Origin of the sequence: Stenotrophomonas capsici (assembly GCF_034961085.1) — a bacterium.
Classification (GTDB): domain Bacteria; phylum Pseudomonadota; class Gammaproteobacteria; order Xanthomonadales; family Xanthomonadaceae; genus Stenotrophomonas; species Stenotrophomonas capsici.
Window position 1 is genome coordinate 1 of the sequence record NZ_JAYFUH010000066.1, and the last position, 55837, is coordinate 55837.

At 68.1% G+C, this 55837-nt stretch carries 57 protein-coding genes (1 of these 57 cut by a window edge); 29 read left to right on the forward strand and 28 right to left on the reverse strand.

What is annotated here, in order from left to right:
• Positions 1-650 (forward strand): transaldolase family protein (locus VA603_RS05640; protein ID WP_323438207.1); only part of this gene is annotated, 650 nt, incomplete at its 5' end.
• Between the two features lie 334 nt (positions 651-984).
• On the opposite strand, the gene VA603_RS05645 is transcribed toward VA603_RS05640, so the two are convergent.
• From VA603_RS05645 to VA603_RS05660, 4 genes are read right to left on the reverse strand one after another with little or no spacing between them, the layout of a single operon-like run.
• Positions 985-1494 carry a flavodoxin family protein gene (locus VA603_RS05645; protein ID WP_132864927.1) on the reverse strand — a complete coding sequence of 170 codons (510 nt, stop codon included), beginning with the start codon at positions 1492-1494 and terminating at the stop codon, positions 985-987.
• A gap of 3 nt (positions 1495-1497) precedes the next feature.
• A complete protein-coding gene (msrA, locus tag VA603_RS05650) occupies positions 1498-2148 on the reverse strand; it encodes a peptide-methionine (S)-S-oxide reductase MsrA (protein ID WP_323438232.1) in 651 nt (216 codons plus the stop codon).
• Between the two features lie 31 nt (positions 2149-2179).
• Positions 2180-2446 (reverse strand): putative signal transducing protein, encoded by a 267-nt coding sequence (locus VA603_RS05655; RefSeq protein ID WP_192286636.1) that lies wholly within the window; start codon positions 2444-2446, stop codon positions 2180-2182.
• Between the two features lie 13 nt (positions 2447-2459).
• Positions 2460-3128, reverse strand: coding sequence for a glutathione S-transferase family protein (locus VA603_RS05660; RefSeq protein ID WP_323438208.1), 669 nt, complete (start codon positions 3126-3128; stop codon positions 2460-2462).
• 102 nt (positions 3129-3230) lie between these two features.
• Here VA603_RS05660 and VA603_RS05665 point away from each other — a divergent pair, with 102 nt between their 5' ends.
• Positions 3231-4982 (forward strand): glutamine--tRNA ligase/YqeY domain fusion protein, encoded by a 1752-nt coding sequence (locus VA603_RS05665; protein WP_323438209.1) that lies wholly within the window; start codon positions 3231-3233, stop codon positions 4980-4982.
• Between the two features lie 78 nt (positions 4983-5060).
• Here the strand turns inward: VA603_RS05665 and VA603_RS05670 are convergent, their stop codons facing one another.
• The 3 genes from VA603_RS05670 to VA603_RS05680 are packed head-to-tail and all read right to left on the reverse strand — an operon-like array spanning position 5061 to position 8195.
• On the reverse strand, positions 5061-6137 hold the full coding sequence (locus VA603_RS05670) for an ABC transporter substrate-binding protein (RefSeq protein WP_323438210.1): 1077 nt from the start codon (positions 6135-6137) through the stop codon (positions 5061-5063).
• On the reverse strand, positions 6134-7519 hold the full coding sequence (locus VA603_RS05675) for a sensor histidine kinase N-terminal domain-containing protein (RefSeq protein ID WP_425603668.1): 1386 nt from the start codon (positions 7517-7519) through the stop codon (positions 6134-6136). The genes VA603_RS05670 and VA603_RS05675 overlap by 4 nt, the downstream gene beginning before the upstream one ends.
• Positions 7506-8195, reverse strand: a complete 690-nt coding sequence (locus VA603_RS05680) for a response regulator transcription factor (RefSeq protein ID WP_132864932.1) — start codon at positions 8193-8195, stop codon at positions 7506-7508. Before VA603_RS05680 ends, VA603_RS05675 begins: the two co-directional genes overlap by 14 nt.
• A 222-nt stretch (positions 8196-8417) precedes the next feature.
• Between VA603_RS05680 and VA603_RS05685 the strand changes: the two genes are divergently transcribed.
• From VA603_RS05685 to VA603_RS05730, 10 genes are all read left to right on the forward strand, one after another.
• On the forward strand, positions 8418-9563 hold the full coding sequence (locus tag VA603_RS05685) for an OprO/OprP family phosphate-selective porin (protein WP_323438234.1): 1146 nt from the start codon (positions 8418-8420) through the stop codon (positions 9561-9563).
• A gap of 31 nt (positions 9564-9594) precedes the next feature.
• The gene (locus VA603_RS05690) at positions 9595-10932 is read left to right on the forward strand and encodes a CitMHS family transporter (RefSeq protein WP_132864933.1); all 1338 of its coding nucleotides are present in this window, start codon (positions 9595-9597) and stop codon (positions 10930-10932) included.
• Positions 10933-10963: 31 nt separating this feature from the next.
• Positions 10964-11704 (forward strand): acetoacetyl-CoA reductase, encoded by a 741-nt coding sequence (phbB, locus tag VA603_RS05695; RefSeq protein ID WP_323438211.1) that lies wholly within the window; start codon positions 10964-10966, stop codon positions 11702-11704.
• Positions 11705-11888: 184 nt separating this feature from the next.
• On the forward strand, positions 11889-14201 hold the full coding sequence (locus VA603_RS05700; protein ID WP_323438212.1) for a TonB-dependent receptor: 2313 nt from the start codon (positions 11889-11891) through the stop codon (positions 14199-14201).
• A gap of 192 nt (positions 14202-14393) precedes the next feature.
• Positions 14394-14954: a nucleoside deaminase gene (locus VA603_RS05705; RefSeq protein WP_323438213.1), complete on the forward strand. Its 561-nt coding sequence runs from the start codon at positions 14394-14396 to the stop codon at positions 14952-14954.
• A gap of 131 nt (positions 14955-15085) precedes the next feature.
• Positions 15086-16135: a 23S rRNA (cytidine(2498)-2'-O)-methyltransferase RlmM gene (gene rlmM / locus VA603_RS05710; RefSeq protein WP_192286643.1), complete on the forward strand. Its 1050-nt coding sequence runs from the start codon at positions 15086-15088 to the stop codon at positions 16133-16135.
• An 87-nt stretch (positions 16136-16222) separates the two neighbouring features.
• The gene (locus tag VA603_RS05715) at positions 16223-16603 is read left to right on the forward strand and encodes a hypothetical protein (RefSeq protein ID WP_323438214.1); all 381 of its coding nucleotides are present in this window, start codon (positions 16223-16225) and stop codon (positions 16601-16603) included.
• Positions 16604-16643: 40 nt separating this feature from the next.
• Entirely contained in the window at positions 16644-17630 is a 987-nt protein-coding gene (locus VA603_RS05720; RefSeq protein WP_323438215.1) for an SMP-30/gluconolactonase/LRE family protein, read from the forward strand.
• A gap of 31 nt (positions 17631-17661) precedes the next feature.
• Positions 17662-18384 carry a hypothetical protein gene (locus tag VA603_RS05725; RefSeq protein WP_192286645.1) on the forward strand — a complete coding sequence of 241 codons (723 nt, stop codon included), beginning with the start codon at positions 17662-17664 and terminating at the stop codon, positions 18382-18384.
• A gap of 106 nt (positions 18385-18490) precedes the next feature.
• Positions 18491-18895: an EF-hand domain-containing protein gene (locus tag VA603_RS05730; RefSeq protein ID WP_132864940.1), complete on the forward strand. Its 405-nt coding sequence runs from the start codon at positions 18491-18493 to the stop codon at positions 18893-18895.
• 110 nt (positions 18896-19005) lie between these two features.
• On the opposite strand, the gene VA603_RS05735 is transcribed toward VA603_RS05730, so the two are convergent.
• Together VA603_RS05735 and ubiH are read right to left on the reverse strand one after the other, a co-directional pair.
• Entirely contained in the window at positions 19006-20184 is a 1179-nt protein-coding gene (locus VA603_RS05735) for a UbiH/UbiF family hydroxylase (protein ID WP_132864941.1), read from the reverse strand.
• A complete protein-coding gene (ubiH, locus tag VA603_RS05740; RefSeq protein WP_323438216.1) occupies positions 20181-21392 on the reverse strand; it encodes a 2-octaprenyl-6-methoxyphenyl hydroxylase in 1212 nt (403 codons plus the stop codon). The genes VA603_RS05735 and ubiH overlap by 4 nt, the downstream gene beginning before the upstream one ends.
• A gap of 115 nt (positions 21393-21507) precedes the next feature.
• On the opposite strand from ubiH, the gene VA603_RS05745 reads away from it, so the two are divergent.
• The 10 genes from VA603_RS05745 to VA603_RS05790 all read left to right on the forward strand — a co-directional run bounded on the left by VA603_RS05745 (position 21508) and on the right by VA603_RS05790 (position 31324).
• Positions 21508-22089 carry a hypothetical protein gene (locus VA603_RS05745; RefSeq protein ID WP_132864943.1) on the forward strand — a complete coding sequence of 194 codons (582 nt, stop codon included), beginning with the start codon at positions 21508-21510 and terminating at the stop codon, positions 22087-22089.
• A gap of 13 nt (positions 22090-22102) precedes the next feature.
• Entirely contained in the window at positions 22103-22657 is a 555-nt protein-coding gene (locus tag VA603_RS05750; protein ID WP_132864944.1) for a cob(I)yrinic acid a,c-diamide adenosyltransferase, read from the forward strand.
• 62 nt (positions 22658-22719) lie between these two features.
• Positions 22720-23643, forward strand: a complete 924-nt coding sequence (locus VA603_RS05755) for a histone deacetylase family protein (protein ID WP_132864945.1) — start codon at positions 22720-22722, stop codon at positions 23641-23643.
• A gap of 97 nt (positions 23644-23740) precedes the next feature.
• Entirely contained in the window at positions 23741-26113 is a 2373-nt protein-coding gene (gene lptD, locus VA603_RS05760; RefSeq protein ID WP_323438217.1) for an LPS-assembly protein LptD, read from the forward strand.
• Positions 26110-27459, forward strand: coding sequence for a peptidylprolyl isomerase (locus VA603_RS05765; RefSeq protein ID WP_192286652.1), 1350 nt, complete (start codon positions 26110-26112; stop codon positions 27457-27459). The genes lptD and VA603_RS05765 overlap by 4 nt, the downstream gene beginning before the upstream one ends.
• 3 nt (positions 27460-27462) lie before the next feature.
• Complete coding sequence (gene pdxA, locus VA603_RS05770) at positions 27463-28443, forward strand: 4-hydroxythreonine-4-phosphate dehydrogenase PdxA (protein WP_323438218.1); 981 nt, start codon at positions 27463-27465, stop codon at positions 28441-28443.
• The gene (gene rsmA, locus VA603_RS05775) at positions 28440-29252 is read left to right on the forward strand and encodes a 16S rRNA (adenine(1518)-N(6)/adenine(1519)-N(6))-dimethyltransferase RsmA (RefSeq protein WP_323438219.1); all 813 of its coding nucleotides are present in this window, start codon (positions 28440-28442) and stop codon (positions 29250-29252) included. Before pdxA ends, rsmA begins: the two co-directional genes overlap by 4 nt.
• Before the next feature lie 49 nt (positions 29253-29301).
• Positions 29302-29685, forward strand: coding sequence for a Co2+/Mg2+ efflux protein ApaG (apaG, locus tag VA603_RS05780; protein WP_132864950.1), 384 nt, complete (start codon positions 29302-29304; stop codon positions 29683-29685).
• Complete coding sequence (locus tag VA603_RS05785; protein WP_323438220.1) at positions 29685-30695, forward strand: symmetrical bis(5'-nucleosyl)-tetraphosphatase; 1011 nt, start codon at positions 29685-29687, stop codon at positions 30693-30695. The genes apaG and VA603_RS05785 overlap by 1 nt, the downstream gene beginning before the upstream one ends.
• Before the next feature lie 26 nt (positions 30696-30721).
• A complete protein-coding gene (locus VA603_RS05790) occupies positions 30722-31324 on the forward strand; it encodes a DUF1287 domain-containing protein (RefSeq protein ID WP_323438221.1) in 603 nt (200 codons plus the stop codon).
• Between the two features lie 255 nt (positions 31325-31579).
• Here VA603_RS05790 and VA603_RS05795 read toward each other — a convergent pair whose 3' ends face one another.
• From VA603_RS05795 to VA603_RS05840, 10 genes are all read right to left on the reverse strand, one after another.
• The gene (locus VA603_RS05795) at positions 31580-32071 is read right to left on the reverse strand and encodes a dihydrofolate reductase (RefSeq protein WP_323438235.1); all 492 of its coding nucleotides are present in this window, start codon (positions 32069-32071) and stop codon (positions 31580-31582) included.
• A 47-nt stretch (positions 32072-32118) separates the two neighbouring features.
• The gene (locus VA603_RS05800; protein ID WP_323438222.1) at positions 32119-32913 is read right to left on the reverse strand and encodes a thymidylate synthase; all 795 of its coding nucleotides are present in this window, start codon (positions 32911-32913) and stop codon (positions 32119-32121) included.
• Complete coding sequence (lgt, locus tag VA603_RS05805; RefSeq protein WP_132864954.1) at positions 32910-33815, reverse strand: prolipoprotein diacylglyceryl transferase; 906 nt, start codon at positions 33813-33815, stop codon at positions 32910-32912. The genes VA603_RS05800 and lgt overlap by 4 nt, the downstream gene beginning before the upstream one ends.
• Before the next feature lie 64 nt (positions 33816-33879).
• Positions 33880-34371, reverse strand: coding sequence for a TPM domain-containing protein (locus tag VA603_RS05810; protein WP_132864955.1), 492 nt, complete (start codon positions 34369-34371; stop codon positions 33880-33882).
• A complete protein-coding gene (locus VA603_RS05815; protein WP_323438223.1) occupies positions 34371-35252 on the reverse strand; it encodes a TPM domain-containing protein in 882 nt (293 codons plus the stop codon). The genes VA603_RS05810 and VA603_RS05815 overlap by 1 nt, the downstream gene beginning before the upstream one ends.
• Positions 35253-35262: 10 nt before the next feature.
• Entirely contained in the window at positions 35263-35895 is a 633-nt protein-coding gene (locus VA603_RS05820; RefSeq protein ID WP_132864957.1) for a LemA family protein, read from the reverse strand.
• Between the two features lie 98 nt (positions 35896-35993).
• Complete coding sequence (locus VA603_RS05825; protein ID WP_132864958.1) at positions 35994-36743, reverse strand: TerC family protein; 750 nt, start codon at positions 36741-36743, stop codon at positions 35994-35996.
• Positions 36744-36796: 53 nt separating this feature from the next.
• Positions 36797-37177 carry a diacylglycerol kinase gene (locus VA603_RS05830; RefSeq protein WP_132864959.1) on the reverse strand — a complete coding sequence of 127 codons (381 nt, stop codon included), beginning with the start codon at positions 37175-37177 and terminating at the stop codon, positions 36797-36799.
• A gap of 143 nt (positions 37178-37320) precedes the next feature.
• Positions 37321-38586: a sensor histidine kinase gene (locus VA603_RS05835; protein ID WP_323438224.1), complete on the reverse strand. Its 1266-nt coding sequence runs from the start codon at positions 38584-38586 to the stop codon at positions 37321-37323.
• Between the two features lie 130 nt (positions 38587-38716).
• Positions 38717-39430, reverse strand: a complete 714-nt coding sequence (locus tag VA603_RS05840) for a response regulator transcription factor (protein WP_057633435.1) — start codon at positions 39428-39430, stop codon at positions 38717-38719.
• A gap of 168 nt (positions 39431-39598) precedes the next feature.
• On the opposite strand from VA603_RS05840, the gene VA603_RS05845 reads away from it, so the two are divergent.
• The gene (locus tag VA603_RS05845) at positions 39599-39952 is read left to right on the forward strand and encodes a DMT family protein (RefSeq protein ID WP_132864961.1); all 354 of its coding nucleotides are present in this window, start codon (positions 39599-39601) and stop codon (positions 39950-39952) included.
• A 106-nt stretch (positions 39953-40058) separates the two neighbouring features.
• Here VA603_RS05845 and VA603_RS05850 read toward each other — a convergent pair whose 3' ends face one another.
• From VA603_RS05850 to VA603_RS05865, 4 genes are all read right to left on the reverse strand, one after another.
• Entirely contained in the window at positions 40059-40985 is a 927-nt protein-coding gene (locus VA603_RS05850) for a DUF6607 family protein (protein ID WP_323438225.1), read from the reverse strand.
• 111 nt (positions 40986-41096) lie between these two features.
• Positions 41097-43304 carry a TonB-dependent hemoglobin/transferrin/lactoferrin family receptor gene (locus VA603_RS05855; RefSeq protein WP_132864963.1) on the reverse strand — a complete coding sequence of 736 codons (2208 nt, stop codon included), beginning with the start codon at positions 43302-43304 and terminating at the stop codon, positions 41097-41099.
• A gap of 163 nt (positions 43305-43467) precedes the next feature.
• On the reverse strand, positions 43468-43662 hold the full coding sequence (gene hemP / locus VA603_RS05860; RefSeq protein WP_132864964.1) for a hemin uptake protein HemP: 195 nt from the start codon (positions 43660-43662) through the stop codon (positions 43468-43470).
• A 186-nt stretch (positions 43663-43848) separates the two neighbouring features.
• A complete protein-coding gene (locus VA603_RS05865) occupies positions 43849-44820 on the reverse strand; it encodes a potassium channel beta subunit family protein (RefSeq protein WP_323438226.1) in 972 nt (323 codons plus the stop codon).
• A 199-nt stretch (positions 44821-45019) separates the two neighbouring features.
• Here VA603_RS05865 and VA603_RS05870 point away from each other — a divergent pair, with 199 nt between their 5' ends.
• The 3 genes from VA603_RS05870 (at position 45020) to dusB (ending at position 48394) form a co-directional block, all read left to right on the forward strand.
• Entirely contained in the window at positions 45020-46318 is a 1299-nt protein-coding gene (locus VA603_RS05870; RefSeq protein ID WP_132864966.1) for a NupC/NupG family nucleoside CNT transporter, read from the forward strand.
• 30 nt (positions 46319-46348) lie between these two features.
• Positions 46349-47302 carry a ribokinase gene (locus VA603_RS05875; RefSeq protein WP_132864967.1) on the forward strand — a complete coding sequence of 318 codons (954 nt, stop codon included), beginning with the start codon at positions 46349-46351 and terminating at the stop codon, positions 47300-47302.
• Between the two features lie 93 nt (positions 47303-47395).
• A complete protein-coding gene (gene dusB / locus VA603_RS05880; protein WP_323438227.1) occupies positions 47396-48394 on the forward strand; it encodes a tRNA dihydrouridine synthase DusB in 999 nt (332 codons plus the stop codon).
• Between the two features lie 101 nt (positions 48395-48495).
• Here dusB and proP read toward each other — a convergent pair whose 3' ends face one another.
• The 4 genes from proP to VA603_RS05900 form a co-directional block, all read right to left on the reverse strand.
• Positions 48496-50025 (reverse strand): glycine betaine/L-proline transporter ProP, encoded by a 1530-nt coding sequence (proP, locus tag VA603_RS05885; protein WP_132864969.1) that lies wholly within the window; start codon positions 50023-50025, stop codon positions 48496-48498.
• A gap of 309 nt (positions 50026-50334) precedes the next feature.
• On the reverse strand, positions 50335-50742 hold the full coding sequence (locus VA603_RS05890) for a ribosomal maturation YjgA family protein (RefSeq protein ID WP_323438228.1): 408 nt from the start codon (positions 50740-50742) through the stop codon (positions 50335-50337).
• Complete coding sequence (locus tag VA603_RS05895) at positions 50739-51293, reverse strand: DUF3228 family protein (RefSeq protein ID WP_313252674.1); 555 nt, start codon at positions 51291-51293, stop codon at positions 50739-50741. The genes VA603_RS05890 and VA603_RS05895 overlap by 4 nt, the downstream gene beginning before the upstream one ends.
• A gap of 67 nt (positions 51294-51360) precedes the next feature.
• Complete coding sequence (locus VA603_RS05900; RefSeq protein WP_132864972.1) at positions 51361-52974, reverse strand: APC family permease; 1614 nt, start codon at positions 52972-52974, stop codon at positions 51361-51363.
• 326 nt (positions 52975-53300) lie between these two features.
• On the opposite strand from VA603_RS05900, the gene VA603_RS05905 reads away from it, so the two are divergent.
• The 3 genes from VA603_RS05905 to VA603_RS05915 all read left to right on the forward strand — a co-directional run bounded on the left by VA603_RS05905 (position 53301) and on the right by VA603_RS05915 (position 55646).
• The gene (locus VA603_RS05905; RefSeq protein ID WP_323438229.1) at positions 53301-54053 is read left to right on the forward strand and encodes a COG4705 family protein; all 753 of its coding nucleotides are present in this window, start codon (positions 53301-53303) and stop codon (positions 54051-54053) included.
• Positions 54054-54139: 86 nt separating this feature from the next.
• A complete protein-coding gene (metF, locus tag VA603_RS05910; RefSeq protein WP_132864974.1) occupies positions 54140-54970 on the forward strand; it encodes a methylenetetrahydrofolate reductase [NAD(P)H] in 831 nt (276 codons plus the stop codon).
• A 55-nt stretch (positions 54971-55025) separates the two neighbouring features.
• Positions 55026-55646, forward strand: a complete 621-nt coding sequence (locus VA603_RS05915; protein WP_132864975.1) for a DUF4124 domain-containing protein — start codon at positions 55026-55028, stop codon at positions 55644-55646.
• On the opposite strand, the gene VA603_RS05920 is transcribed toward VA603_RS05915, so the two are convergent.
• Positions 55636-55837, reverse strand: partial view of a Nudix family hydrolase gene (locus VA603_RS05920; protein ID WP_132864976.1) — the 3' portion only. Its footprint extends 752 nt past the window's final position; only the last 202 of its 954 coding nucleotides appear in the window; its start codon lies beyond the right edge, outside the window; the stop codon is at positions 55636-55638. The genes VA603_RS05915 and VA603_RS05920 overlap by 11 nt on opposite strands.

Sequence of the window (55837 nt, forward strand, 5' to 3'; positions counted from 1 at the left end):
ACGACACCGCTGCCACCATCGCCAAGGCGCGCGAGTTCATCGCCATGTACGAAGCGGCCGGCGTGCCGCGTAGCAAGGTGCTGATCAAGATCGCCGCCACCTGGGCCGGCGTGGAAGCGGCGCGCGTACTGCAGGCCGAAGGCATCGACTGCAACCTGACCCTGATCTTCAACCCGACCCAGGCGCTGGCCTGCTCGGAAGCCGGTGCGTTCCTGATCTCGCCGTTCGTCGGCCGCATCCTGGACTGGTACGTGGCCAACGGCCAGGCGCCGGCCAGCATCGACGAAGACCCGGGCGTGCAGTTCGTGCGCGGCGTGTACGCCGAGTTCAAGCGCCGTGGCTCGCCGACCGTGGTGATGGGCGCCTCGTTCCGCTCGACCGCGCAGATCGAAGCGCTGGCCGGCTGCGACCGCCTGACCATCTCGCCGGACCTGCTGGAGAAGCTGGACGCCGACTTCGGCGAGCTGCCGCGCAAGCTGGTGGCCGGTGCGGCCGAAGCCGTCAACGTGGCCGCCATCGATGAAGCCAAGTTCGACGCCGACCTGGCCGCCGACCCGATGGCCACCGAGAAGCTGGCCACCGGCATCGACGCGTTCGCCAAGGACCTGCAGACGCTGCGCCAGCGCATTGCCGACGAACTGGCGAAGTAAGCAGACTCACACGTAGTACCAGCAAACCTCCCTTCTCCCCTGCAGGGGAGAAGGTGCCCCGAAGGGGCGGATGAGGGCGTTCTTGCGTTGCCGTAGCGTTTACGTGCTTCCACAGCGCCCTCACCCCAACCCCTCTCCCGTTCACGGGAGAGGGGCTTGAGCAGAAAACCAGGGCACGCAATGCCCGAGAGCCTCCCTTCTCCCGCCTGCGGGAGAAGGTGCCCCGAAGGGGCGGATGAGGGCGTTTTTGCCTTGCCGTAGCGTTTACGTGCTTTCAAGGCGCCCTCACCCCAACCCCTCTCCCGCTATGCGGGAGAGGGGCTTGAGCAGGAAACTAGAACACGCCCAGCTCCAGGCCCGCCGCCAGCAACGCACCGAGCTCGCGGCCACGCGCCAGCGCAGAGGCCGGCACCTGCTTGGCCGCCAGAATCGCCTCCGCCGTCTGTGCCTGCGTACACACCAGCACCGGCTCGGCCACCTCCTTCAGGCGCAGGCCCAGGGCCACCCGCCGCAACTGTGCGATCGTCGGCTGCCCGTCCGAACCGGCACACACCAGCAGCGCATACGGCTTGCCTTCGCAGCGCCCCAGCAACGGGTAATAGCTGCGGTCGAAGAAGTCCTTCATCGCCCCGCTCATCGAGGCCAGCGTCTCGGGCGTGGCGAACACCACTGCATCGGCCGCCAGCACATCCGCCGCGCCGGCATCGGCCGCACGCAACGCACTCACGTCCACGGCATCATCCGTCGCCGCGCGTGCGCCTTCCAGCAGCGCACCGACCATGGCCTCGGTCGCACCGGTGAAGCTGTGCCACACCACCAGCAGACGCCGCGGCGTGGCCCCCATCACTCAGACGTCCAGCCCGATCGGGCAGCTCACGCCGGTGCCACCGATGCCGCAATAGCCGTTCGGGTTCTTGGCCAGGTATTGCTGGTGGTAGTCCTCGGCGTAGAAGAACGCCGGTGCCGGATGGGCGATTTCGGTGGTGATCGGCCCGTAGCCGGCCGCTTCCAGCTGCTGCTGGTAGGCCGCGCGGCTGGCGATGGCCGCGTCGTACTGCGCCTGCGTATGGCAGTAGATCACCGAGCGGTACTGGGTGCCGGTATCGTTGCCCTGGCGCATGCCCTGGGTAGGGTCGTGGTTCTCCCAGAACGTGCGCAGCACGGTCTCCAGGGGCACCTGTGCGGGGTCGAACACGACACGCACGACCTCGGTGTGGCCCGTGAGCCCGGAGCAGACCTCCTCGTAGGTCGGGTTGGGGGTGAGCCCGCCCTGGTAGCCCACCGCGGTGGTCACCACGCCCGGCAGCTGCCAGAACTTGCGCTCTGCACCCCAGAAGCAGCCCAGGCCCACGTCCAGTACCTGCAACCCGGCCAGATCGCCCTGCAACGGCTGGCCGTTGACGAAATGCACGTTGTGCAGCGGCAGCGGAGCCTCGCGCCCCGGCAATGCCTCTTCCGGGCGCGGCAGGCGCTGCTTGAACGCACCGATACCCAGCAAACCTTGGCCGATTCCCAACATGGTCAGTTCCTCAGGCCGGGAGCAGTCCCGGCGCCTCATCTGCATCGGAAATGGGGTCGCCCGGGCCCTCGTCCAAGGCCAGTGCGGCCACGATGTCCTCGGCCTGCGGCTGGGCCGAATCCGGCACGCAGACGCGCAGCAGGCCGAACAGCGGCAGTTCGCCGCCAGCACCCAGCAGCGACTCGCCGAACACGAACGCCGGGATGCCGGCGTCCTCCAGCGCGTGCTTGACCAGGTGGGCGTCGAACAGGTTGTTGGTCTGGTAGATCTGCTGCATCAGTGTTCTCCCTTCACAGCGGCACGCGCAGTGCATCGGTGGCGGCCAGTCGCTCGGTTTCCGCCGCGCCGGCCTGGCGCCATTCGCGCAGCGCCGGCAAGGCCAGCAGCGCGCGATGGTACGGTTCCGCACCGCCATCCACGGGCACCCCGTAGCCATCGAAACGTACCGCCACCGGTGCAAACATCGCATCAACGATGCCGAACTGCCCGAACAGGAAGTCACCGCCGGTACCGTAGGTCCCACGTAGTTCGGCCCACAGCGCGCAGATCCGGCCGATGTCGGCCTGGGCCGCGGCATCCCAGCGGTAGCCGTCCGGCTTCCGCTGGCTGTTCATTGGCAACTGGGTGCGCAGGGCGGTGAAACCTGAATGCATCTCGGCCGCCGCCGCCCGCGCCACGGCCCGCTGGGCCCGGTCGGACGGCCAACCACGCCCGTCCAGCCAACGCTCGTTGGCGTACTCGCAGATGGCCAGCGAGTCCCACACGTGCAGGCCGCCGTCACGCAGGGCCGGCACCTTGCCGGTCGGCGAGTGACGCAGGGCCTGGCGGGTGAAATCCGGGCTGTCCAGCGCCAGCCGCACCTCGTCGAAGGCCACGCCGAAATGGCGCAGCAGCAGCCACGGGCGCAGCGACCAGGACGAGTAGTTCTTGTTGCCTATCACCAGAACGGGGCGGTCCATCGTTACGGTCCACGGGGCGGGAACCCCCAGCATAGCCCCGTCCCGGCAGCCGAGGCCGGGCTCGGCTAAACTTGCGGCTTATTTCAATACGTTGCGTCCCCCATGTCCGAGAACACGCCTGCCGCCGGTGCCACGCCGGAGAACGCTCCCGCCGAGAAGCGCGACTTCATCCGCCAGATCGTCCGCGAGGACCTGGCCAGCGGCAAGCACACGGCCATCAAGACCCGCTTCCCGCCCGAGCCCAACGGCTACCTGCACATCGGCCATGCCAAGTCGATCTGCCTGAACTTCGGCATCGCCGGCGAGTTCAGCGGCGTGTGCAACCTGCGCTTCGACGACACCAACCCCGCTAAGGAAGACCCCGAGTACGTCAACGCCATCCAGGACGACGTGCGCTGGCTGGGCTTCGAGTGGAACGAGCTGCGCCATGCCTCGGACTACTTCGATGCCTACTACCTGGCCGCGCAGAAGCTGATCCGCGACGGTAAGGCCTATGTCTGCGACCTGTCGGCCGAGGAAGTGCGCGCCTACCGGGGCAGCCTCACCGAACCGGGCCGCCCGTCGCCGTACCGCGAGCGCAGCGTCGAGGAGAACCTGGACCTGTTCGCGCGCATGCGTGCCGGCGAGTTCCCCGATGGCGCCCGCACCCTGCGCGCCAAGATCGACATGGCCAGCGGCAACATCAACCTGCGCGACCCGGCGATCTACCGCATCAAGCACGTCGAGCACCAGAACACCGGCGATACCTGGCCGATCTACCCGATGTACGACTTCGCGCATGCGCTGGGCGATTCGCTGGAAGGCATCACCCATTCGCTGTGCACGCTGGAGTTCGAGGACCACCGCCCGCTGTACGACTGGTGCGTGGACAATGTCGACTTCGCCCACGACAACGCGCTGACCCAGCCGCTGGTCGACAAGGGCCTGCCGCGTGAAGCCGCCAAGCCGCGCCAGATCGAGTTCTCGCGCCTGAACATCAACTACACGGTGATGAGCAAGCGCAAGCTGATGGCGCTGGTCACCGAGCAGTTGGTCGACGGCTGGGACGACCCGCGCATGCCGACCCTGCAGGGCCTGCGCCGCCGCGGCTACACCCCGGCGGCGATGCGCCTGTTCGCCGAACGCGTGGGCATCTCCAAGCAGAACTCGATGATCGACTTCAGCGTGCTGGAAGGCGCGCTGCGCGAGGACCTGGACAGTGCCGCCGCGCGCCGCATGGCGGTGATCGATCCGGTCAAGCTGGTGCTCACCAACCTGCCGGAAGGCCACGAAGAAACCCTGACCTTCAGCAACCATCCGAAGGACGAAAGCTTCGGCACCCGCGAAGTACCGTTCGCACGCGAGCTGTGGATCGAGCGCGAGGACTTCGCCGAAGTCCCGCCGAAGGGCTGGAAGCGGCTGATACCGGGTGGCGAAGTGCGCCTGCGCGGCGCCGGCATCGCCCGCGTCGATGAGGTAGTGAAGAACGACGCCGGCGAAATCGTCGAGCTGCGCGGCTGGCTGGACCCGGAATCGCGTCCGGGCATGGAAGGCGCCAACCGCAAGGTCAAGGGCACCATCCACTGGGTCAGCGCCCGGCACGCGGTGGAAGCGGAAGTGCGTCTGTACGACCGCTTGTTCTCGGTCGCCGACCCGGACGATGAATCCGAAGGCAAGACCTACCGCGATTACCTCAACCCGGAATCGCGCAAGGTCGTCACCGGCTATGTCGAGCCGGCCGCCGCCATTGCCGCGCCCGAGCAGGCCTTCCAGTTCGAGCGTACCGGCTACTTCGTCGCCGACCGCCGCGACCACACCGCCGGCAAGCCGGTGTTCAACCGCAGCGTGACCCTGCGCGACACCTGGGCGGGCTGATCCAACGCCGCTGCAATGAAAACGCCGGGCAACGCCCGGCGTTCTTGTTTTCCCCTCCTGGCCGTCGCTGGCTGCACGCTACCGCTGCACGTCGACAGCCTGCGGCTGACCTGCGGGTTCCACGCTGCTGCGCCAGGCATCCAGGAACTGCCGCCGCTTGAGCGCGTCCAGGTACACCAGCAGACCCGGCCCCAACTGGATCGGCCGGCGGTTGCGGCCGGGCGTGCCATCGCGCCCTGCCGCACCCACGATCGGCATCAGCCGCGCCTCGCGCGAGAGCACCAGCTGTCCGCGCGGGGACAGCAGGTAATCCAGGAAGCTGCGTGCCTCGGCCGGGTTGCGGCTGCTGCGCGGGATCATCGCCGTGCGCAGCACCACCAGCGTGTAGTCCTCCGGCTCGACGATACCCAGCGGCGCACCGGCATCGATGCGTGCCTGCGCATACGACCCCAGCACGTTGTAGGCCAGCGACAACTCGCCGCTGCTGACCTTGTCCAGCAGCACGCCGGTGCGCTCCTCGCGGACCACCGCATTGTCCCCCAGCGCCCCCAGCAGGGCGCCGGCGATGCTGCCGCGATGCGCGTCCTGGGTGGCCAGCAGGTACCCCACGCTGCTGCGTTCGATGTCATAGGTACCGACCTTGCCGCGCAACGGCGCGCCTTCACCGCGCAGCAGCGCCAGCAACTGGCGGCGGGTATGCGGGACCCGTGCCGGCGGCAGCGCGCGGGTGTTGTAGACGATGGTCACCGGCTCGTAGCTGATGCCATAGGCTTCGTGCCGCCACTGTGCCCAGGCCGGCACCGCCTCGGTCCACACCGACTGGTGCGGCAGCGCATGACCGTCATTGACCAGTTGCGTCTGCAGGTCCATGCCGCTGGAAATCAACAGGTCCGGCCCGTTCGGGCCCTTGCCGGTGCGCAGGAAACGCGCATGCAGGTCCTGGGTGATGATGTCCTCGTAGATCACCTCGGTGCCCGGATGCAGGCGCTGGTAGTCGGCGATCACCCGCGCGAACACCTCGATATCGGTGGTGCCGTGGATGCGCAGCTGTGCGGTGGCCGCGCCCTTGGCCGGGAAGCGTTGCACATCCCCCGGCGCGGCCCACGCCGGCAGCACCAGCAGGCAGCACAACATCATGATCAACAGGGACTTCATGCATTGCTCCTGGGCAGGTGCAGGGTGGCGACCAGGCCGCCTTCCGGCCGGTTGGCCAGATCGATCCGGCCGCCATGGCTGTCGATCACCCGCTTGACGATGGCCAGACCCAGCCCGGCGCCGCCGGCCGGTGCGTGCTCGCCGCGGCCAAAGCGCTCGAACACCCGCTCGGCGTCGGCGGCCGCGATGCCCGGGCCGTGGTCGGCGATGGTCAGCACCGCATCGGCTGCCTCCACGGTCAACGCGATCTGCAGCGCGCCGGCACCGCCGTACTTCACCGCGTTGTCGATCAGGTTCTTGATGGCCTCGCGCAGCAGCAGGGCGTCGCCGTTGACCGACACCACCGCGTTGGTCATCGCCAGCTGCACCCGCGGCGCCGGGCCCGCCTGCGGCAAGGCCTCGTGCAGGGCCTGGTGCACGACTTCGGCCAGGTCCACCGTGGCGAAGCTGCGCAGGTGCGAACGGTGGATCACGCTGGCATCACTGAGCAGCTGGTTGAGCAGACGGCTCATGTGGGTGGCGTTGCGCTCGATCGCCCGCAGGCTGCGCCGCATCTCCTGCGGGTCGTCCTCATCCAGCGCCAGCTGCGCCTGCGCGCGCAAGGCGGCCAAGGGCGTGCGCATCTGGTGCGCGGCGTCGGCCATGAACGCACGCAGGGTCTCGTTGCTGCTGGACAGGCGCTCCATGAAACGGTTCAGCGCACCGACCATCTGGTCCATCTCGCGTGGCACCCGCGCGTCCAGCGGCTTCAGGTCCGACGGCTCGCGCCGCGACAACTCGCGCTCCACCCGCACCAGCGGGCGGAACGCGCGATGCACGCCGAACGCGACCAGCGCCAAGGCAAGTGCCGACAGCACCCCGATCGCCAGCAGCGCGCGGTTGACCATCTCCTGTGCCAGCGCCTCGCGGGCACGACGGGTCTGCCCCACCTGCACCTGCACTTCACCCTGCGCGGAGGCGGCGGCAAAGCTGCGCGCGACCACCACGAAGCGCACCGTCTCGCCGCTGTAGCCGGCATCAAACAGCTGCGGCCGGCCATCGGCGAGCTGCGGCGATGCCGGCAGGTCCGGGTAGCCGGTGATCAGCGCACCACGGCTATCGGCGATGCGATAGAACACGCGGTCCTCCTCGGCCATCGACAGCAGGTCCAGCGCTGCGTACGGCAGGTCCACCTGCCATTGCCCGTCCACCAGCGCCACCGAATCGGCGATGGACAGCGCCGAGGACACCAGCAGGTGGTCATAGGAGCGGTTGGCGGCGCGCTGCCCGTACTCGCGCGCGGCGAACAGCAACACCACCGCGAACACCGCCAGCAGGCCGCCGAGGTACAGCAGCAGCGTGCGCCGCAGCGAACCCGGCGCGCGCTCCTCAGTCATCGCCATCCACCGCGCCCTCGCCGGGCTCCAGCAGGTAGCCCACGCCACGCACGGTGGTGATGCGCAACGGCGCGCCGGCCAGCTTGCGGCGCAGGCGACCGATGTACAGCTCGATCGCATTGGGCCCGGCCTCGTCATCAAAACCGAACAGGCCATTGCCGATCTCGTCCTTGCTCACCACCTGCCCGAGCCGCCCGACCAGGATCTCCAGCAGGCGGTACTCGCGGTTCGGCAGCTCGATCGGCTCGCCATCGACGCTGACGCGATGGGCCGCATTGTCGAACTGGAAGCTGCCCACCTGCACCACCTCGCTGGCATTGCCACGCGCACGGCGCAGCAGCACCCGGCAGCGGGCCTCGAACTCGCGGAAATCGAAGGGCTTGCCGAGGTAGTCGTCGGCACCGACATCCAGCGCCTGCACGCGGTCCTCGATGCCGTCGCGCGCGGTGAGCATCAGCACCGGGGTGCTGTCGCCGCGCTCGCGCATGCCGGCCAGCACGCGCAGGCCGTCGAGCTTGGGCAGGCCGATGTCCAGCACCACCAGGTCGAAACTCTGGTAGCGCAGCACGCTGGCCGCGCCCAGGCCGTCGGACTGCCAGTCCACCGCATGCCCGCTGCGGCGCATGCGACGGATGATCGCATCGGCCAGGTCCGGGTTGTCTTCGACCAGCAACAGGCGCATGGGCAGGAGCAGCAGGAAGCTGCGGGCATGCTAACGCGCCGCCCCCCGTCCACGCAGCAGGAATGCCACCGCGCTGCGCCGCACAAGGCGCTGACAGGCGGATGACAGCTTGGCCGCACCAGACTCTGGTCCAACGCACCATCCGGTGCCCACGCCGCGCGCCTGGCGCGCAACCTGGGAGGGTTTGTGGCAAACAACAACACGTGGCGGCAACGCGCCGCCGTGCTGGCGCTGGCTGCCTGCACGGCACCGGCCCTGGCCGCCGACGGCGAGGACGACGGCCCGGTCACCGCCACGCTCGGCGGCCGCCTGCACCTGGACTTCGCCAGCTTCGACAACGACCCGCGCGGCACCCCGAACAAGGACGACACCGAGATCCGTCGCGCATGGGTGGACGTATCCGGCCGCTTCTTCGCGGTCGACTACAAGCTGGAAGCCGACTTCTCCGGCGACCGCGTCGAGGCCAAGGACGTCTACGTCAGCCGCGGCTTCGGCAATGCCGGCAAGCTCACCGTGGGCCAGTTCAAGCAGTACTACTCGCTGGACGACCGCACCAGTTCCAACTACGGACCGCTGCTGGAGCGTGGCAATGCCGCCACCACGCTGGCGCCGCTGTATCGCCTGGGCGCGTCGTGGCAGGCCAACCCGGGCGATTTCACCTGGGCGGCCAGCATCTACAGCCTGGAGAGCATCGACGCCTGGCAGGTGAAGGGCCGTGCGGCCGGTGGCCGCGTCACCTGGGCCCCGGCGCCGCAGGCAGGCGATGTGTTGCACCTGGGCCTGTCGCTGGCGCGCGAGGCCTATGACAATCCCGGTGCCAACGGCGTGCCGGCGCTGCGCATCCGTCCGCGCCCGGCCGGCCACCTGTCCGATGAAAGCCGCTTGACCCTGGTCAGCTTCGCCGACGGCCGTGACACCGACGTCGACAAATGGTCGCTGGAGTATGCGCAGGTGCGCGGCCCCTGGTCATGGCAGGGCGAATTCAGCGGCGCCACCTTCGATGACGGTGCGCAACGCGGCAACGTGATGGCCGGCTACGGCCTGGTCAGCTGGTTCGTTACCGGCGAGACCCGCGCGTATGACCGCAAGACCGGCCGTTTCGCGCGCATCAAGGACATCCACCACACCGCCGGCGCGTTCGAGCTGGCCCTGCGCTACGACCAGATGCGCGGCGCGCAGCATCTGGACGGCCAGCCCGACCTGCGCCGCGGCAACACCGAGGCATGGACGCTGGGCGGCAACTGGTACCTGCGCGACAACCTGCGCTTCATGCTCAACCTGATCGAAAGCCGCAACCGCGACCGCCTGGCCGGCGCCACCGTCGACCGCACCCGCGCGGTCACCGGCCGGCTGCAGTTCGACTTCTGATCCCCTTTCCCACGTCCTGACCCTTAGGAGTCTGCAGATGATGCTGACCATCCTCGGCTTCGGCATGGTGCTCACGTTCATGTACCTCATCATGAGCAAGCGCCTGTCGCCGCTGGTAGCCCTGATCACCGTCCCCATCGTGTTCGCCCTGATCGGCGGCTTCGGCCACGGGCTGGACGAGATGATGCTCGAGGGCATCAAGAAGATCGCGCCCACCGGCGTGATGCTGATGTTCGCCATCCTGTACTTCGGGGTGATGATCGATGCCGGCCTGTTCGACCCGCTGGTGCGGATCATCCTGCGCGTGGTCAAGGGCGATCCCTTGAAGATCGTAATGGGCACGGCGGTGCTGGCGATGCTGATCTCGCTCGACGGCGACGGCTCGACCACCTACATGATCACCGTCTCGGCGATGCTGCCGCTGTACCGGCGGCTGGGCATGAACGCGCTGAACATGACCTGCGTGACCATCCTCGCCGGCGGCGTGATGAACCTCACCCCCTGGGGCGGGCCGACCGCACGTGCGGCCACCGCCCTGCACGTGGACCCGGCCGACGTGTTCGTGCCGATGATCCCGTCGATGGTGCTGGCCTGCGCCGGCATCCTCGCGCTGGCCTGGTACCTGGGCATCAGCGAGCGTCGCCGCCTGGGCGTGGTCAGCCTGCCGGAGGGCGGCAACTGGATGGACAGCAGCGTCTCGGACGACGGCGATGCCCTGCCGACCGTGGAGGATGCCGAGGACACCAAGCGCCCGCGCCTGCTGTGGGTCAACTTCGCGCTGACGCTGGCGCTGATGGCCGCGCTGGTGATCGGCCTGCTGCCGATGCCGGTGCTGTTCATGGTCGGCTTCGCCATCGCGCTGGTGATCAACTACCCGAACCTGGCCGAGCAGCGCCGCCGCGTGGTCAACCATGCCGGCAACGTGCTGTCGGTGGTGTCGCTGATCTTCGCCGCGGGCATCTTCACCGGCATCCTGTCCAACACCGGCATGGTCGAGGCGATGTCGCGCAGCTTCCTGGCGGTGATCCCCGACGCCTGGGGTCCGTACCTGGCGGTGATCACCGGGCTGGCGTCGATGCCGTTCACCTTCTTCATGTCCAACGACGCCTTCTACTTCGGCGTGCTGCCGATCCTGTCCGAAGCGGCGGGCCACTACGGCATCACCCCGGTGGAGATGGCCCGTGCCTCGCTGGCCGGCCAGCCGGTGCACCTGCTCAGCCCGTTGGTGCCATCCACCTACCTGCTGGTGGGCCTTGCCAAGGTCGATTTCGCTGACCACCAGAAGTTCACCCTGAAGTGGGCGGTGCTGATCTCGTTGTTGCTGATGATCGGCAGCCTGCTGCTGGGCCTGTACCCGCTGGCCGCCTGATCGGCCCCCTGCCCTCGAAACGGAGCTCACCATGACTCTTCGCATCGCCTACGTCACCAGCGGCATGGGCAGTGTCGGCACCGCCATCTGCCAGGGCCTGGCCCGTGCCGGCCACACCGTGGTCGCCGGTTGCGCGCCCAATTCCCCACGCAAGGCCAACTGGTTGCGCGAGCAACGCGAGCAGGGCTTCGACTTCATCGCCTCCGAGGGCAACGCCACCGACTGGGCTTCGACCAGCACGGCGTTCGCCAAGGTGCGCGCCGAGGTCGGCGAGATCGACGTGCTGGTCAACAACGCCGGCGGCAGCCGCGACGTGCTGTTCCGGCAGATGAGCCCGGAAGACTGGAACGCGGTGATCGCCTCCAACGTCAACGCCCTGTTCAACATCACCAAGCAGGTGGTCGAAGGCATGAGCCAGCGTGGCTGGGGCCGCATCATCAACATCGGCTCGGTCAGCGCGCACAAGGGCCAGATCGGGCAGGTGAACTACGCCACCGCCAAGGCCGCGATGCATGGGTTCACCCGCGCCCTGGCTGCCGAAGTCGCCGCGCGCGGCGTCACCGTCAACACGCTCTCGCCGGGCTACATCGCCAGCCAGGCGATCAGCAGCTTCCCGCCGGACGTGCTCGACCGGCTGGCCGCCTCGGTGCCGGTGCGTCGCCTTGGCCGCCCGGAGGAAGTCGCCGCGCTGTGCACCTGGCTGGCATCGGATGACGCGGCCTACGTGACCGGCGCCGACTATGCGGTCAACGGCGGACTGCACATGGACTGATCCTGCTTCATTGCCCCCGGCACGCCGCGCTGCTCCTCAGCGCGGCTTTTTTTCAGCGTGTTCATGGACAGCGCAAGTGACGCATCGCGCGTTCATCGCGCTGCCGTAAACAAGCTTTCATGTTGGTTTTCCATAGTGGCCGCGCACCTGTTTCACCGCGCCCTCCCCCACGCCACGGACCGACATGCAGACCCGACACCTGAGCCTTGCCATCCTTGCCGCGCTGACTTCCGCGCCGCTGTACGCCGCCACCCCCGAGGACGTGGGCGAACGCACCGACGCCACCGCGGCAACCGCCGCCAGCGCCAGCGCGCAGACCCTGGACGCGGTCTCGGTGATCGGACGCGGCGAAACCCGCCAGGTGCAACGCATCAGCGAAGTCGACAAGCAGGTGCTGCCGCCCGGCAGCAGTGGCCAGAAGATCCTCGACCGGCTGCCCGGTGTCTCGGTGCAGTCCAACGACGCCTTCGGCGCCAACGAGGAATCACAGACCATCAGCCTGCGTGGCTTCGACAAGAACCGCCTGGGCTACACGCTGGACGGCATCCCGCTGGGCGACAACAGCTACGGCAACTACAACGGCCTGAGCATCGCCCGCGCCCTGATCGCCGAGAACCTGACCGGCGCCGAACTGGCGCAGGGCATCGGCTCGCTGGGCGTTGCCTCCACCAGCAACCTGGGCGGCACCATCCAGTATTTCTCCAGCGACCCCTCCAGCGTGTTCGGTGGCCGCGCCAGCATCACCATGGGCGAGGACAACCAGCGCCGCGGCTACCTGCGCGTGGACACCGGCGAATACAACGGCTTTGCCGCCTACGTGTCCGGCGTGCACCAGGACGCGGACATGTGGGCCGCGCCCTACCAGAACCAGACCACCCGACAGTTCAATGCCAAGGCGGTGTGGAATGTCGGCGACCATCGCTTCGGGGCATTCGTCGCCACCTCGCGGGTGAGCCAGGCCAACTACGCCTACCTGTCCAAGAGCATGCTCGAGCGCGGCCTGGGCTGGGACTGGAACATCTATGCCCCGGATTGGGACCGCGCGGTCGCCGCCGCCTACTGCGCCCCGGCCACCTTCAACGCCGACCGTTGTGCGTTCGTCGATGGCGTCAGGAGCATCGACGATGCGTACTACCAGAGCCGCGCCCTGCGCGATGACAACCTGTACGCGATCGACGCCGACCTGCGCGTGGCCGAGCAGGGCCGCCTGAAGCTGCTCGCCTACCACCACGAGAACCGTGGCCAGGGCCATTGGTGGGCACCGGGCCAGCCCTCCTATCCGGGCACCGACAAGATGCTGCCCATCTCCATCCGCAGCACCAACTACACCATCAACCGCCAGGGCGTGACCGCCGCACTGTCCTGGACGCTGGGTATCCACGAGCTGGAAGCCGGGCTGTGGTGGGAACAGAACGACCACAACGTCGAGCGCAACTTCTACTACATCAGCGGCCCGTTCCTGGACGACGTCTACCTCAACCACCCGGACCGCCGCCTGTTCGACCAGGACTACGACATCCGCACGCGCCAGTTCTACGTGCAGGACCGCATGCGCTTCATGGACGACCGCCTGGTCGTGGACCTGGGCATCAAGAGCCCGAACACGCGGATGCGCGCCGTCGCCAGGCCGGGCACCGAGACCCGCCTCGCCTCCGGCACGTTGACCGCCAGGGAATCGGTGCTGCCGCAGGCCGGCATCGGCTTCAAGCTCACCCCGAACAACGAGCTGTTCGCCTCGTATGCGGAGAACATCGCCGCCTTCGTCGGCGGCGGCAGCGGCGGCCCGCTGCAGGTGTCGCCGGAATCGTTCGCCGCCAGCGCCGGGCTGGAGCCGGAGAAGTCCAGGACGCTGGAAGCCGGCTTTCGCACCTTCGGCGAGAGGTACCAGGCCTCGCTTGCCGCCTACGCGGTGAAGTTCGACAACCGCCTGCTCTCGCTCAACCCGTGTTCGAGCATCGAGGTCGGTACCCGCCCGGAATGCGTCACCCGTTTCATCAACGTCGGCTCGGTGAAGAGCCACGGCGCGGAGCTGACCTTCATCCTCAAGCCGGTCGATGGCCTGCAGTGGTACAACGCGCTGTCGTGGAACAAGTCCACCTACCAGGACGACTACCTCTCCGGCGGCCAGGTGGTGCCGGTGGCCGGCAAGATCACTGTCGATACGCCGCAGCGGATGGCCTCCAGCGAACTGAGCTGGAACCACGACGGCTGGTTCGCCAGCCTGCGCGGCAAGTACACCGGCAAGCGCTACTACACCTACACCAACGACCAGTCGGTGCCGGGCGTGACCACCTTCGACGCCGGCTTCGGCTACACCTTCGGCCCCGGACTGGGCCTGCAGGACCTGAAGGTGTCGATGAACGTGACCAACCTGACCAACAAGCGTTACGCCGGCCAGCTCAGCTCGTTCGCCCCGACCGACCCGACCGGCACCCGCTACGCCATCCACGCCAGCGCGCCGCGTCAGGTGTTCATGACGCTCAGCGCCGGATTCTAGGCCAAACGACCAGCCGGCAGACGGCCCGGCCTGAATCCCCTCCCTTCTGCGTCGCAGAAGGGAGGGTTGCGGCGGGAACACGCCCGAGGCAGCCCCGCTCCCCTCAGATGAACAGCCCCCGGCCCCGTCGGTGAGCCCCCGGCCCCAGTCCTATACACTGGCCGCCGTTTTTGCCTCTGGTTGGTCATCGTCATGCTTCACGCGCAGGTTCACCTCACTCTTCCCGTCTGGATCCACGACGCCGTCGATTGCGACCGCGCGTATACCGGCGACGAGGCCAAGGTGTCCCTGGCCGTGGAGCTGTCGCGGCTGAACGTCGAGCACGGCACCGGCGGCCCGTTCGGTGCGGTGGTGTTCGACCCGGATGACAGGGTCATCGCCGCCGCGGTGAACCGCGTGGTGCCGCACGCCACCTCGCTGGCACACGCCGAGAACATGGCCTACATGCTGGCCCAGCAGAAGCTCAACACGCCGCGCCTGAACGCGCTGCTTGCCCCCATCACCCTGGCCACCTCCTCGCAGCCCTGCTGCCAGTGCTATGGCGCCACCGTGTGGGCCGGCATCGACCGCCTGTTGATCGGCGCCAGCGCCGCCGACGTGGAAGCGCTCACCCCGTTCGACGAAGGCCCGCTGCCGGCCAACTGGGTCGGCGAGCTGAACAAGCGCGGCATCGAGGTCGTGCAGGGCCTGCAGCGTGACGCCGCACGCGCGGTACTGGCCCACTACGGCCAGAACGAAGGCGCACGCTACTGATTCCCGACGCCCCGCTCCCACCGGAAGCGGGGCTGCGATGAACCGCTGACGCGACCTGCCAGCAGCGTCGCCAGTGCCTTCGCCCACCGCTGCACCACCGCCACTCCACCTGCCCTCCACCAAGGACTTCCATGACCGGCCTGCTGTGCTACTGCCGCCAGGGTTTTGAACCCGAACTCGCTGGCGAGTTGAACGAACGCGCCGGCGCGGCGGGCATCGCCGGCTATGCGCGCACGCAGCGCAACGACGGCTACGTGGTGTTCGTCACCGACCAGGCCGCCGAACTGGACCAGCGCCTGGCATGGCGCGAGCTGATCTTCGCGCGCCAGAAACTGCGCGTGCTGGCCGAGTTGCCGCAGCTGGACCCGTCCGACCGCATCACCCCGATCATCGCCGCGCTCGAAGGCCAGGCGCGTTTTGGCGACCTGTGGGTCGAGCACCCCGATTCGGATGCCGGCAAGCCGCTGGCCGGGCTGGCGCGCAGCTTCGGCAACGCGTTGCGCCCGGCGCTGCGCAAGGCCGGCCTGCTCACCGACAAACCCAACACCAAGCTGCCGCGCCTGCACGTGGTGTTCGTCGACGGCACGCATGCCTTCGTCAGCGTCGCCGACACCCGCGACAGCGCACCGTGGCTGCTCGGCATCCCGCGCCTGAAGCTGCTGCCCGACGCGCCCTCGCGTTCGGCCTTGAAGCTGGAAGAGGCGCTGATGACCCTGCTCACCCCGGAAGAACGGGAGGCGCTGGTCAAGCCGGGCATGCGCGCGGCCGACCTCGGCGCGGCACCGGGCGGCTGGACCTGGGTGCTGACCCGCCAGCACGTCCAGGTGCTAAGCATCGACAACGGCCCGTTGCGCCAGCACGTGCTCGATACCGGGCTGGTCGAACACCTGCGCGCCGACGGCTTCCATTGGCAGCCGGAGACGCCGTTGGACTGGATGGTCTGCGACATGGTCGAACAACCCCGCCGCGTCGCCGAGCGCATGGCCACCTGGCTGCGCCAGGGCTGGTGCCGGCACGCCATCTTCAACCTCAAGCTGCCGATGAAGAAGCGCTGGGACGAAACCCGCCTGTGCCTGGACCTGTTCGCCGAGCAGGCCGGCAAGCCGCTGACCCTGCGCGCCAAGCAGCTGTACCACGACCGCGAGGAAATCACGGTCTTCGTCACGCCCGCCTCGCGCTGAGCGGCCCGGGCCCGGGCCGCCTTCCTCCAACAGGCGGGCGAGCCCGCAGCGGCTACCATGGCGGCGTGCCCTGAAACGGAGTCCGCCATGTTGCGTTCGTTCCTGTTGCTCGTCGCCCTGCTCGCCGGCAGCGCCTGCAGCGCCCCGGCCACCACCCATCCCCCTGTCACGGCGCCCACGCCGCCCCCCCAGGCAACGGCGGTGGTGATCGACCAGAGCTGCCGCACCGATGCCGACTGCACGGTGAAGGATGTCGGCAATTGCTGTGGCTATTACCCGGCCTGCGTCAACGTCAACAGCCCCACCGACCCGAAGGGCGTGCAGGCCAGCTGCCAGGCACGCGGCATGATGAGCGTCTGCGGCTTCAGGGAGATCAGCGGCTGCAGCTGCATGCAGGGCAAGTGCGCCGCCCGGGAGGCCGAGGCCGGTTCACTGCGGCGGCCACTGCAGATGGACGGCCAACGCTGAGCGGGAATGCCGCGCGGTTGCCTCCGCAACCACCGCCCGCATGCACGACGTGCTCTGGCACACTGCCCCGGACCGTGAACCCGAGGATGCCGCCATCACCCGCCCTGCCCGCCTGTCCCGCGTCGTTGCTTCCCTGAGCCTGCTGCTGGCCGGCAGCGCCTGTGCCGCCGCGCCGTTCCTCGTGCGCGACCATGTGGGCGACGGGGTGTTCACCGCCGGCATCGAGGGGCCGGCCACCGGCCCGGACGGCGCGCTGTACGTGGTCAACATCGGCAAGGACGGCACCGTCGGCCGGGTGAACGCCGACGGCATCGCGGAGACCTTCCTCACCCTGCCCACGGGCAGCGTGGGCAACGGCATCCGCTTCGGCGCCGATGGCCGCATGTTCATCGCCGACTACGCCGGCCACAACGTGCTGCAGGTGGACCCGACCACGCGCACGGTCACGGTGTTCGCGCACCTGCCCGATGCCCACCAGCCCAACGACATCGCGCAGGCGCCAGATGGCACGCTGTACGCCAGCGACCCGGACTGGGCACGCCCGGACAACGGCCAGCTGTGGCGGATCGACCGCGACGGCACCGTACACCTGCTCGAACGCGGCATGGGCACCACCAACGGCGTGGAAGTCAGCCCGGACGGCGCCCGGCTGTACGTCAACGAAAGCGTGCAACGCAACGTATGGGTCTACGACCGCGCCGCCGACGGCAGCATCGCCAACAAGCGCCTGCTGGTCCGCTTCGCCGACCATGGCATGGACGGCATGCGCTGCGACGTGGACGGCAACCTCTACATCGCCCGCTACGACGCCGGCGTGGTCGCGATCGTGTCCCCGGCCGGCGAGCTGCTGCGCGAGGTGCCACTCACCGGCCGCAAGCCGACCAACGTGGCCTTTGGCGGCACTGACGGCCGCCAAGTCTTCGTGACCCTGCAGGACCGTGGCGCGGTGGAAACCTTCCTGGCCGAGCGACCGGGGCGTGAATACGGCGGGGCACCGCTCCAGTCTCAGCCTGTGCCATCGCGATAAGGCATCCTGTAGTCCTTCCGGGAGGACCACGATGCAAGCAATCGAACTGAAGGATCCGGCGGCGTTCGGCAATGAGTTCCTGCGGCTGACGCTGCTGCAGGGCTTCCAGTCGCTGACCAAGCGTGACCTGGAACTGTTGATCTTCGTGCTGCTCGAACGCGACGGCAGCATCGACCGCAGCGAGTCCAATGCCGCGGTGGCGCTGCGCCTGCGGGTCACCCCGGCCAAGGTCAAGGGACTGCGCCGCGACGGCTACGCCCGCTGGCGGGCGCTGGTGCCCGAGGAGGGCGAGGCCGCGCTGCAGCGCATCGTCGCCGGCGTGCTGACCGAAGCCAACCTGCGCTCGGGCGCCAAGCACGTCAGCGAACGCAGCCGCAAGGAAGGCTTCCTGGCCATCCGCATCGAGCACCCGGATGACGCGCAGCAGTTCGAGCAGGCGATCCTCGACGTCGGCGCGATCCCGGTCTACGAGCGCAACCGTGAGGTGGTGGCGGTGCGTTTCGACACGCTGGTGCAGATCGCCGAGCGCTGGAACTACCTGCAGCCCGATCCCCAGGCCACGCTGGCGGCATTGAAGAAGCTGGCGCCGGCCTCCGAAGAGGTCGCCGACCTGCTGAAGAAGGACGTCAAGCAGCTGCGCTGGGACGACGCACGCCGCGCACTCAACAGCCTCGGCGCAAAGGCGGTCAGCTCCACCGTCGAGGGCGGCCTGCGCGGGCTGCTGAAGCTGGTGTTCCCCTTCATTCCGGGCTGAGCGGCCGGCATCGGGTTCACCGGCCCGCACCTGCGGGCTACCATCACCGCGGCGGCGCGCGTCCCGCGCGTGCCGGCTGCCTCCCCTGGATCACGTGAGCCGTTTGATGACCTGCCCGTTTCCCGCCCGCCTTGCCCTGTCGCTGTTGCTGGGCGCTGGCACCTTCGCCGCGTTTGCCCAGCAGCGCCCTGCCCCGGCCGTCAGCACGCCGCTGACAGAGGTGCCGGTCAACGTGCGCGAGCAGCCGCTGTCCAGTGGCCGTGTCACCCATGCCGTGCAGGTGCGTACCGAACCCGGCCAGGCCCCGGTGACGATCCGCTCGATCCAGCCGGACACCGTGGCCGGCAACTACCGCATTGATTTCACCGCGCTGGACCTCGATGGCGATGGCTTCATCAGCCGCGCCGAAGCACAGGCCAACCCGGCGCTGGCCGATGAGTTCAATGCGCTGGACACGGCCCGTCGCGGCAAGCTGTCACGCGAGCAGCTCGCCGGCTGGCTGAAACCGTAGGCGCGCCCCTGAGCGTGAGGCGGGCCATCGGACCGTCCTCTGGGTTGGCGGCCGAGAGGAAATCCCTGCGCGCTGCCTGCTGTCTATCGGCTTCGCGGCCGAGGCCGCGCCTACAGGCCCGAGGCGCGCTTCCAGAACAGTGACAACAACGGCGGCATCCTGCCGGCCATGCCCAGCAGGGCGCCACGGGCCAAGGTCAGGTGCATCTCGTCGTTGGAGAACACCTTGTTGATCGCATCGAAGCTGTAGGCGGCCACGGTGTTCTCGCTGCGCCGCGTGCGCGCCCAGCGTTGCAGGCGGTGCGGCGTACTCCACTCCTGGCGACGTTGCCGGGCATCACGCACCAGCTCACGCAGGCCGGCCACGTCGCGCAGGCCCAGGTTCACGCCCTGACCGGCCAGCGGGTGCACCACGTGCGCGGCATCACCCAACGTCAGCACGCGCCCGGCGACATAGCCCTTGGCCAACTGCCGGCGCAACGGGAACGCGGCGCGCGGTGAGGCCACCTTCATCTGCCCCAGCCGGCCGGCGAAGGCGTTGGTCAACTCCCGCTCGAACGCCGCATCCTCCAGCGCCAGCACCCGTTCTGCCTCGGCATCGGGCAAGGTCCATACGATCGAGCTGCGGTACTTGTCGTAGGGCAGCACCGCGAGCGGGCCGGTATCAAGGAAACGCTGCCAGGCCGTTGCTTCGTTCGGTCGCTCGCTGTCGATGTAGCCCACCACGCCGCGCTGGCCGTAGTCGTGCCGGCTCACGTCCAGCCCGGCCAACGTGCGCAGGGTGGATTCGGCCCCGTCGGCGGCAATGGCAATGGCCGCCTCGATGCGGCGGCCATCGTCCAGGCGCAGGCGCACGCTGCCGGCGTCCTGTTCCATTTCCACCACCTTGGCCGGGCAGTACACCTGCACGCCGGCTGCCGGCAGCGCCGCCCACAGCCGGTCGACCAGCAGGCCGTTCTCGACGATCCAGCCCAGCTCACGCCGGCCCAGCGTGTCCGCGTCGAAGGTCAGGTCGCCGCCACCGCCGGCATCCCAGACGCGCATGCGCCGGTAGGCATAGGCGTGCCCGCCCTCGACCTGTGACCACACGCCCAGCCCATCCAGCAATGCGGCATTGTCGGCGGCAAAGGCGAACACACGCAGGTCCGGGCGTTGCGGCGACCACGGCGGCGGCTCGCGGCCTTCCACCAGCGCCACCTGCAGGCCTTCCTTCGCCAGCGCCAGCGCGCAGGCACCGCCCACCACGCCGCCGCCTACTACGACTGCATCCCATTGTCCGCGCCGGCTCATCGCGCTTCACTCCTGCACAACTCGGGCACCTGCCCACGGAATCCCATCGCACCGCCCACCAGGAACGATTGCAGCGGCGCGGCCTGCGCGGCGGCCACCAGGCCCAGGCTGCGCAACGGCCGCATCAGCGGCGAGGCATTGCTGGTCAAGCGGGCCAGGCCGTCGGAGAAGGCCAGGGTCTGCTCGCGGTCCGGGCCGCGGCGCTGCACATAGGCCTGCAGCAGTGCATCAGCGCCCGGGTCCATTGCGCCATCGGCAATCAGTTCGGCCAGGGTCAGCGCATCGCGCAGGCCCAGGTTGAAGCCCTGCGCGCCCAGCGGATGGATGGTCTGCGCGGCATTGCCGAGCAGCAGCGCGCGTTCGCCGACCAGCTTCCTGGCCAGCACCTGGATCAACGGGTACGCACTGCGCGGCCCGCTCTCCAGCAGCCGCCCGGCGCGCCAACCCACCGCGTCCTGCAGGCGCGCCAGCCAGGCGCGCTCATCCAGGGCCAGCACCGCATCGGCCTGGTCGCGGGCCACGCCATGGACCACGCCGTAGTGGCGGTCCCCGCGCGGCAGCAGGGCGGTCGGGCCGGTATCGGTGAAGCGTTCGTAGGCACTGCCGTCCGGTGCCTTGGCCGCGCGGACGCGGGCCACGAACAGGGTCTGCGCGTAGTCGTGCTCGGTCACCTCGATGCCCAGTGCTTCACGCACCGCGCTGCGGGTACCGTCGGCCCCGACCACCAGCCGGGCCCGCAGGCGACGTTCGCCGTCCGCCTCGGCGATGACCACCTCCCGGTAGCCATCGCTGCCGGCGCCCAGCCCGACGAACCTGGCCGGGCGATAGCGGGTCAGGTGCTGCAGCTCGCCCAGCCGGGCTTCCAGTGCATCGCCAAAATCACGCGCCACCACCACTTGGCCGAACGCCTCGCGGCCGTAATCCTCCGCGCGCATCACCACCCGGCCGAAATCCCCGGCGCGGCTGACATGGATGCGGCGGATCGGCCCGCCCGGGTTGCCCAGCCGCTGCATCACGCCCAGTGCGGTCAACGCGTTGACCGTGGCCGCGGCGAAACTGAGGTTGCGCTGGTCGAACACCGCCGGCAACGCCCCACCCGGCGTGGCTTCGACCAGGCCCACGTCCAGCCCCAGCCGGTCCAGCGCAATGGCCAGGCTGGCCCCGACCAGGCCACCACCCACAATCACTACGTCATGGTTCTTGCTCATCCCGCCATGATACGGGCTCGCCCGCCTGCTTCGACCCCGGCCCGTCCGCCGCCGGACGCCGGTTCACCCCCAGTCCGGCTAGAATGGCCCCCTGATTAACGGGAACCGACCATCCATGACCGCCAACGTCCAACGTGCCTTCATCCTGTCCCTGCTCGTGCTGCTGATGGCCGGCACCCGCATCAACCATTTCGCGCCGATCCCCGACGCCTCCTGGGCGGTGTTCTTCATCGGCGGCTTCTACTTGCGCGACTGGACCCGCTGGGCCTTCCCGCTGCTGATGGCACTGGCGGTGGTGGTCGACTGGGCGGTGATCAGCAACCAGGGCATGAGCTTCTGGCAGCACTACTGCGTCTCGGCCGCCTACTGGATGCTGGTGCCAGCCTACTTCGCGATGTGGGCCGGCGGCATGCTGCTGCGCCGCTTCCACAAGGCTGCCAGCTGGCAGTCGCTGGGCCTGCTGGTGGCCAGCCTGGTCGGCTCGGTCGCGCTGTGCCACCTGATCGCGCAGGGCAGCTTCTACTGGATCAGCGCCTCGGTCGCCGACCCGACCGTCGCCGGCTGGGCCAAGAACTACGCCGACTGGCTGCTGCCTTACCTGCGCACCGCCGCCCTGTACACCGGCGCCGCCGCCCTGGTCCACGTCGTCGTGGAAGCCGTTGCCAAGCAGCCGGCCACCGGCCGCGTCGCCCACTGAGGACGGCGTCGGCATGGGCAACCGTCTTTCCAGGATCTATACCCGCACCGGTGACGATGGCAGCACCGGCCTTGGCGATGGCAGCCGCACCGGCAAGGATTCGCTGCGGGTCAACGCCTACGGCACCGTCGACGAGGCCAACTCGGCCATCGGCGTGCTGCTGGCGGTCCCCCTGCCCGACGACGTGCGGACACTGCTGACCACCATCCAGCACCAGCTGTTCGACCTGGGCGGGGAGCTGTGCATCCCCGGCCACGCCGCCATCCACGCCGCCGACATCGACGCGTTGGAGCAGCACCTGGACCGCTACAACGACGACCTGCCGGCGCTGAAGGACTTCATCCTGCCGGCCGGCGGCGAAGCGGCTGCCCGCTGCCACCTGGCGCGCACCATCGTGCGCCGCGCCGAGCGCGAGACGGTGGCCCTGGCCCGTCAGGAAGACATCCGTGGCGAGGCGGTGCGTTACCTGAACCGCCTGTCCGACCTGCTGTTCGTGCTGGCCCGGGTGCTGGCCCGCGCCGACGGCCATGGTGAAGTGCTCTGGAACCACGAACGCCGGCGCGGCTGATCCCTCCTTCCCCCTCCCAGGACGCCGCGCAACGCGCGGCGCCGACGGTCCAGAGTGCGGCCATGCTGGTATTCACCCACCCCGCCTGCCTTGAACACGACCCCGGCATCGACCATCCGGAGTCCCCGGAGCGCCTGCACGCGGTGATCTCGGCGCTGCGCGCCGAATTCCCGGACCAGCTGGAATGGCGGCAGGCACCGGCGGCCAAGCTCGGCGAGCTGGCACGGGTGCACAGCCGCGAACTGATCGACGACATGCTGCGCGCCCAGGTCGCCCCGCTGCGCCGCATCGACCTGGACACCTTCACCTCGCCCGGCTCGGCCAGCGCCGCCCTGCACGCCGCCGGCGCCGGGGTCGCCGCCGTGGACGCGGTGATGCTGGAGGACGACCGCCGCCACGTGTTCTGCGCGGTGCGCCCGCCCGGCCACCATGCCACAGCCGATACCGCGATGGGCTTCTGCCTGTTCAACAACATCGCCGTGGCCGCGGCCTATGCCCGCGACAAGTACGGCCTGGAACGCATCGCCATCGTCGATTTCGACGTCCACCACGGCAACGGCACCCAGGCCATCTTCGAGGCCGACCCCAAGGTGGCCTACTACAGCACCCACCAGTCGGGCCTGTTCCCGTTCTCCGGCAGCATGCGCGAGCGCGGCGTGGGCAACGTGTGCAACATCCTGCTGCCGCCGGGCAGCGGCGGCTTCCGCTTCCGCAACACCTGGGCCGACGACATGCTGCCGCAGATCGAAGCGTTCCAGCCCCAGCTGTTGTTCATTTCCGCCGGCTTCGACGCCCACATGCGCGACCCGCAGGCCGACCTGATGGTCGAGACCGAGGATTTCGGCTGGCTGACCCGTGAGCTGGTCACCCTGGCCGAGCGCCACGGCAGCGGACGGGTGGTATCGATGCTGGAGGGCGGCTACGACCTGCAGGCCCTGCGCGAATGCAGCGTCGCCCATGTCCAGGCCCTGCTGCCATCGGCCTGATGGATGAACCCGACCCGGCTTCGCCGGGTGCCCTTCATTGCCCCCATGCAGGCGATGCGGCAAGCTAGCGACCGTTTTCCCCCAGAATCCGAACCGCGTGCGCCGAGCCTTCCGCCTGCTTCCCCTGCCCCTGGGTATCGCCATCTGCCTGCCCGCGATGGCCGATGACAAGCCCGTGAACTGGGGGCTATGCCCGGCCACCGAGTCCCTGCCCGCCTTCGAGGAGGCCCCGCAGGCCGACCCGAAAAGCGCGGCCAACCGCGAGCAGTTGCCGACCGACATCGAGGGCAACGAGCTGACCGGCACCACCGTGATCCCCGAATACCAGGGCAACGTGGTGCTCAAGCGTGGCGACCAGTTCATGGGCACCGACAGCCTGCGCCTGGACACCGAAAGCGGTAACTACATCGCCGAAGGCAACGTCCGCTATTCGGACTCCTCGATCCGCATGGTCGCCGAGCGGGCCGAAGGCAACCAGGAAACCGACACCCACAAGATCAGCAACATCCAGTACCAGCTGGTCTCGCGGCGCGGCAACGGCGGTGCCGAGTCGATCGACCTGCAGGGCTCGGTCGGCCAGATGCACCATTCCACCTACACCACCTGCGACCCCTCGCAGCCGGTGTGGAAGCTGGTGGCCCCGCAGATCGAGGTGGACAACGAGGAAGGCTTCGGCACCGCCCGCAATGCCGTGCTGCGCATCGGCAAGGTGCCGGTGCTGTACGCGCCGTGGTTCAAGTTCCCGATCGACGACCGCCGCCAGACCGGCCTGCTGTATCCCAAGCTAAGCATGTCCGGCCGCAATGGCTTCGACTACGAGCAGCCGATCTACTTCAACCTGGCACCGAACTACGACGACACGCTGAGCCCGCGCTACATGAGCAAGCGCGGCCTGATGCTGGAGAACGAGTTCCGCTACCTGTACAGCGGCGGCAAGGGCCAGCTGGAGACGGCCTACCTGCCCAACGACTCGCTGCGCGACAAGGACCGCGGGCGCATCCAGTACAGCGGGTACCACAACATCGACAGCCACTGGCAGGCCCGCGCCAACCTGGGCTGGGTCAGCGACGAGCGCTACGTGGAGGACTTCTCCAACCGCCTGCTCGGCGTGACCTCGTCCAACCTGCAGAGCACCATCGGCCTGTACGGCTCCGGGAGGAGCTGGACCGCCGGGGTGATGGCCGACCACTGGCAGCTGACCGATTACACCCTGACCGAGAGCTCATTGGCCTACAACCGTGAGCCGCGCTTCTTCGGCACCTGGGACGAGAGTTTCGGCCGCTGGTTCGAAGCTGGCGTCTACGCCGAAGCGGTGCGCTTCACCCACGACGACGTCCACCTCAAGATCCAGAACGCCGACGGCGAGTACGAACGCACCGGCGTGGTGCAGCCCATGTACGGTGGCTCGCGCCTGGACATCAAGCCCTACGTGTCGATGCCGCTGGCCGGTGCCTCCTGGTACATCACCCCGACCCTGGCCTGGCGCTACACCGCCTACCAGTTGGACCGCGGAATGGTCGCCAACGGCGCGGACCGCACCCCGACCCGCAGCCTGCCGATCACCACCGTGGACGCCGGCCTGTTCTTCGACCGCGAGACCTCGCTCGGGGGCAAGTCCTACCTGAACACGCTGGAGCCGCGGATCTTCTACCTGAACACCCCGTACCGCGAGCAGAGCAACCTGCCGCTGTTCGATACCCGTGCGTTCACCTTCAGCTGGGGCCAGCTGTTCCGCGACAGCCGCTACACCGGCGCCGACCGCCAGAACGATGCCAACCAGCTGACCACCGCCCTGACCACGCGTCTGATCCGCCAGGAGGATGGCCGCGAGAAGCTGTCGGCGAGCATTGGCCAGATCACCTATTTCGACGACTCCCGCGTCACCCTGAACAGTGGCGAGGCGCCGGTCGAGCAGGGCAACTCGGCGTGGGTGGCCGACGTCAACTGGGCGCTCACCGACCGCTGGACACTGGGCAGCACCTACCAGTGGAACCCGAAATACGGCAAGGAAGACCTGGCCAGCGTCCGCGCCCGCTACCTGATGCCGGGCGACGGCGTGGTCAACCTGAGCTACCGCTACCGCCGCAACCCGAACAACGGTACCGACCAGCTCGAGCAGGCCGACCTGTCCTTCCTGTACCCGATCAACCCCACCTGGAGCGTGGTCGGCCGCTATTACTACTCCCTGCTGGACAACAAGCCGCTGGAAATCATCGGCGGCGTGCAGTGGGACAGCTGCTGCCTGACGGTCCGCGCCCTGGCCCGTCGCTACGTCCGCAACCGCGACGGCGACCTGGACAACTCCTTCCAGATCGAGTTCGTGCTCAAGGGCCTGAGCTCGGTCGGGCAGGACACAGACCGCACCTTGCGCCGTGCTATTCTCGGCTACAACCGAGACGACCTGTACCTCGTTCCGCCGAGCAACATCGAGGCGAACGATGACGACTACGATCCGAACCAGATTCCATGACCAAGACCCTTTCTGCAGTCCTCGCCAGCGTGCTGGCGCTTTCCGGCGTGTCCGCCCCGGCCGTTGCCCAGCAGCAGCCGCTGGATCGCATCGCCGCCATCGTTGATGAGGACGTGATCCTGCAGAGTGAGCTGCAGCGGGCGGTCAACAACATCAAGGGCCAGTACGCCGGCCGCGAAGCCCAGCTGCCGCCCGAAGCGGTGCTGGAGCGCCAGGTGCTCGAGCGCCTGGTGCTGGTCAAGCTGCAGGTCGCCCGTGCCGAGGGCAGCGGCATCCGCGTCGGTGACGAGGAGCTCAACCACGCCATCGGCAGCATCGCCCAGCAGAACGGCACCACCGTGGACGGCCTGCGCCAGCGCCTGGCCCAGGACGGCATCGGCTTCACCGACTTCCGCAACTCGGTGCGCGAGGAAATCATCACCCAGCGCCTGCGCCAGAGCTTCGCGCAGAGCCGCATCAGCGTCAGCGAAGGCGAAGTGGACGCGGCCCTGGCCCAGCAGAACGCCGGCGGCGCGCAGTACCACCTGGCGCACATCCTGGTCGCCCTGCCCGAAGGCGCCAACGCCGAGCAGATCGCCACCGGCCAGAGCAAGGTGGACGGCATCAAGAACCTGCTGGACAAGGGCGAACTGGACTTCGCCGCGGCGGCAGTGCGCTACTCCGACAGCCCCAACGCGCTGGAAAGCGGCGACCTGGGCTGGCGCAGCCTGGATGAAATCCCCAGCGCGTTCTCCAACCAGATCAAGAACATGAAGGCCGGCGACGTGCTCGGCCCGATCCGCGGCCCCAGCGGCTTCCAGTTGCTCAAGCTGGTGGAAGTGCGTGAAGCCGGGGCCGGCGGCGGCTCCGCCGCGCAGGTCACCGAGTTCCACGCCCGCCACATCCTGGTGCGCATCACCGACCAGGTGGACGAGGCGGCAGCCAAGGCCAGGATCGACACCCTGCGCGCCCGCATCGCCGGCGGCGCCGACTTCCAGGCCGTGGCCAAGGAGTCCTCCGACGATGCCAACAGCCGTGGCCAGGGCGGTGACCTGGGCTGGTTCCCGGCCGATGCCTTCGGCCCGGACTTCGGCAAGCAGATCGAAGGCGTCAGCGATGGTGGCGTGACCGCACCGTTCCGCACCGATGCCGGCTGGCACATCGTGCAGCGCGTGGGTACGCGCCAGACCGATGTCACCGACGACAACAAGCGCGCGCAGATCCGTGACCAGATCGGTCGCCGCAAGCTCGACGACGAGTACAACCGCTTCCTGCAGGAACTGCGTGGCGATGCCTACGTCAGCTTCCGCAGCGGCGACCGCGCCGAAGGCACCGCCGAGCCGGCCGCCGAACCGGCCAAGCCGTAAGCCATGATTCCCCAGCTCGCTCTGGTCCCGGGCGAGCCCTCCGGGATCGGCCCGGAACTGTGTATCCGCCTTGCCCAACAGCCGCGCAGTGATTGCCGGCTGTTGGCGTTTGCGGACCCGCAAACCCTGCGCGACGCCGCTGCCGCGCTGCAGCTGCCGCTGCAACTGCTACCCGAACACGCCCTGGCCCAACAGCCCGGTGACCTGCGCCTGCGCCCGGTCACCAATGCCGTCCCCAGCCGTTTTGGATATGCCGACGCACGCAACGCGCGCGCGGTGATCGATGCCTTGCACGGGGCCGGGCAAGCCTGCCTGGACGGCGCGCTCGATGGCGTGGTGACCGGCCCGGTGCACAAGGCCGTCATCAACGACGGCGGCATCGCCTACAGCGGCACCACCGAGTTGCTGGCCCAGCAGGCCGGGGTCGAGGTGGTGATGATGCTGGCCAACGACATCGTCCGCGTCGCGCTGGCCACCACCCACCTGCCGCTGCGCGAGGTCGCCGACGCGATCACCGCAGACGGCCTGCGCAAGGTCATCCTCACCACCCATCGCGCGCTGCGCCGTGACTTCGGCTTGGCCGAGCCCCGCATCGCGGTGCTCGGGCTGAACCCGCACGCCGGCGAGGATGGCCATCTGGGCCGCGAGGAGCTGGACGTAATGATCCCGCTGCTGGACCAGCTGCGCGCCGAGGGCATCGCCCTGATCGGCCCGCTGCCTGCCGATACCGCCTTCCTGCCGGCCAAGCTGGCCGGCTTCGACGCCGTGCTGGCCATGTACCACGACCAAGGCTTGCCGGTGCTCAAGTACAGCGGCTTCGAACAGGCCACCAACATCACCCTCGGCCTGCCCTACCCGCGCGTGGCGGTGGACCACGGCACCGCGCTGGACCTGGCCGGCAAGGGCATCGCCGACCCCTCCAGCCTGTTCGCCGCCACGGAACTGTGCGCCAGGCTGGCCGCACAACGTAAAATCACCGCATGAATTCCTCCCATCCCCCGCGCGCCGGCGCAGGTTTCACCGCGCCGGCGAAGAAGCAGCTGGGCCAGCACTTCCTGGCCGACACGCATTACGTCGAAAAGATCGTGATGGCGGTCAACCCGAAGGACGGCGACCGCCTGGTCGAGATCGGCCCGGGCCAGGGTGCCATCACCTTCCCGCTGCTGCGCCGCCACCCGAAGCTGACCGTCATCGAGTTCGACCGCGACCTGATCGCACCGTTGACCGAGGCCGCCGCGCCCCTGGGTGAGCTGACCATCGTCCACCGCGACGTGCTGCAGGTCGATTTCACCGCGCTGGCCGCTGGCGGAAAGATCCGCCTGGTCGGCAACCTGCCCTACAACATTTCCTCGCCGATCCTGTTCCATGCACTGGAGCACGCCGCGGCGATCTCGGACATGACCTTCATGCTGCAGAAGGAAGTGGTCGACCGCATGGCCGCCGGCCCGGGCAGCAAGGTCTATGGCCGCCTGAGCGTGATGCTGCAGGCCTGGTGCGAGGTGACGTCGCTGTTCGTGGTGCCCCCAGGCGCGTTCCGGCCACCGCCGAAGGTGGACTCTGCCGTGGCCCGGCTGGTGCCGCGCGACCCCGCCACAATCGGCATCGATGACCCCAAACGCTTCGCCGAGGTGGTCAAGGCCGCCTTCGGGCAACGCCGCAAGACGCTGCGCAACGCCCTCAACGGCGTCATCGACGAAGCCGGCTTCGCCGCCGCCGGGGTCCGCAGCGACGCCCGCGCCGAACAGCTGGAAGTGGCCGATTTCATCCGACTTGCGAACGTACCGCACGCCTGAGTGCGACATCTGCGCAAACCGATCACCTGCTTTTGCTTACACTCCCCCCATGGAAGAATCCCGCCACTACGCGATCGAGATCGAGGTTTCCCCTCGTTTCATCGACGACCAGTCGGCCCCTGAAGACGGGCGCTTCGCGTTCGCCTACACGATCCGCATCCAGAACCGCGGCAGCGTCCCCGCGCGGCTGATCAGCCGCCATTGGCGCATCACCGACGGCGAGGGCCGGGTCGAGCACGTCGACGGCGACGGCGTGGTCGGCGAACAGCCACGGCTGCGCCCGGGCGAGGAGTTCAGCTATACCTCCGGCGTCATGATCGGCACCGAGTACGGCACCATGCAGGGCCACTACGACATGCTCGCCGACGACGGCACCGAGTTCGCCGCGCCGATCGCACCGTTCGTGCTGTCCATTCCCAGGACGCTGCACTGATGGCGACCTGGGCAATCGGCGACCTGCAGGGCTGTTACGACGTCACCCAGTCGCTGCTGGAGAAGATCAACTTCGACCCCGCCGTAGACCGGCTCTGGTTCTGCGGCGACCTGGTCAACCGTGGCGGGCAATCGCTGGAGACCCTGCGCCTGGTGCATTCGCTGCGCGAGCAGAGCGTGGTGGTGCTGGGCAACCATGACCTGTCGCTGCTGGCCATCGGCGCCCGCAGCGAAGAGGAGCAGCGCAAGGTCAACCCGGACCTGCAGCGCATCGTGCTGGCCGAGGACCGCGACACCCTGCTCGACTGGCTGCGCCTGCAGAAGCTGGTGCACGCCGACCGCGAACTGGGCTGGATGATGTTCCATGCCGGGCTGGCGCCGAAGTGGACCGTCGCCCTGGCCGAGAAGCATGCCCGCGAGGTCGAGCAGCAACTGCACGGCAACGGCTACCGCAAGCTGTTCCGCAACATGTACGGCGACAAGCCGGCCTGGTCGCCGGGGCTGAGCGGCTATGACCGCTCGCGCGCGATCATCAACATCTTCACCCGCATGCGCTACTGCACCCCCAGTGGCCGCATCGGCATGGAGGACAAGGGCACGCCCGGCACCCAACCGCAGGGCATGTACCCCTGGTTCGAAGTACCCGGCCGCGTGGAGCGCGAGCTGAAGATGGTCTGCGGCCACTGGTCGGCGCTGGGCCTGACCATCACCCAGGGCGTGCACGCCATCGATACCGGTGCGGTCTGGGGCGGCAAGCTCACCGCGCTGCAGCTGGACAGCGAGGACCTGCGCATGGTGCAGGTGCCGGGCCGTGACGTACCCGCGCTGGTCCCCGGTGCGCATCCGCCGCGCAAACCCAAGCCGGAGCGCCCGGCCGAGCCCCGCGGCGAGCAGCCCGCGCGCGGCGAACCGCGCCGTCGCCCGCGCCGTCGACGACCGGGTGCGGGTAATGGCGGTGGCAACAATGCCGGCACCCACGGCGCTCCGCCCACCGTCGGGCCGGGTGAATGATCCGCGGGCCATCAGCCCTGCTGCTGATGGCCTCCGTCCTGCTCGGCGCCTGCCGGCAGGAAGTCCCCCACTCCACTGAACTGCCGCCTTCGCGTGCCCAGGTACCGGCGGTCACGTCCGTACCGCTGGTGGCCGCGGCACGTGCGCAGGTCGGCGTGACCGTGCGTTACGACCCGGCCTACTTCGCATTGGCCTATCCCGAAGGCGATCCTCCATGGGACCGTGGGGTCTGCACCGACGTGGTGGTACGCGCATTGCGCGGGGTCGGCATCGACCTGCAAGCGCGCATCCATGAGGACATGCGCGCGCACTTTTCCGAGTACCCCCCGCTATGGGGCCTGTCGCGCACGGACCGCAACATTGACCACCGGCGCGTGCCCAACCAGATGCGCTGGATGCAGCGCCAGGGTTGGGAATTGCCGATCAGCGCGCAACCGGGCGACTACGCGCCCGGCGACATCGTCGCGTGGAAGCTCAACGGTAATGGCTTGCTGCACGTGGGCATCGTGTCCGATCGCCTGCTGGACGATGGCACGCCGCTGGTGCTGCACAACATCGCGCGCGGTACGCAGGAGGAAGACCTGTTGTTCCGGCACACGATCATTGGGCATTACCGGATGCCGGGTTAAGGCAAAGGCTTACCCCACCCCAGCCCCCCCTTGGCTGCGCCAAAGGGAGGGGGCGGATCCTGCGAGCGTTCAGATCATCGCCGTGCGAGCGTCGTTCGGATCACCGCCCTGCGAGCGCTCAGATCATCGCGCAGCCGCTGTTGCCCCCTCCCTTTGGCGCAGCCAAGGGGAGGGTTGGGGAGGGGTTGTTTGTTCCGGCAACCTGAAACGGCGCCGGCTTCGCGGCCGAGGCTGCTCCTACCCGCTAGGCCGCGCCTACCGGCGGATGTAGTGGGCGAAGCGGAACGCGTAGGCGTGCCGCGCATCGGCCGCGTGCGGCTGGCTGTCCACTTCCTGCCACTGGGCCGGGTCCACGGCCGGGAAATGCGTATCGGCCACCACCTCGGCGTCCACCCAGGTCAGGTACAGGTCGGTGGCCTGATCGATCAGCAATCGGTAGATCTCACCCCCGCCGATCACGCACAGTTCGGACGCGCCTTGCGCCAGCGCGATGGCCTGCGCCTGCTGCAGCGATGCCACCGCCTGCATGCCCTCGAACGGCACCTGGCCGCTGCGGGTCAGCACCAGGTTGGTCCGCCCCGGCAGCGCGCGACCGAGCGACTGCGCGGTCCTGCGCCCCATCAGGATCGGCTTGCCCAGCGTGAGCGTCTTGAAGTGCCTGAAATCATCCGGCAGGTGCCACGGCATGCCGTTGTCCTGGCCGATGCCGCGATTGCGGTCCAGCGCGGCGATCATCGACAGCCGCAGCTGCACCGGGGTTGCCGCTTCGCCGTTCGCCGTTCCCATCCCCAGGCTCACACCGCCACCGGTGCCTGGATCGCCGGGTGCGGGTCGTAGCCGTCGATACGGATGTCCTCGAAACGGAAACCGAACAGGTCGGTGACCTCCGGGTTCAACCACAGCGTCGGCAGCGCGCGCGGCGCACGCGACAACTGTTCGCGCGCCTGCTCGTAGTGATTGGAATACAGGTGTGCATCACCCAGCGTGTGCACGAAATCGCCCACGCCCAGGCCGGTGGCCTGCGCCACCATGTGGGTCAGCAACGCGTAGCTGGCGATGTTGAACGGCACGCCGAGGAAGATGTCGCCGCTGCGCTGGTACAACTGGCAGCTGAGCTTGCCGTCGACCACATAGAACTGGAACAGGTTGTGGCAGGGCATCAGCGCCATCTGCGACAACTCGCCCACGTTCCATGCGCTGACCACCAGCCGGCGCGAATCCGGGTTGCGCTTGATCTCCTCGACCAACCACTGCATCTGGTCGATCTCGCGCCCGTCGGCGGTGGCCCAGTTGCGCCACTGCTTGCCGTAGACCGGACCGAGGTCGCCGTTGGCATCGGCCCACTCGTCCCAGATCCGCACGTTGTTGTCCTTCAGGTAGGCGATGTTGGTATCGCCCTTCAGGAACCACAGCAGCTCGTGGATGATCGAGCGCAGGTGCAGCTTCTTGGTGGTGACCAGCGGGAAGCCTTCGTTGAGGTCGAAGCGCATCTGCCAACCAAACACGCTGCGCGTGCCGGTGCCGGTGCGGTCGGACTTCTCGCTGCCGTGCTCGAGCACGTGCCGCAGCAGATCCAGGTAGGGCTTCACGCTTTTTCCTCCAGCGGCAGGACCGGCTGCAGCACCGGGGCACGGCGCGACATCACCAGCAGGATCACGCCCAGCGCGATCAGCGGCAGGCTCAGGATCTGGCCACGGGTCAGCCAGTCAAACGCCACGTAGGCGCCGTTGTCGGGCATGCGCACGAACTCGACCAGGAAACGGAAGGCGCCGTACATCAACGCGAACAGGCCGGACACGGCGTAACGCGGGCGCGGCTTCATCGAGTACAGCCACAACACCACGAACATCACCAGCCCTTCCAGCACCGCTTCATACAACTGCGAGGGATGGCGCGCGTACTGGGTAAGCAGCCCGGCGGCGAAGTCCTGCTTGATCTGCGCGGCCGACATCAGCTGCTCCATCGTCGGCAGGCCCGCCGGCACGTCCTTCAACGGCGAATGCGGGAACACCACGCCCCAGCCGGAATGGGTGAACTTGCCCCACAACTCACCGCCGACGAAATTGCCCAGCCGGCCGAAGCCCAGGCCCAGCGGCACCAGCGGCGCGACGAAATCAATGGTGTCGAAGAAGTGCTGGCGCTGCTTGCGCGTCCACCACCAGCCGGCGATCAGCACGCCGAGCAGGCCGCCATGGAAGCTCATGCCACCTTCCCATACGCGCAGCAGCAGCAACGGGTTATGCAGGAACTCGGCGGTGGCATAGAACAGCATGTAGCCGATGCGCCCGCCCAGCACCACGCCGAGCATGGCGTAGAACAGCAGGTCCGAAAAACCGTTCATGCTCACGCCCGGCAGGCGCCCGGCGAGGATCCGCTGCCGGCCCAGCCACCAGGCGGCGCCGAAGCCCAGCAGATACATGATGCCGTACCAGTGCACCGAGATCGGCCCCAGGCTGAAGGCGATGGGGTCTATGTCATGGAGATAGATCATGAAGGCACTGTCTGGCGAACGAAGTCCTATTCTCGGGGCTGCATTCCCTGCGTCAACCGCCCACTCAGCCAAGCAGCTGCGGGCGGTCAGGCAACTCGTTGCCGCGTGGTCGGTCCGGGTCGGCGGGAAAGTGCCGGGCCAGCAGCTGCGAGACCTCGGCCACGGCAGCCAACACGGCCGCCTCGCGGTCGCCACTGCCCAGTTGCACGCGCAGGTGCTCGCAGACCTGCTGCCACTGCCCGGCCTCGATGCGGCCCGACAGGCCGCGGTCGGGCACGATCTCGATGGCGTGGTCGGCCAGCAGCAGGTAGATCAGCACCCCGTTGTTGGCCTCGGTGTCCCAGGTGCGCAGCACCGCGAAGGCATGCTCGGCGCGCTGCCGGGCATCCACGCCCCGCCACAGCATCGGCAAGGACAGGTCCGACTCCACGGCGAACATCACCTGGCCGCCGTGCTGGCGCTCACCGTCGGCGATGGCCCGGGCGATCCGCTCCAGGCTGGCTTCCGGGAAAACCGCATGGGCCGAGGGCGAGAACACATGGCGCAACCAGCGCATCACCAACTCCCCGAGGCGCCACCGCCTCCCGATCGCCCGCCGCCGCCGGACCAGCCACCGCCGCCGCCGAATCCTCCGCCACCGCCAAAGCCCCCGCTCCCCCAGCCCCCGCCCCCGCCACGGGCGAAGCCGCCCGAAGCCCTGCCGAAGGAGAAGAACAGCGCGGCGAAGGCCGCCATCACGCCATTGGCCAGCGTCAGCAACAGCGCACCGGCAAGCCCGGCCAGCACCGCGGCAAGCAAGCCGCGCACGGCCTTGGGCTGCCGCGCCAACAGCAGGCGCATCAGCACCGCGGCAACCACGCCGATGCCGATCGCGAACAGGAAGCTGTCCTCGCCGCCGTCCTTGCGCCCGTGGTTGCTGCTGACCTGGGCCGGCAGTTGCTCGCCATCAATCAGCTTGACCAGCACCCCTGTGGCGGCGGTGATGCCGCCGGCATAGTCATCCTGGCGGAAATGCGGCACCAGGTACTCCTGGATCACCCGGTTGGCGATGGCATCGGGGATCGCCCCTTCCAGCCCGTAGCCGGGCTCGATGCGTACCCGCCGGTCGTCCTTGGCCACCACCAGCAACACCGCGTCATCCACGCCCTTGCGCCCGACCTTCCATTCGTCGAAGACGCGGGTGGTGTACTGGGCGATGTCCTCGGGCTGGGTGGTGGGCACGATCAACACCTGCAGCTGGCTGCCCTTGCGCTGCTGCAGGGCCAGCGCCTGCTGCTCGAGTGCCTGCTTCTGCGCTGTGTCCAGGGTGCCGGTGGCGTCCACCACCGGCGAGTCCAGCGGCGGGATCGGGGCCCGTTGCTGGGCCACCGCCACGCCTGCCCAGCCCACGCCAAGCAGGCACAGCAGCAGCCACAGCCGCGGCAGCAGGCCGGTCATCGGCACGAACTCACTGCGCCGGCGCAGGCGCCGGTTGTGGTGCCGGCGGCTGCGGCTGCTGGTTGCCGAAGTTGACCGCCGGCGGCTGGGCGATCTGTGCCTCGTTCTCCACGCTGAAATTCGGCTTGGCCGCATAGCCGAACATCTTGGCGGTGATCACCTGCGGGAACGAGCGGATGTAGGTGTTGTAGTCCTGCACCAGCTGGATGTAGCGGCCGCGGGCGACGGTGATGCGGTTCTCGGTGCCTTCCAGCTGCGCCTGCAGGTCACGGAAATTCTGGTCCGACTTCAGCGTCGGGTAGTTCTCGCTGACCACCAGCAGCCGCGACAGCGCGCTGCCCAGCTCGCCCTGGGCCTGCTGGAACTGGGCCAGCGAGTCGGCATCGTCGGCGTTGACCTGGATCTGGCCGACCTTGGCGCGGGCGTTGGTGACCTCGGTCAGCACTTGGCGCTCCTGCTGGGCGTAGCCCTGCACGGTGTTGACCAGGTTGGGGATCAGGTCGGCGCGGCGCTTGTACTGGTTCAGCACCTCGGACCAGCCGGCCTTGACCGCCTCGTCCTTCTGCTGGATGGCGTTGTAGCCACACCCGGAAATGGAGATTGCCGCCACGACGAGCAGCATCAAGCGGAGGAACTGGCGCATGGTCGGGTCCTTGGACGTCGGAGTGCCGAGCATGCCACGGCCGGGGTGCAGCGTGTGCCAAAGCAAAGGGCCGGCAATGCCGGCCCTTTGTGATTCGTTTACCAGTCTTCCGAACCCGGTACGTGGTGCTGCTTGGCGTTGCGCCGCATCAGCAGGTTCAGCCACTCGACCAGGACCGAGAAGCCCATCGCCGCGTAGATGTAGGGCTTGGGCACGTGGACATCGAAGCCGTCCAGCACCAGCACCGTGCCGACCATCAGGATGAAGGCCAGCGCCAGCAGCTTCACGGTCGGGTTGGCGTCGATGAAGCGGCCCAGCGGGTTGGCCGCCAGCAGCATCACCGCCACCGACAGCAGCACCGCGCAGACCATCACCGGCACGTGGTCGGCGATGCCGACGGCGGTGATCACCGAGTCCAGCGAGAACACGATGTCGATCACCGCGATCTGCGCGATCACCATGCCGAACGCGGCCGAGGCCTTGGTGGTGGTCGGGTCGGCGTCTTCACCGCCACTGACCAGCTCGCGGATTTCCTTGATGCCCTTGTAGAGCAGGAACAGGCCGCCGACGATCAGCACCAGGTCGCGGATGGAGATGCCCATCCCGGCGATGGTGAACAGGTTGTTCTCCATGTGCGCCAGGTAGGCCAGCGAGATCAGCAGCAGGATGCGGGTGATGCAGGCCACCGCGATGCCGACGCGACGCGCCAGCGGGCGCTTGTGCTCGGGCAGGCGCCCCACCGCGATGGAGATGAACACCAGGTTGTCGATGCCCAGCACGATTTCCAGCGCACTGAGCATGAACAGCGTGACCCATACGTTCGGGTCGGCAAGAAACTCAAAAGACATGCACGCAATCCTTCAATAGAACCCAACTACCCCGCGCCACCCGGCGCGTGGTTTCAGAAAAGACGGGGAACCAGCAACAAGCCCCAGCACACCAGCACGTTCATCATCAGCACGAACACCGCCGCCGAACCCATGTCCTTGGCGCGGCCGGCCAGCACGTGGTACTCCGGGCCATAGCGCTCGATCACGGCCTCGATGGCCGAATTGGCCAGCTCCATGGCCAGCACCAGCAGCATCGAGCCGATCATCAGGACCTGCTCGACCGGGGTCTGCCCCAGCCACAGCGCCAGCGGGGTGAGGACCACGAACAGGTAGACCTCCAGGCGGAACGAGGACTCGTGCAGCCAGGCCGCGCGCAGGCCCTGCCAGGACCACTGGGCCGCCTTGAAGATGCGGCCCGGGCCGCGCGGCATATGGCCGGTCTGGTCAGCCATGGCACACCTTGCCAGTCGCCGCGTCACGGCGCGGCGGGTACAGATCAAACAGGGGAGCTGCCATGAACGATGACACCGGTTGCGGATAGGCAATAAGCAATTTTGCCACATCTGCCCGTTCACTTCCCGGAACCGGCCGCCGCTCAGCTGAAGCGCACCACCGCCACGGTGCCCTGCCCCTCCCGGCTGTCCAGGCTGATCTGCCAGCCGCAGCGTTCGCACAGCCGCCGGACGATGCTCAGGCCCAGCCCCAGCGAATTGCCGTGCTCGCCGCGGACGAACGGCTCGAAGGCCCGTGACAGGGCATCGGGCGACATCCCGACGCCGGTGTCGCGCACCGTCAACTGGCCGTGGGACACCGTGACCTCGACCAGGCCGACGTCGGTGTAGGTACAGGCGTTGCGCAGCAGGTTGCCGACCACCACGTGCATCACCCGCGGTGGCGCCAGCAGCGGGTGGCGGCCGTCGATGGACACCCGCAGCTCCACCGGCTTGCCGCGCAGCAGCTCCTCGGCCAACCCGGCCTCGTAGCGGACCAGGTCGCCGACATCGAACCGTTCCGATTGCGGCTCCACGTCCACTTCCCGGGCCAGCAGCAGGAAGGCATCGATCACCGCCTCCATGTCGCGCCCGGCGCGCTGGATCCGCTGCAGGCTGCGCTGCAGGCGCGGGGTCAGCTCGGGGTCGGCCAGGGCCATGTCGCTGGCCATGCGGATCACCGTCAACGGGGTCCGCAGTTCATGGCTGGCATCGCGGGTGAAGTTGCGTTCGCGGGCCACATGCGCGGCGACGCGCCCGGCCATCGCATGCAGTGCCAACGCCAGTTGCAGGCTTTCGCCCTTGACCTCGGCCGGCAACCGCTCCGGTGCCAGCTCCCCGGCATCGGGACGGCGCGGGTCCCACTGCGACACCCTGCGTGCCAGCCAGTTCACCGGCCAGACCAGGCGCCGCGAGACCCGGTAGGTCCGCCATGACACCGCGTAGATCACGATCAGTACCAGCAGTACCGGCACCACCCCGAACCAGAATGCATTGCGCTCGGTCTGCGAGCGCTCCAGCACCAGGTACAGCCGCCCGGCCGGCTGCGGGTCGACCAGCACCCGCTGGCTGCTGGCCTTGAGTTCATGGAACCCCGGGGAAAGCGTACGCAGGGCGACCGGAATTCCATCGGGTGGCTGCCCTTGCAGCCACAGATAGCCCTGCAGGGTGTGGGTGTCGGGAGGTGGCTTGCCCGGGTGTTTGGCCCGCGCCTGCCAGTAGTGGGCCGCCTCTTCCTGCAGCTTCACTTCTTCCAGCCCGTGCCGGATCACCTGCGTCACCAGGTAGCCGCCCACCAGGACCGCCAGGCTCACCAGCAGCGCCTGAAGGATGAATGCGATCCTGATTTTGCGCGACAACCCGTAAGGCATCTGCCTCCCCCCGAAGCACGCGTGATTATAAGGATGCCCGCCCACCGGCCGACGCGCGTCCTGGTACGAAAAGGCCGTCGCGCCCCCAAAGGCGCGACGGCCTGCTCATTGTCCGGTCACCGCATGTGCCTCAGCCCATCGGCTGGCCGATGTCCGCGATGCGGTAACCGGCGCTTTGTACGGTATGCAGCAGCGGGCGATCAAACGGCTTGTCGATGATCTTGCGCAGGTTGTACAGGTGGCTGCGAAGGGTGTCGGAGTCCGGCAGGCCATTGCCCCAGATCTCCCGCTCGATCTCCTGGCGGGTCACCACGCGCGGCGATTCGCGCATCAGGATGGTCAGCAGGCGCAGGCCGATCGGGGAGAGCTGCAGCTCGCTACCGGCGCGGGTGGCGCGCATGCTGACCGGGTCCAGCACCAGGTCGGCCACTTTCAGCACCTCGGCACCCACCTGGCGACGCTCGCGGCGGATCAACGCACGCAGGCGCGCTTCCAGCTCCTGGATCGCGAAGGGTTTGGTCAGGTAGTCGTCGGCGCCGTATCCCAGCCCGGTGAGCTTGTCGTCCAGCGTGTCGCGTGCGGTCAGCATGAGCACCGGCGTGGACTTGCGTGCCTCGTTGCGCAACCGGCGGCAGACCTCGATGCCGTCCAGCCGTGGCAGCATCAGGTCCAGCACCACCACGTCGTAGCTGTTCTCGGCCGCCAGGCGGTAGCCGTCCAGACCATCGACCGCGTAATCAACCTCAAACCCCTTGCCTTCCAGGTACTCACCGATCATTTCGGAGATGTTGCGGTTGTCTTCGACAACCAGTACCAGGCCGGACGATTCCTTTGTCTGTCGCATGGAGCCTCCTCAGTCTTCAGCTTTGTGAAACATGACGTACCCCGGGTAGATACCGCGTGAAGACGGCATGTGCCAATTGGTTGCTTCGGAAACCATTCGAGCCCGCCGATGAAGGCCGGCTCACGGCCTTCGGCCCTAAGCTATCGGCCCCTCACGACGAATCTGCACATGGCCGCGATGCCTTTCACCGCCTACCTGTACCCGGTGCTGCTGTTGATCGCCAGCAACGTATTCATGACCGTCGCCTGGTACGGCCACCTCAAGTTCAAGACCGCGCCGCTAATGACGGTGATCCTGGTCAGCTGGGGCATCGCCTTCTTCGAGTACTGCCTGCAGGTGCCGGGCAACCGGCTTGGCAGCGCGGTGTATTCCGCGCCGCAGCTCAAGGGCATGCAGGAAGTGATCACCCTGGTGGTGTTCGCGGTGTTCTCGGCCGTGTACCTGGGCCAGCCGCTGAAGTGGAACCATTGGGCCGCGTTCGGCCTGATCGTGGTCGCGGCGCTGTTGATGTTCAAGGAGTAAGGCGCCCCGGACGGCAGGAGCGCCTTCAAGCACGAAGCCGGTACCGCATTGGCCGATGCGATTCCTGCGAGTGCAGGCCTTGCCGGCTTCGCGGCCAGGTCCGCTCCTACGGGGCGGGCTCGACGAACTGCACGAACACCGCGTCGATCTTCGCGGTGTCCACGGCCGCACCGCCCTGCACGGCCTCGGCCTGCTCGAACAGCGGGATGATCATCGCCATGCCGTCCAGCTTGGTCTTCAGGTGCACGCCCGGCGCCTTGTCCAGGTGGGCCGCCCAGCGCTGGCGCACCTGCGCCCAGAAGCCGGCAGTTGCCTTCCAGTAGTCCAGCGCCGGGGTGAAGTCGACCTCGGTGGTCCTGACGTAATCGTTGAAGCCGAACTCGCGGGCGATCTCCACCTGGCTGCCGTCGGTGTTGCGCTGCACCTTGGTGTTGAACTGCTCGTGGGTCCAGCCATTGGGCGTGAGCGTGTGCCGGTTCACCACCGCCAGCGCGTTGTAGTCGCTGCGCCGGGTGTACTCGCGGCGCGGCAGCGGCCGCCAGCTGGTGTCGCTGGTCCAGGTCGGCACGTTGTTGTCATAGGTCCACTTGCCCGTGCCGCAGTAGCGCGGGGCGTCGCTGACTTCGTAGACGCACTGCGTCCAGGCGCCCTGGTTCAACGTGGCATCGACCGGCCGCACCTGCCAGGTCTGATCGGCGCTGAACTCGAAGCGGCTCGGTGCCTGGTACACCCAGTCCTGGCGCCAGTGCTTGGTCACGTGCCCGCTCTTGGCATCGACCAGCAGATGCTGCAGCACGATGCGGGTCGGGCTGTCCTCGACCACCACCACCACCTCATCCCCGCCACTGCGCATGGCCGGCGCACGTTCATAGCCGGGCTTGAGCAGCACGGTCTCGTCGAAGGCGAAATCCACGGTGTACTGGCCCTGCATGGCCAGGATGCTGTCGTGGTCACGGGTGATGCTGGCGGGCGCTGCGCTGGCCAGACCGCTCACGGCGGTCAACAGCAGCAGGCTGGCGGGATGAAACGTCATGAGGCATTCCTCGTACGTGGCGAAGTGGGTGACACGATGAAAGGCGCCTTCCCTGGCCCGGTCGCGTTCCCTCGTACCGGCCCCTGGAGGAACCGGCCTGAAGCGGGAGGGTTACCAGGACACGGCAAGGCTTGCCGACACCGTGCGCCCCGGGTTGCTGAAGCGGTCGACCACCGTGCTGCCGGTGGCCAGCGTGGAGGTGATGCCGGACCAGTCGATGTAGGTGCGGTCGCCCAGGTTGAACACCCCGACGTTGAACGTGGCTCCCGGTGCAAACTGCCAATGCGCCATCAGGTCGAGCACGCCGTAACCAGCCGGGCGGTAGGTGGCGGCACTGGCAACGCGGTCCTTGCGGCGCGCGAACGTGCCGGCCAGTTCCACGCCCCATGCCTGGCGGTCGTACATCAGGCCCAGCGTGCCGCGCAGCGGGTCGACCGAATCCAGCGGCACGTCCTCGGTACGGTTCTGGCCGTGCGACCAGGCCACCGCGCTGCGCAGCGACCAGCCATCCAGCGCGGTGCTGAGCTGGCCGAAGTCCACGCCGGCCTTGAGTTCGGCGCCGTAGATGCGCGCCTCGGAAATGTTCTGCGACTGGAACACCATCAGCCCCTGTGCATTGGTGCCGACGAAGCGCTGTGACTCGATGAAGTCCTTGTAGTCGTTCCAGTAGCCGCTGACGCTGACGTAGGCCACCGGCGCGATGTAGCGCAGGCCCAACTCGACCCCATTGCTGGTTTCCGGCTTGAGGTCCGGGTTGGGGATGGCCGTGTAACCGAACATCACGTTGGTGAAGCCCAGGTTGACGTCGTTGTACGGCGGCGAACGGAAACCGTGCGAATAGCCGGCGAACAGCGACCACTGCTCATCGAAGCGCCACACCATGCCCAGCTTCGGCGAGACGCTGGTCTTGGTGAGCGAAGCCACCGCCATGTCCGGGTTGTCCTCGCGGAAGATGCTGTCCAGCTCCGGCGTGAGCCGGTAGTGGTCCACGCGCAGGCCCGGGACCAGCGACAGGCGACCGTCGGCCATGCGCATTTCATCCTGCACGTACAGGCCGAGCTCGGTGGTCTTGCTGACCGGGAAATCACGCACCGGGAACACGTCTGGCAGGATCGTGCTGCTGACCGCGCCGGTCGCCGACACCTGGTAGCCATCGCGCTTCTGGCGGATTTCGGTCCATGCGCCATCGAAGCCCCAGGTCAACGCGTGCTCGATGCCGTTGCCTTGCAGCGTCTTGTTGAACTGTGCCTGTGCGCCGTAGACGCGCTGGTCGAAGTTGAACTGGCGGTGTCGACGGCTGCCGTTGGTACGGCCCTCATCGGTGACCTGGGTGGTCTCGCTATCCTGGCGGTACACCTGCCAGCTCAGGCTGTCGGCGAAGGCCGCGTCCACCGCATCCATCTCGTGCGCGAACGACACGCGGGCGCGCGTCTGCTTGTCATGCGCGGTCATGCCGGTGGTGGTGCGCGCCGACGGCGTCGGGTGGGTGTCGTTGACCGCCGAGAAGACATCGGTATCGGTGATGTCCTCGTTGCCCTCCACGGTCAACCGGAAGCGCTGGCTTTGATCCGGCGCATAGACCAGCTTGGACAGCACGCTGCGGCCATCGCGCTCCTGCGGATTGGCGGCGGTGCGCGTGTAGTCCTGGCTGCGCACGGTGCCCTTGTTGTCGGTTTCCTGGCCCTGGCGGTGGTTGACGTTGACCATGCCGCTCCAGTGCTCGCCACCGAAGGCGGTGGTCACGCTGCCGAGCAGGCCTTTCCAGTCCCCGTCGTAGCCGAACTTCAGGCCGACGTAGCTGTCCTTGCCGTCCTTCAGGTAGTCCGCCGGGTCCTTGGTGACGAAGGCGACCACGCCACCGAGCGCATCGGAGCCATACAGCGAACTGGCCGGGCCACGCACGATCTCGACCCGCTTGAGGGTCTCCAGGTCGGTGAAGTCGCGGTTGGCACTGGCGAAGCTGCCGATCAGGAAGCTCTTGGGCATGCTGATGCCATCGGTCTGGATCAGCACGCGGTTGCCGTCCAGGCCGCGGATACGGAAGCCGCCCAGGCCGAAGCGGGTCGCGCTGCGGGTCACCGAGATGCCCGGCTCGTAGCGGACCAGGTCACCGATGTCATGCACCAGTTGCCGGTCCAGCTGCTCGCGGTCGATCACGTCCACCGTGGCTGCCACGTCGCTGACCGCGCGCTCGGTGCGGGTCGCGGTGACCTGGACGCGGTCGAAGTCGCGGGTGTCGGCGGGCGCGCTCGCACTTTCGGCATGCGCGGAAGGCAACACCGCCCACAGGGCGGCGCTCAACAGGGTTGGACGGATCATGGGAACCTGGAGGCGTTCGGGAAACAGAACCTTGGTGATGCGACCGGATTGCCAGGCAATCCGGTCGCGGCCAAGGGGGAGAGAGAGGTGGATCGGGCCTGCCGGGCGTGGAAGGGAAAACGCCGCCGGCAGGCGGGCGGCGGCAGGCCGCCGCGACCAAGGCTTACTTGGTGAGGATCAACTTGTCGTTGCTGGTATGGCGCAGGCGATAGAACTTGTCGCCGTGCTGGATGACGATTTCACGCTGGCCCTTGAGCAGGGCGCCGCTGTCGATGACGCCCTCGGGCGACAACAGCTGCACCGGACGCTGCGGCAGGTGGAGGGTGCGGGGACGGAGCAGGACAGGCTGGGCGGACATCATCGTGGTTCCGTGCTGGGGACGGAGTTGATGATAATGATTCTCAATACCAATGCAAGACCCATTCTCAAAAACTTTCCAGAGAATGGCAGCGACGGACACCTCGCCCTTCCCGCGACGCCCCGGCCGCAACCGGGACGCCTTGCGTTTCATTGAAGGTCTACGGCGGCACCAGACCCGCCAGGGTCAGGCGAAGATCGCCTCGATACGCTGCCAGGCGGCCTCGTCCACGCGTTCCAGCACGTCCAGCGCGCGCAGGTTCTCCTGCAGCTGCGACACCCGGCTGGCGCCCAGGATCACGCTCGATACCTGGCGGTTGCGCAGGCACCAGGCGATGGCCAGCTGCGCGGGCGACTCGCCCAGCTCCGCCGCCACGGCGCTGAAGCGGCGTACCTTGCCCAGCCGGTCGTCGGCCGGCTCGCCCAGCACCGCATCCTGCAGCCAGCCCAGCGACGGCTGGCCGAGCCGCGAATCGGCGGCGATGCCGTCGTTGTACTTGCCGGTCAGCAGGCCGGAGGCCAGCGGCGACCAGATGGTCGTACCCAACCCGGCATCGGCGTACAGCGGCGCGTACTCGCGCTCGACCCGCTCGCGGTGCAACAGGTTGTACTGCGGCTGTTCCATGCTCGGCGCATACAGGTGGTTGGCGCGGGCGAAGGCCACCGCCTCGGCGATCTGCGCGCCCGACCATTCGGAGGTACCCCAGTACAGCACCTTGCCCTGCCGGACCAGCGTGTCCATGGCCAGCACGGTCTCGCTGATCGGGGTCTCCGGGTCCGGGCGGTGGCAGTAGTACAGGTCCAGGTAGTCCACCCGCAGGCGCTTGAGCGCGGCGTGGCAGGCGTCGGTGACGTGCTTGCGCGACAGCCCGCGCTGGGTGGGCGCCGGCTCCTCGGCCGAACCGAAGAACACCTTGCTGGACACGCAATAGCCATCACGCGGCAGGCGCAGGTCGACGATCACGTCCCCCATCACCTGTTCGGCACGGCCCTTGGCATAGCCCTCGGCGTTGTCGAAGAAGTTGACGCCGTTGTCCCAGGCCGCGGCGATCAGGTTGCGGGACTCATCCCGGCCGATCTGGCTGCCGAAGGTCACCCACGCACCGAAGGACAATGCGGAAAGCTGCAGGCCGGATGACCCGAGGCGACGGTATTGCATGGCTGGCTCCTGGTTTGCAGTCCGCGGCTGGCGCAGACGGGGGGCCAGTGTAACCGCCGGCCCTGGCCCGGCAGGGCCCCGGACCTTGCCGATACCGGCGCAATCGCGGCCGTTGGGCGCATATGGGCCAGTGATTCTTGCTCGGCATAGGCCGCTGCACTAGGCTTGCGTCTTTTGCGGGCATGCCCGGGGATTCATCATGGTCGAAGGTTTGGGCAGGATCGGCTTCGGCCTGTTCGGCTTGGCGGTGCTGCTCGGCATCGCCTGGCTGTTTTCCAACAACAAGAAGGCGGTGGACTGGAAGCTGATCGGCACGGGCATCACCCTGCAGGTCGCCTTCGCCGCGCTGGTGCTGCTGGTCCCCGGCGGCCGTGACGTGTTCGACTGGCTGGGCCAGGGCTTCGTCAAGATCCTGAGCTTCGTCAATGAAGGCTCCAACTTCATTTTCGGCAGCCTGATGGACGTGCCCAAGTACGGCTTCATCTTCGCCTTCCAGGTGCTGCCGACCATCATCTTCTTCTCGGCGCTGATGGGCGTGATGTACCACCTGGGCGTGATGCAGGCCATCGTCAAGGTCATGGCCTGGGCCATCACCAAGGTGATGCGCGTGTCCGGCGCCGAGACCACCAGCGTCTGCGCCAGCGTGTTCATCGGCCAGACCGAGGCGCCGCTGACCGTGCGCCCGTACATCTCCAAGATGACCCAGTCCGAGCTGATCACCATGATGATCGGCGGCATGGCCCACATCGCCGGCGGCGTGCTGGCGGCCTACGTGGGCATGCTCGGCGGCGGCGACCCGGTCGCCCAGGCCTTCTACGCCAAGCACCTGCTGGCCGCCTCGATCATGGCCGCCCCGGCCACGCTGGTGATCGCCAAGCTGCTGGTGCCGGAAACCGGCACCCCGCTGACCCGTGGCACGGTGAAGATGGAAGTGGAGAAAACCTCCTCCAACATCATCGATGCCGCCGCCGGCGGCGCGGCCGACGGCCTCAAGCTGGCCCTGAACATCGGCGCCATGCTGCTGGCCTTCATCGCCCTGATCGCCCTGCTCAACGCCCCGCTGACCTGGCTGGGCGAGGTCACCGGCCTGGCCGGCGCACTCGGCAAGCCGACCAACCTGGCCACCATCTTCGGCTACGTGCTGGCCCCGATCGCCTGGGTCATCGGCACCCCGTGGGCCGACGCCACCACGGTCGGCTCGCTGATCGGCCAGAAGCTGGTGATCAACGAGTTCGTGGCCTACATGGACCTGTCCAAGATCATCAACGGCCAGGTGCCGGGCGTGTCGCTGAGCGCCGAAGGCAGCCTGATCGCCACCTATGCACTGTGCGGCTTCGCCAACTTCAGCTCGATTGCCATCCAGCTGGGCGGCATTGGCGGCCTGGCCCCGGACCGCCGCCAGGATCTGGCCAAGTTCGGCCTGCGTGCCGTGCTGGGCGGCACCATCGCCACCCTGATGACCGCTACCATCGCCGGCGTGCTGACCCATTTCGGCTGATCCATCAGCCACCTTAGAGACGTAGATTCCATGAGTTCTGTTGTCGTTGCCGGTTCCTTCAATGTCGACCACGTCTGGCGCTGCGATGCCCTGCCCGCGCCGGGGGCGACCATTGCCGGTCGTTACAGCACCGGTCCCGGTGGCAAGGGCTTCAACCAGGCCGTCGCCGCGCGCCGTGCCGGCGCCGCCACCCACTTCCTCTGCGCGCTCGGCGATGACGCAGGCGGTGCCCTGGCCCGCCAGCTGGCCGGCGCCGACGGCATCGAACTGGTGGCCGAGGCCAGCAGCGAACCGACCGGCACCGCGGGCATCTACGTCGACGCCCGCGGCCGCAACTCGATCGTGATCGGCGCTGGCGCCAACGCTTCGCTGAGCCAGACGTTCATGGAGGCCAACGCCGCCCTGATCGGTGGCGCCAAGGTGTTGCTGGCGCAGCTGGAATCGCCGGTGGAGTCGATCGAGAAGGCGCTGGGCCTGGCCCGCGAGGCCGGCGTGCTGACCATGCTCAACGCCGCCCCGGCCAATGCGCATTCGACCATCGGCCTGCTCAAGCTGGCCGACGTGCTGACCCCGAATGAAACCGAGTTCGCCGCCCTGCTCGGCCGCCATGTCGGCGAGCGCGTGGAGGCCGACGACGTGGCCGCGCTGGACGGCGCCAGCCTGCACGCGCTGTGCCGCAAGCTGTCCGGCAACACCGTGGTGGTGACGCTCGGCGCGGTGGGCGTGTTCGTCTCGCACGACGAGGACCGCCTGCGTGGCGACGCCCAGCCGTACTACCGCGTGGCCGCCGAGTCGGTGCAGGTGGTGGACACCACCGGTGCCGGCGATGCCTTCAACGGTGCCCTGGCCGCCTCACTGGCCCATGCCCCGGAAGCGGCCTTCATCAAGCACGTGCGCTTCGCCAACCAGTACGCCGCCCGTTCCACCGAGCACGAGGGCGCCGCCCTGTCGATGCCGCGCATGACCCCGGCCGACGCCGCCTGAGTCATCGTTCCCCGCTGGACCCGCTGACGGCCCGGTAACGGGCCGTCATGCCGTTCAGGCACCGCCCCGCAGCCGGGCAACTAGAATATGCAGATGCAGATCGGCCCCTACACCATCGCCCCGAACGTGGTGCTCGCCCCCATGGCGGGCGTCACCGACAAACCGTTCCGCCAGCTGTGCAAGCGGCTGGGCGCAGGCTTGGCCGCATCGGAAATGACCATCAGCGACCCACGCTTCTGGAACACCCGCAAGTCCATCCACCGCATGGACCATGCCGGCGAGCCGGCACCGATCAGCGTGCAGATCGCCGGCACCGAGCCGCAACAGCTGGCCGAGGCGGCCCGCTACAACGTCGACCACGGCGCGCAGATCATCGACATCAACATGGGCTGCCCGGCCAAGAAGGTCTGCAACGCCTGGGCCGGTTCGGCGTTGATGCGCGACGAGGCGCTGGTGGCGCGCATCCTCGACGCGGTGGTCAAGGCCGTCGAGGTGCCGGTGACGCTGAAGATCCGCACCGGCTGGTGCGCCGAGGTGCGCAACGCGCCGACCATCGCGCGCATCGCCGAGGACAGCGGCATCGCCGCGCTGGCCGTGCACGGCCGCACCCGCGACCAGCATTACACCGGGGTGGCCGAGTACGACACCATCGCCGGCATCAAGGCGATGCTGCGCATCCCGGTGCTGGCCAACGGCGACATCGATTCACCCCGGAAGGCCGAGCAGGTGCTCAGGCACACTGGCGCCGACGCGGTGATGGTCGGCCGCGCCGCGCAGGGCCGGCCGTGGATCTTCCGCGAGATCGCGCATTACCTGGCGACCGGCGAGCAGTTGCCGCCGCCGTCGCTGCAGGAAGTACGCGACATCCTGATCGGCCACCTCAACGACCTGCACGCCTTCTACGGCGAGCCGCAAGGCGTGCGCATCGCGCGCAAGCACCTGGGTTGGTACGCCAAGGACCGCCCCGAGAACGCGGCGTTCCGCGCCGTGGTCAATGCCGCCGAAAGCGCCGAGGCGCAGCTGCGGCTCACCGGCGACTATTTCGACGCCCTGATCGCCGGTGAAGTGCCGGCGCTTTCACCGGCTGCCTGAGCGCCAGGCGGCAAACCCGAAGCACGGTCCCGGTAGCGGCTCCGCAGGCGGCGTCGGGAACGCAACGCCCGCCGTAATGGCGGGCGTTGTGGTTCAGAACGTCACACTAGATCCGGATGCCGGTCCACCAGCACCTGCTTGCGTTGCTGCAGGTCGTCGATCTTCGCCTGCAGCCCCTCGATCTGTACATCCAGGTCGCCGACGCTGGCCTCGATGTGATCGTAGGCCTGCTGCAGCAGCTCGCGCGCCTCGCGGCGGCTGGAGGCATTGGGCGTATCCCCGCGCAACGGGCGGTTGGCGGTCTCGCGCATCAGCCAGGCCGTGAGCAGCCCCACCAGCGCCACCGCCATCAGGTAGTAGGCCGGCATCATCAGGTCGCCGGTGACCTCCACCAGCCAGGCGGCCGCGGTCGGGGTCACACCGCAGATGATCACCGAGATGTTGAACGCCGTGGCCAGCGCGCTGTAACGCACGCGGGTCGGGAACATCGCCGGCAAGGTTGAAGCCATCACGCCGATCAGGCAGTTCAGCAGCACCGCCAGCAACAACAGGCCCACGAAGATCAGGCCGATGTTGCCGCTGGTGATCAGGTGGAAGGCCGGCACCGCACCCACCAGCAGGCCGAGGCTGCCGGCGGCGATGAACGGACGACGGCCGACGCGGTCGCTGGCCCACCCCACCACCGGCTGCACGAACAGCATGCCGATCATCACCACGATGATGATCAGCACGCCGTGGTCCTCGGAGTAGTGCAGGTTGTGCGACAGGTAGGTCGGCATGTACGTCAGCAGCATGTAGTAGGTGACGTTGGTGACCAGCACGATGCCCACGCAGGCCAGCAACGAGCGCCAGTACCTGCCCACGATCTCCTTGAAGGAAATGCGCGGGGCGCTGCCCACCGCATCCTGGTCTTCCTTCTCCATGCGCTCCAGCTGCTCGGTGAAGGCCGGCGTTTCCTCGGCGGCGTGACGCAGGTACAGGCCGATCAGGCCCAGCGGCGCGGCCAGGAAGAACGGCACGCGCCAGCCCCATTCCAGGAAGCGCGCTTCGCCAAGGATGCTGCTCAGCACCACCACCACGCCGGCCCCGAGCACGAAGCCGGCGATCGAGCCGAAGTCCAGCCAGCTGCTGAGGAAGCCGCGCTTGCGGTCCGGCGCGAACTCGGCGACGAACACCGCCGCGCCGGTGTACTCGCCACCTACCGAGAAGCCCTGCGCCAGCTTGCACAGCAACAGCAGGATCGGCGCGAGCAGGCCGATGCTGTCGTACGAGGGGATCAGGCCAATGCAGAACGTGCTGACCGCCATCAGGATGATGGTGGCCGACAGCACCTTCTGCCGCCCGAACCGGTCACCCATCACGCCGAAGAACACGCCGCCCAGCGGACGCACCAGGAATGGCACCGAGAACGTCGCCAGCGCGGCGATGGTCTGCACGCTGGGCGAGGCTTCCGGGAAGAACACCTTGCCAAGTGCAAAGGCGACAAAACCGTAGACACCGAAATCAAACCACTCCATCGCGTTGCCCAACGCGGCGGCGGTGACGGCTTTCTTGACTTTGCCCTTGTCGATGACGGTGATGTCGTCGATCTGGAGCGGTTCATTGCGAATAGTGGAATCACCTGCAGACATACAGGACCAGTCCTCCCGTTACTGAGTGGGATGCGTGCAGGCCCGGGCACGGAACGTCCGGCGCAGGCCGTGATGCGCACGAGTGAATGACCCGCGGCATGCGGCCACGGGAACGGTCGGGGACAGAAAGAACCGGGAACCAGGCCCGGAAAGGCGGAATGCCAGCTGTCCGGATGGCCGGGAGACAATTCCCCTGCGCGGTGCGCGCCGGCCATCAAGCTGGACTACTTTACGCCAGTGCCCGTTAAGCGCATCTAAAGGTCGCCACGACGCGCATTCATGCAATACAGGGACGCGAAACTGCGGCGATCAGCGCCGAAACAACACCACCACCCCGGCCGTTGCAAGGCAGCCGACCGCATAACAGGCCACGTCTGCCCACGAGAACGTATTGCCGATCACCGTGTACATCAGGTCACCGCGCACGAATCCCAGCCGCTCGGCGACGGTGAAATACTGCGCGAACTCGATGCTGCAGGCGAAGGCGAACACCGCCAGCAGCAGTGCCAGGTCGTTGACCCGCACCGCGCTGCGTACCGCCGCGTAGATCAGCACCACGACCAGCACGTCCCCCAGGTAGGCGCGGATCCATGACACATGCGGCAGGCGCATGGCGATGATCACTTCCAGCGCGAACAGCAGCAACGCCAGCAGGAAGAAGCCCGCGCTGAAACGCAACGACGACGCCCGACGCGCCCGCGGCAGGCCGGTACTCATCGCCAGTTCGCGTTGTCTTCCCAGAACGCGACCGCGCGCTGGTACGCGGCGCGGTCGATCGGCACGCCCGAGCCCCCCTCCTCCACGCCCAATGCGTTGCGCATCATCGTGATCGGCGCCATCGGGATCTCTTCCGGCGTGGCCGTGTACAGGCAACCGACCACGCCCCAGTCGGCTTCGATCGGCGAGCCTTCCTTCTGCAACTGCTCGCGGCTGTACAGGATCACCACCAGGTACTCGGCCACCGGCGGTTCGACGCCCTCGAACCAGCGCACCAGCACCGGCAATTCCTCGCGCGTGCGTGCTTCATAGCCCGAACGCAGCAGGTGGCGGTTGTCGTCGGTGACCGGCACCGTCAGGCAGCGCGTGCCGGTCCAGTTGCGGTACACGTGCAGCTTGCAGAACGGCGCATAGCCGTCCAGCACGCGTTCGGCCGCGTGCGTGTTCAGGTGCTGCTCGAACTCCTCGGCGGTGCAGTCACGGATGGTGTTGGGGCGCGGCGTGCGCGGGAACAGGCGGGTACGGGCGAACGGCGTGAGGAAGATCGACATGGGCGAACCTGTGGAAACCTGCGCCCATTGTCGGTGATACGACCACGCCGCGGGGACACCCGCCAGCTCAACCGTGTGCGCGTGCCTCGTGCTCGGCGACTTCCACCGAGGGCGTGCGCCAGCCCGACTTCACGCCCCACACGTAGAACACGATGCCGATCGCGGCCACCAGCACCAGGTCCCAGCCGTACGGCAGCAGGCCCCGCCCACCGAAGGTGGTGCTGCCCAGCCACGACACCAGCGCCAGCATCGGCAGGTAGCAGACCAGCCACAGCGCGCCCTTGAACTGGCGGCCGAAGTCATGCCATCCGATCTTGCGCTGGTAATGGAAGTACACCGGCAGCGCCACCACCATCAGCAGGATGATCTGCCCGGTCAGCGGCCAGCGCGCCCAGTACAGCAGCTCGGTGGCCATCACGAATGCCACCCCGGCCAGCAACGGCAGCGCGAGCACGCGCAGCGGCCGGTGCAGGCCCGGCGCGGTGCGACGCAGCGACATCGCGCTGATCGGACCGGTCATGTACGAGATCACCGTCGCCACCGAGATCACCGCCGCCAGCGTGCCCCAGCCACGGAAGAAGAACAGGAACAGGAACGACACCGCCAGGTTCACCCACATCGCCGGGCGTGGCACGCCCCAGCGCGGATGGATGCGCCCCAGTGCCTGCGGCGCGGTGCCGTTCTGCTGCATGCCGTAGAGCATGCGCGCGGTGGTGGCTGTATAGGTCATGCCGGTGCCGCTGGGGCTGACGAAGGCATCGACGTACAGCAGCATCGCCAGCCACTGCAGGTTGGCCAGCAACGCCAGCTGCGCGAACGGCGAACGGAAATCGACACCGTGCCAGCCAGCCTTTTCCAGCATCTGCGGCGGTACCGCACCGAGGTAGGCCACCTGCAGCAACACATAGACCACGGTGGCCAGCAGGATCGATCCGACCACCGCCATCGGGATGCTGCGCCCCGGGTTGCGCGCTTCACCGGCCAGGTTCACCGGGCTCTGGAAGCCATTGAAGCTGAAGACGATGCCGGCCGTCGCGATCGCGGTCAGCACCGCGGCGAAATCCAGCGTCGGGCTGCCGGCCCCGTGCAGCCCCACCGAGAAATTCTCGTGGTGGAAGCCACTGGCGATCAGTGCCACCGCGGTCAGGGTCGGCACCACCAGCTTGAACACGGTGATGGCGCTGTTGGAGCGCGCGAACAGCTTCACGCTCCAGAAGTTGATCAGGAAGTAGACCACCACCAACACCGCCGAGATCAGCAGGCCCGCCGTGGTCAGCTCGCCATGCCCGTCGGGCATCTGCACGTACATGTCCTGGGCCCATTGCCACGGCCACGACGCCATGTACTGCACCGAGGCCTCGGCCTCGACCGGGATCACCGAGACGATGGCGATCCAGTTCGCCCAGGCGGCGATGAAGCCCACCAGCGACCCGTGCGAGTAGTGGCTATAGCGCACCATGCCGCCGGACTCGGGGAACATCGCGCCCAGCTCGGCATAGGTCAGGGCGATGGTCAGGATGATCGCCGCGCCCAGGATCCATGCCCAGATCGCCCCCGGGCCCGCCAGCCCCGCGGCGCGCCAGGCGCCGAACAGCCACCCCGAACCGATGATCGAGCCCAGGCCGGTCAGCATCAGGGCAATGGGGCCGACGTCGCGGCGGATGGCACTGGACGTGTTCATGCGGGTTCCCGGGAAACTGCAGTGGCAACGGAAAGGAAGGTCGATCATCGCAAAGCCCGGCGGGCAGACACCTGCCATCGGTCGTGGTCAGCCAGCTACCGCCACAACCGGCACAACCGGTGAACCCGGGCAACGCAGTCATGCGCCTGTCCGGGACGCAATGCAAGCCGAAGCCGCCGACCGGGGCCGCTCCGGGGAGGGCCGGGCCGCGCGCCCGACGCCCCGGATGCCGGCAACTGGCCGGTGCATGAACAGCCGCCCCGGCTACGACGTGGCTCCGACACGCTCGCTCCGAAGGTAGGCCATCCCCGTCCATGACCCGCGCCATGTCGACCACGCACACGCTCAGCAAGGTCCCCGCCGTCACCCTCGGTTTCTGGCTGGTCAAGATCCTCGCAACCACGCTGGGCGAGGTCGGCGGCGACGCGGTCACCCTGTCGATGGGACTGGGCTACCTGGTCGGTACCGCGCTGTTTGCCGGCGTGTTCGTCATCGCGGTCAGTGCGCAGATCCGCAGCCGCGACTTCCAGCCCTGGCTGTACTGGTTCGCCATCGTCGCCAGCACCACCGTGGGCACCACCCTGGCCGACTACGTCGACCGCTCGCTGGGCATTGGCTACAGCGGTGGCAGCGCGCTGCTGCTGGCCCTGCTGTTGGCCACGCTGTGGCTGTGGAAACGCAGCACCGGCAGCATCGCGGTGGCCAGCATCACCCAACCGCGCAGTGAATTCTTCTACTGGCTGACCATCACCTTCTCGCAGACCCTGGGCACCGCGCTGGGCGACTGGGCCGCCGATACCCAGGGACTGGGGTATGGCGGTGGCATCGCCCTGTTCGGCGGCCTGCTGGCACTGGTCGCGGCGCTGTACCTGACCACCCGCACCTCGCGCACCGCCCTGTTCTGGACGGCCTTCATCCTGACCCGGCCGCTGGGCGCGGTGGTCGGCGACTTCCTGGACAAGCCACTGGACCACGGCGGCCTGGCCCTGAGCCGCTACGCCGGCACGGCGGTGCTGCTGGTCGCCATCGTCGCCTGCATCGCGCTGCTGCCACAGCGGGCCGCGCGGCGCGCGCACTGATCCGGGGCGGTCACGCCTGAAACATTTGCACATCCATCTTGATGGAGAGATACAATCGCTCGCATTCGTCATGCCCGGCCCCCTCCATGACCGCGATCAGCTTCGAGTTCTACCCCCCAAAGACCGACGACCAGCGCGCCCAGCTGGACCGCACCGCCGCCAAGCTCAAGGGCCACGCGCCCGAGTACGTGTCCTGTACCTTCGGGGCGGGCGGTTCGACGCTGAGCTACACCTCCGAGACGGTGCGCCACCTCAACCAGCACCATGGCTTCCAGGCGGCGCCGCACCTGTCCTGCGTCGGCGGCACCCGCGAGGAGATCCGCGAGCTGCTCAAGCTGTACCGCGCCATCGGGGTCAAGCGCCTGGTCGCGCTGCGCGGCGACCTGCCCTCGGGCATGGGTTTCCCCGGTGACCTGCGCTACGCCTCCGAGCTGATCGCCTTCATCCGCGCCGAGCATGGCGACGCCTTCCGCATCGAGGTCGGCGCCTACCCGGAGACGCACCCGCAGGCCAACGACGCCCTGGCCGACCTGCGCCACTTCAAGACCAAGATCGATGCCGGCGCCGATGCCGCCATCACCCAGTACTTCTACAACGCCGATGCCTACTTCCATTTCGTCGACGCGGTGACCCGGCTCGGCGTGGACGTGCCTATCATTCCCGGTGTCATGCCGATCTCCAACTTCAGCCAGCTACGCCGCTTCTCCGAGCAGTGCGGCGCAGAGATCCCGCGCTGGATCAGCAAGCGCATGCAGGCCTATGGCGACGACGCCGAGTCGGTGCGCGCGTTTGGCGCCGACGTGGTCGCTTCGCTGTGCGAGCGCCTGATCGCCGGCGGCGCGCCGTCGCTGCACTTCTACACGCTCAACCTGGCCAAGCCGACCAACGCGGTACTGCAGCGCCTCGACCGCGGCTGAGCCGGCCCACGCCGCATCACTTCCGGCCTGCGGGGGCAGTGGTTACCCTTGCCGGATGCGCACCGTCCTGCTCCTGCTGCTCAGCTGCCTCGCCCTGCCTGCCATCGAGGCGCCCGCACAGCAGATCAACCGCTGCACCAACCCGCAGGGCCAGACCGTGTACGGCGACAAGCCCTGCGAAGTGATGGGCGCCCGCGCGCGGCTGTTGCCGCCCGCACGGGCGGCCGGCAGCAGCGGCCTGTACCGCGACAGCTGCGCGCGGCGCTTGAGCGAAGTGGTCGGCATCATCCAGTCAGCCGCCGACGCCCGCGACCCCAACCGGCTGTCTGGCATCTACCTGTGGACGGGCCTGTCCAACGAGGCTGCCACGCGGGTGATGGACCGCCTGGATGACATCGTGCAGCGCCCGCTGGTGGACATCGCGCCGGTGTTCCCGGAAGCCCCTGCCTACGCGCCGGCACCCACGCAACCGTTCACCTATGCCGACGGCACCCCGGTCGACCCTGCCGATGGCAGCGCCGAGGCACCGGTCGAACACCTGCTCACCAACGTGCAGTACACGCCGCGCAGGCCCATCGGCCTGCGCCTGGAGCAGACCCTGCCACGCAGCAGCACCCCGAGCCGCACCGTGTTCCGGCTGCGTCGTCAGTACAACTGCTTCTGGATCACGCTGTAAGCACGGCCGGCCACAGCGAACGGATCGCCGCCACGCCCAAGGCGCCATGCTGGCGCGCGGCCTGCACGTCGGCCGCCGCCAGTCCGCCGATCGCATAGATCGGCAATGACACCTGCTCGCGCAGGCGTTCGAACGCCTCCCAGCCCAGCGGCGTCGCATCGGGGTGGGTCGCGGTGGCCCGTACCGGGCCG

What these genes read in the sequence shown, in the direction of transcription:
- VA603_RS05645 (WP_132864927.1), bottom strand. Translation starts at nt 1,494, where the DNA reads ATGGGGGCCACGCCGCGGCGTCTGCTGGTGGTGTGGCACAGCTTCACC.
- VA603_RS05655 (WP_192286636.1), bottom strand. Translation starts at nt 2,446, where the DNA reads ATGCAGCAGATCTACCAGACCAACAACCTGTTCGACGCCCACCTGGTC.
- VA603_RS05660 (WP_323438208.1), bottom strand. Translation starts at nt 3,128, where the DNA reads ATGGACCGCCCCGTTCTGGTGATAGGCAACAAGAACTACTCGTCCTGG.
- VA603_RS05665 (WP_323438209.1), top strand. Translation starts at nt 3,231, where the DNA reads ATGTCCGAGAACACGCCTGCCGCCGGTGCCACGCCGGAGAACGCTCCC.
- VA603_RS05670 (WP_323438210.1), bottom strand. Translation starts at nt 6,137, where the DNA reads ATGAAGTCCCTGTTGATCATGATGTTGTGCTGCCTGCTGGTGCTGCCG.
- VA603_RS05675 (WP_425603668.1), bottom strand. Translation starts at nt 7,519, where the DNA reads ATGGCGATGACTGAGGAGCGCGCGCCGGGTTCGCTGCGGCGCACGCTG.
- VA603_RS05680 (WP_132864932.1), bottom strand. Translation starts at nt 8,195, where the DNA reads ATGCGCCTGTTGCTGGTCGAAGACAACCCGGACCTGGCCGATGCGATC.
- phbB (WP_323438211.1), top strand. Translation starts at nt 10,964, where the DNA reads ATGACTCTTCGCATCGCCTACGTCACCAGCGGCATGGGCAGTGTCGGC.
- VA603_RS05700 (WP_323438212.1), top strand. Translation starts at nt 11,889, where the DNA reads ATGCAGACCCGACACCTGAGCCTTGCCATCCTTGCCGCGCTGACTTCC.
- VA603_RS05705 (WP_323438213.1), top strand. Translation starts at nt 14,394, where the DNA reads ATGCTTCACGCGCAGGTTCACCTCACTCTTCCCGTCTGGATCCACGAC.
- rlmM (WP_192286643.1), top strand. Translation starts at nt 15,086, where the DNA reads ATGACCGGCCTGCTGTGCTACTGCCGCCAGGGTTTTGAACCCGAACTC.
- VA603_RS05715 (WP_323438214.1), top strand. Translation starts at nt 16,223, where the DNA reads ATGTTGCGTTCGTTCCTGTTGCTCGTCGCCCTGCTCGCCGGCAGCGCC.
- VA603_RS05720 (WP_323438215.1), top strand. Translation starts at nt 16,644, where the DNA reads ATGCACGACGTGCTCTGGCACACTGCCCCGGACCGTGAACCCGAGGAT.
- VA603_RS05725 (WP_192286645.1), top strand. Translation starts at nt 17,662, where the DNA reads ATGCAAGCAATCGAACTGAAGGATCCGGCGGCGTTCGGCAATGAGTTC.
- VA603_RS05730 (WP_132864940.1), top strand. Translation starts at nt 18,491, where the DNA reads ATGACCTGCCCGTTTCCCGCCCGCCTTGCCCTGTCGCTGTTGCTGGGC.
- VA603_RS05735 (WP_132864941.1), bottom strand. Translation starts at nt 20,184, where the DNA reads ATGAGCCGGCGCGGACAATGGGATGCAGTCGTAGTAGGCGGCGGCGTG.
- ubiH (WP_323438216.1), bottom strand. Translation starts at nt 21,392, where the DNA reads ATGAGCAAGAACCATGACGTAGTGATTGTGGGTGGTGGCCTGGTCGGG.
- VA603_RS05745 (WP_132864943.1), top strand. Translation starts at nt 21,508, where the DNA reads ATGACCGCCAACGTCCAACGTGCCTTCATCCTGTCCCTGCTCGTGCTG.
- VA603_RS05750 (WP_132864944.1), top strand. Translation starts at nt 22,103, where the DNA reads ATGGGCAACCGTCTTTCCAGGATCTATACCCGCACCGGTGACGATGGC.
- VA603_RS05755 (WP_132864945.1), top strand. Translation starts at nt 22,720, where the DNA reads ATGCTGGTATTCACCCACCCCGCCTGCCTTGAACACGACCCCGGCATC.
- VA603_RS05765 (WP_192286652.1), top strand. Translation starts at nt 26,110, where the DNA reads ATGACCAAGACCCTTTCTGCAGTCCTCGCCAGCGTGCTGGCGCTTTCC.
- pdxA (WP_323438218.1), top strand. Translation starts at nt 27,463, where the DNA reads ATGATTCCCCAGCTCGCTCTGGTCCCGGGCGAGCCCTCCGGGATCGGC.
- rsmA (WP_323438219.1), top strand. Translation starts at nt 28,440, where the DNA reads ATGAATTCCTCCCATCCCCCGCGCGCCGGCGCAGGTTTCACCGCGCCG.
- apaG (WP_132864950.1), top strand. Translation starts at nt 29,302, where the DNA reads ATGGAAGAATCCCGCCACTACGCGATCGAGATCGAGGTTTCCCCTCGT.
- VA603_RS05785 (WP_323438220.1), top strand. Translation starts at nt 29,685, where the DNA reads ATGGCGACCTGGGCAATCGGCGACCTGCAGGGCTGTTACGACGTCACC.
- VA603_RS05790 (WP_323438221.1), top strand. Translation starts at nt 30,722, where the DNA reads ATGGCCTCCGTCCTGCTCGGCGCCTGCCGGCAGGAAGTCCCCCACTCC.
- lgt (WP_132864954.1), bottom strand. Translation starts at nt 33,815, where the DNA reads ATGATCTATCTCCATGACATAGACCCCATCGCCTTCAGCCTGGGGCCG.
- VA603_RS05810 (WP_132864955.1), bottom strand. Translation starts at nt 34,371, where the DNA reads ATGCGCTGGTTGCGCCATGTGTTCTCGCCCTCGGCCCATGCGGTTTTC.
- VA603_RS05815 (WP_323438223.1), bottom strand. Translation starts at nt 35,252, where the DNA reads ATGACCGGCCTGCTGCCGCGGCTGTGGCTGCTGCTGTGCCTGCTTGGC.
- VA603_RS05820 (WP_132864957.1), bottom strand. Translation starts at nt 35,895, where the DNA reads ATGCGCCAGTTCCTCCGCTTGATGCTGCTCGTCGTGGCGGCAATCTCC.
- VA603_RS05825 (WP_132864958.1), bottom strand. Translation starts at nt 36,743, where the DNA reads ATGTCTTTTGAGTTTCTTGCCGACCCGAACGTATGGGTCACGCTGTTC.
- VA603_RS05830 (WP_132864959.1), bottom strand. Translation starts at nt 37,177, where the DNA reads ATGGCTGACCAGACCGGCCATATGCCGCGCGGCCCGGGCCGCATCTTC.
- VA603_RS05835 (WP_323438224.1), bottom strand. Translation starts at nt 38,586, where the DNA reads ATGCCTTACGGGTTGTCGCGCAAAATCAGGATCGCATTCATCCTTCAG.
- VA603_RS05840 (WP_057633435.1), bottom strand. Translation starts at nt 39,430, where the DNA reads ATGCGACAGACAAAGGAATCGTCCGGCCTGGTACTGGTTGTCGAAGAC.
- VA603_RS05845 (WP_132864961.1), top strand. Translation starts at nt 39,599, where the DNA reads ATGGCCGCGATGCCTTTCACCGCCTACCTGTACCCGGTGCTGCTGTTG.
- VA603_RS05850 (WP_323438225.1), bottom strand. Translation starts at nt 40,985, where the DNA reads ATGACGTTTCATCCCGCCAGCCTGCTGCTGTTGACCGCCGTGAGCGGT.
- VA603_RS05855 (WP_132864963.1), bottom strand. Translation starts at nt 43,304, where the DNA reads ATGATCCGTCCAACCCTGTTGAGCGCCGCCCTGTGGGCGGTGTTGCCT.
- hemP (WP_132864964.1), bottom strand. Translation starts at nt 43,662, where the DNA reads ATGTCCGCCCAGCCTGTCCTGCTCCGTCCCCGCACCCTCCACCTGCCG.
- VA603_RS05865 (WP_323438226.1), bottom strand. Translation starts at nt 44,820, where the DNA reads ATGCAATACCGTCGCCTCGGGTCATCCGGCCTGCAGCTTTCCGCATTG.
- VA603_RS05870 (WP_132864966.1), top strand. Translation starts at nt 45,020, where the DNA reads ATGGTCGAAGGTTTGGGCAGGATCGGCTTCGGCCTGTTCGGCTTGGCG.
- VA603_RS05875 (WP_132864967.1), top strand. Translation starts at nt 46,349, where the DNA reads ATGAGTTCTGTTGTCGTTGCCGGTTCCTTCAATGTCGACCACGTCTGG.
- dusB (WP_323438227.1), top strand. Translation starts at nt 47,396, where the DNA reads ATGCAGATCGGCCCCTACACCATCGCCCCGAACGTGGTGCTCGCCCCC.
- proP (WP_132864969.1), bottom strand. Translation starts at nt 50,025, where the DNA reads ATGTCTGCAGGTGATTCCACTATTCGCAATGAACCGCTCCAGATCGAC.
- VA603_RS05890 (WP_323438228.1), bottom strand. Translation starts at nt 50,742, where the DNA reads ATGAGTACCGGCCTGCCGCGGGCGCGTCGGGCGTCGTCGTTGCGTTTC.
- VA603_RS05895 (WP_313252674.1), bottom strand. Translation starts at nt 51,293, where the DNA reads ATGTCGATCTTCCTCACGCCGTTCGCCCGTACCCGCCTGTTCCCGCGC.
- VA603_RS05900 (WP_132864972.1), bottom strand. Translation starts at nt 52,974, where the DNA reads ATGAACACGTCCAGTGCCATCCGCCGCGACGTCGGCCCCATTGCCCTG.
- VA603_RS05905 (WP_323438229.1), top strand. Translation starts at nt 53,301, where the DNA reads ATGTCGACCACGCACACGCTCAGCAAGGTCCCCGCCGTCACCCTCGGT.
- metF (WP_132864974.1), top strand. Translation starts at nt 54,140, where the DNA reads ATGACCGCGATCAGCTTCGAGTTCTACCCCCCAAAGACCGACGACCAG.
- VA603_RS05915 (WP_132864975.1), top strand. Translation starts at nt 55,026, where the DNA reads ATGCGCACCGTCCTGCTCCTGCTGCTCAGCTGCCTCGCCCTGCCTGCC.